47 protein-coding genes and 1 tRNA gene (2 of these 48 only partly in view) are annotated in these 57,671 nt (G+C 64.5%); 30 read left to right on the plus strand and 18 right to left on the minus strand.

Annotation, left to right across the window (positions count from 1 at the left end; genetic code table 11):
- From AC1DDA_RS15380 to AC1DDA_RS15390, 3 genes are all read left to right on the plus strand, one after another.
- Nucleotides 1-451 carry the 3' portion of a hypothetical protein gene (locus tag AC1DDA_RS15380; protein ID WP_476796392.1) on the plus strand. Its footprint begins 320 nt before the window's first position, so the window shows 451 of its 771 coding nt (coding positions 321-771); its start codon lies off the left edge, out of view; it ends in the stop codon at nt 449-451.
- A gap of 4 nt (nt 452-455) precedes the next feature.
- Nucleotides 456-1,934 (plus strand): M48 family metalloprotease, encoded by a 1,479-nt coding sequence (locus AC1DDA_RS15385; RefSeq protein ID WP_476780649.1) that lies wholly within the window; start codon nt 456-458, stop codon nt 1,932-1,934.
- A 94-nt stretch (nt 1,935-2,028) separates the two neighbouring features.
- A complete protein-coding gene (locus AC1DDA_RS15390; RefSeq protein WP_441509661.1) occupies nt 2,029-2,898 on the plus strand; it encodes a dienelactone hydrolase family protein in 870 nt (289 codons plus the stop codon).
- Between the two features lie 193 nt (nt 2,899-3,091).
- Here the strand turns inward: AC1DDA_RS15390 and AC1DDA_RS15395 are convergent, their stop codons facing one another.
- The 6 genes from AC1DDA_RS15395 to AC1DDA_RS15420 form a co-directional block, all read right to left on the minus strand.
- Nucleotides 3,092-3,691: a CarD family transcriptional regulator gene (locus AC1DDA_RS15395; RefSeq protein ID WP_441509662.1), complete on the minus strand. Its 600-nt coding sequence runs from the start codon at nt 3,689-3,691 to the stop codon at nt 3,092-3,094.
- 374 nt (nt 3,692-4,065) lie between these two features.
- Nucleotides 4,066-4,401, minus strand: coding sequence for a ferredoxin FdxA (fdxA, locus tag AC1DDA_RS15400; RefSeq protein WP_441509663.1), 336 nt, complete (start codon nt 4,399-4,401; stop codon nt 4,066-4,068).
- Nucleotides 4,402-4,570: 169 nt separating this feature from the next.
- On the minus strand, nt 4,571-4,879 hold the full coding sequence (locus AC1DDA_RS15405) for an RNA-binding S4 domain-containing protein (protein ID WP_476796393.1): 309 nt from the start codon (nt 4,877-4,879) through the stop codon (nt 4,571-4,573).
- Between the two features lie 24 nt (nt 4,880-4,903).
- On the minus strand, nt 4,904-8,272 hold the full coding sequence (locus AC1DDA_RS15410; protein ID WP_476796394.1) for a helicase-related protein: 3,369 nt from the start codon (nt 8,270-8,272) through the stop codon (nt 4,904-4,906).
- A 277-nt stretch (nt 8,273-8,549) separates the two neighbouring features.
- On the minus strand, nt 8,550-8,996 hold the full coding sequence (locus AC1DDA_RS15415; RefSeq protein ID WP_441509666.1) for a MerR family transcriptional regulator: 447 nt from the start codon (nt 8,994-8,996) through the stop codon (nt 8,550-8,552).
- Nucleotides 8,997-9,197: 201 nt separating this feature from the next.
- Complete coding sequence (locus AC1DDA_RS15420) at nt 9,198-10,172, minus strand: KpsF/GutQ family sugar-phosphate isomerase (RefSeq protein ID WP_476796395.1); 975 nt, start codon at nt 10,170-10,172, stop codon at nt 9,198-9,200.
- Between the two features lie 258 nt (nt 10,173-10,430).
- On the opposite strand from AC1DDA_RS15420, the gene AC1DDA_RS15425 reads away from it, so the two are divergent.
- Nucleotides 10,431-11,963, plus strand: coding sequence for an outer membrane beta-barrel protein (locus AC1DDA_RS15425; RefSeq protein WP_476796396.1), 1,533 nt, complete (start codon nt 10,431-10,433; stop codon nt 11,961-11,963).
- 116 nt (nt 11,964-12,079) lie between these two features.
- Here the strand turns inward: AC1DDA_RS15425 and AC1DDA_RS15430 are convergent, their stop codons facing one another.
- Entirely contained in the window at nt 12,080-13,933 is a 1,854-nt protein-coding gene (locus AC1DDA_RS15430; protein ID WP_476796397.1) for a M3 family oligoendopeptidase, read from the minus strand.
- A gap of 189 nt (nt 13,934-14,122) precedes the next feature.
- Between AC1DDA_RS15430 and AC1DDA_RS15435 the strand changes: the two genes are divergently transcribed.
- From AC1DDA_RS15435 to AC1DDA_RS15445, 3 genes are all read left to right on the plus strand, one after another.
- Nucleotides 14,123-15,619: a sigma-54-dependent transcriptional regulator gene (locus AC1DDA_RS15435; RefSeq protein WP_476796398.1), complete on the plus strand. Its 1,497-nt coding sequence runs from the start codon at nt 14,123-14,125 to the stop codon at nt 15,617-15,619.
- Nucleotides 15,620-15,837: 218 nt separating this feature from the next.
- Nucleotides 15,838-17,754: a L,D-transpeptidase family protein gene (locus AC1DDA_RS15440; RefSeq protein ID WP_476796399.1), complete on the plus strand. Its 1,917-nt coding sequence runs from the start codon at nt 15,838-15,840 to the stop codon at nt 17,752-17,754.
- Between the two features lie 235 nt (nt 17,755-17,989).
- Nucleotides 17,990-19,744, plus strand: coding sequence for a peptidoglycan L,D-endopeptidase MepK (locus AC1DDA_RS15445; protein WP_476796400.1), 1,755 nt, complete (start codon nt 17,990-17,992; stop codon nt 19,742-19,744).
- 125 nt (nt 19,745-19,869) lie between these two features.
- Here the strand turns inward: AC1DDA_RS15445 and AC1DDA_RS15450 are convergent, their stop codons facing one another.
- Entirely contained in the window at nt 19,870-20,478 is a 609-nt protein-coding gene (locus AC1DDA_RS15450; RefSeq protein WP_476796401.1) for a glutathione S-transferase family protein, read from the minus strand.
- Between the two features lie 180 nt (nt 20,479-20,658).
- Entirely contained in the window at nt 20,659-21,651 is a 993-nt protein-coding gene (locus AC1DDA_RS15455; protein ID WP_476796402.1) for a LysR family transcriptional regulator, read from the minus strand.
- A gap of 112 nt (nt 21,652-21,763) precedes the next feature.
- On the opposite strand from AC1DDA_RS15455, the gene AC1DDA_RS15460 reads away from it, so the two are divergent.
- Entirely contained in the window at nt 21,764-22,369 is a 606-nt protein-coding gene (locus tag AC1DDA_RS15460) for an FMN-dependent NADH-azoreductase (protein ID WP_476796403.1), read from the plus strand.
- A gap of 128 nt (nt 22,370-22,497) precedes the next feature.
- On the opposite strand, the gene AC1DDA_RS15465 is transcribed toward AC1DDA_RS15460, so the two are convergent.
- Nucleotides 22,498-23,829, minus strand: coding sequence for an aminotransferase-like domain-containing protein (locus AC1DDA_RS15465; protein ID WP_476796404.1), 1,332 nt, complete (start codon nt 23,827-23,829; stop codon nt 22,498-22,500).
- A gap of 96 nt (nt 23,830-23,925) precedes the next feature.
- On the opposite strand from AC1DDA_RS15465, the gene AC1DDA_RS15470 reads away from it, so the two are divergent.
- From AC1DDA_RS15470 to AC1DDA_RS15515, 10 genes are all read left to right on the plus strand, one after another.
- The gene (locus tag AC1DDA_RS15470; protein ID WP_476796405.1) at nt 23,926-24,900 is read left to right on the plus strand and encodes a substrate-binding domain-containing protein; all 975 of its coding nucleotides are present in this window, start codon (nt 23,926-23,928) and stop codon (nt 24,898-24,900) included.
- A 93-nt stretch (nt 24,901-24,993) separates the two neighbouring features.
- On the plus strand, nt 24,994-25,839 hold the full coding sequence (locus AC1DDA_RS15475) for an ABC transporter substrate-binding protein (protein ID WP_476796542.1): 846 nt from the start codon (nt 24,994-24,996) through the stop codon (nt 25,837-25,839).
- A 13-nt stretch (nt 25,840-25,852) separates the two neighbouring features.
- The gene (locus tag AC1DDA_RS15480; protein ID WP_441509678.1) at nt 25,853-26,764 is read left to right on the plus strand and encodes an amino acid ABC transporter permease; all 912 of its coding nucleotides are present in this window, start codon (nt 25,853-25,855) and stop codon (nt 26,762-26,764) included.
- The gene (locus AC1DDA_RS15485; RefSeq protein WP_441509679.1) at nt 26,761-27,561 is read left to right on the plus strand and encodes an amino acid ABC transporter ATP-binding protein; all 801 of its coding nucleotides are present in this window, start codon (nt 26,761-26,763) and stop codon (nt 27,559-27,561) included. Before AC1DDA_RS15480 ends, AC1DDA_RS15485 begins: the two co-directional genes overlap by 4 nt.
- Before the next feature lie 325 nt (nt 27,562-27,886).
- Nucleotides 27,887-28,219, plus strand: coding sequence for a c-type cytochrome (locus AC1DDA_RS15490; RefSeq protein ID WP_476796406.1), 333 nt, complete (start codon nt 27,887-27,889; stop codon nt 28,217-28,219).
- A gap of 439 nt (nt 28,220-28,658) precedes the next feature.
- Nucleotides 28,659-29,474 carry a cytochrome c oxidase subunit II gene (locus tag AC1DDA_RS15495; RefSeq protein ID WP_476796407.1) on the plus strand — a complete coding sequence of 272 codons (816 nt, stop codon included), beginning with the start codon at nt 28,659-28,661 and terminating at the stop codon, nt 29,472-29,474.
- Between the two features lie 63 nt (nt 29,475-29,537).
- Nucleotides 29,538-31,298, plus strand: coding sequence for a cbb3-type cytochrome c oxidase subunit I (locus tag AC1DDA_RS15500; RefSeq protein WP_476796408.1), 1,761 nt, complete (start codon nt 29,538-29,540; stop codon nt 31,296-31,298).
- A gap of 12 nt (nt 31,299-31,310) precedes the next feature.
- Nucleotides 31,311-32,027: a cytochrome c oxidase subunit 3 gene (locus tag AC1DDA_RS15505; protein WP_476796409.1), complete on the plus strand. Its 717-nt coding sequence runs from the start codon at nt 31,311-31,313 to the stop codon at nt 32,025-32,027.
- 85 nt (nt 32,028-32,112) lie between these two features.
- On the plus strand, nt 32,113-32,835 hold the full coding sequence (locus AC1DDA_RS15510) for a heme-copper oxidase subunit III family protein (RefSeq protein ID WP_476796410.1): 723 nt from the start codon (nt 32,113-32,115) through the stop codon (nt 32,833-32,835).
- A gap of 9 nt (nt 32,836-32,844) precedes the next feature.
- On the plus strand, nt 32,845-33,180 hold the full coding sequence (locus tag AC1DDA_RS15515) for a cytochrome C oxidase subunit IV family protein (RefSeq protein ID WP_441509685.1): 336 nt from the start codon (nt 32,845-32,847) through the stop codon (nt 33,178-33,180).
- A gap of 31 nt (nt 33,181-33,211) precedes the next feature.
- On the opposite strand, the gene AC1DDA_RS15520 is transcribed toward AC1DDA_RS15515, so the two are convergent.
- Complete coding sequence (locus tag AC1DDA_RS15520) at nt 33,212-34,213, minus strand: D-cysteine desulfhydrase family protein (protein ID WP_476796411.1); 1,002 nt, start codon at nt 34,211-34,213, stop codon at nt 33,212-33,214.
- A gap of 643 nt (nt 34,214-34,856) precedes the next feature.
- On the opposite strand from AC1DDA_RS15520, the gene AC1DDA_RS15525 reads away from it, so the two are divergent.
- The 4 genes from AC1DDA_RS15525 to AC1DDA_RS15540 all read left to right on the plus strand — a co-directional run bounded on the left by AC1DDA_RS15525 (nt 34,857) and on the right by AC1DDA_RS15540 (nt 39,473).
- Nucleotides 34,857-35,549 carry a 3'-5' exonuclease gene (locus tag AC1DDA_RS15525; RefSeq protein WP_476796412.1) on the plus strand — a complete coding sequence of 231 codons (693 nt, stop codon included), beginning with the start codon at nt 34,857-34,859 and terminating at the stop codon, nt 35,547-35,549.
- 563 nt (nt 35,550-36,112) lie between these two features.
- Nucleotides 36,113-37,684: a recombinase family protein gene (locus AC1DDA_RS15530; protein ID WP_476796413.1), complete on the plus strand. Its 1,572-nt coding sequence runs from the start codon at nt 36,113-36,115 to the stop codon at nt 37,682-37,684.
- A complete protein-coding gene (locus AC1DDA_RS15535; protein WP_476796414.1) occupies nt 37,681-38,574 on the plus strand; it encodes a plasmid partitioning protein RepB C-terminal domain-containing protein in 894 nt (297 codons plus the stop codon). The genes AC1DDA_RS15530 and AC1DDA_RS15535 overlap by 4 nt, the downstream gene beginning before the upstream one ends.
- On the plus strand, nt 38,571-39,473 hold the full coding sequence (locus AC1DDA_RS15540) for a plasmid partitioning protein RepB C-terminal domain-containing protein (protein WP_476796415.1): 903 nt from the start codon (nt 38,571-38,573) through the stop codon (nt 39,471-39,473). Before AC1DDA_RS15535 ends, AC1DDA_RS15540 begins: the two co-directional genes overlap by 4 nt.
- A 70-nt stretch (nt 39,474-39,543) precedes the next feature.
- Here the strand turns inward: AC1DDA_RS15540 and AC1DDA_RS15545 are convergent, their stop codons facing one another.
- The gene (locus tag AC1DDA_RS15545) at nt 39,544-41,484 is read right to left on the minus strand and encodes a P-loop ATPase, Sll1717 family (protein ID WP_476796416.1); all 1,941 of its coding nucleotides are present in this window, start codon (nt 41,482-41,484) and stop codon (nt 39,544-39,546) included.
- Between the two features lie 23 nt (nt 41,485-41,507).
- Here AC1DDA_RS15545 and AC1DDA_RS15550 point away from each other — a divergent pair, with 23 nt between their 5' ends.
- A complete protein-coding gene (locus AC1DDA_RS15550) occupies nt 41,508-42,503 on the plus strand; it encodes a site-specific integrase (protein WP_476796417.1) in 996 nt (331 codons plus the stop codon).
- Between the two features lie 48 nt (nt 42,504-42,551).
- On the opposite strand, the gene AC1DDA_RS15555 is transcribed toward AC1DDA_RS15550, so the two are convergent.
- Nucleotides 42,552-42,929 carry a hypothetical protein gene (locus AC1DDA_RS15555; RefSeq protein ID WP_476796418.1) on the minus strand — a complete coding sequence of 126 codons (378 nt, stop codon included), beginning with the start codon at nt 42,927-42,929 and terminating at the stop codon, nt 42,552-42,554.
- 1,041 nt (nt 42,930-43,970) lie between these two features.
- Here AC1DDA_RS15555 and AC1DDA_RS15560 point away from each other — a divergent pair.
- A complete protein-coding gene (locus AC1DDA_RS15560; protein WP_476796419.1) occupies nt 43,971-44,945 on the plus strand; it encodes a hypothetical protein in 975 nt (324 codons plus the stop codon).
- 202 nt (nt 44,946-45,147) lie between these two features.
- On the opposite strand, the gene AC1DDA_RS15565 is transcribed toward AC1DDA_RS15560, so the two are convergent.
- A complete protein-coding gene (locus AC1DDA_RS15565) occupies nt 45,148-45,627 on the minus strand; it encodes a hypothetical protein (protein WP_476796420.1) in 480 nt (159 codons plus the stop codon).
- Between the two features lie 160 nt (nt 45,628-45,787).
- Between AC1DDA_RS15565 and AC1DDA_RS15570 the strand changes: the two genes are divergently transcribed.
- Nucleotides 45,788-46,102 carry a hypothetical protein gene (locus AC1DDA_RS15570; RefSeq protein ID WP_476796421.1) on the plus strand — a complete coding sequence of 105 codons (315 nt, stop codon included), beginning with the start codon at nt 45,788-45,790 and terminating at the stop codon, nt 46,100-46,102.
- 93 nt (nt 46,103-46,195) lie between these two features.
- On the opposite strand, the gene AC1DDA_RS15575 is transcribed toward AC1DDA_RS15570, so the two are convergent.
- Nucleotides 46,196-47,203, minus strand: a complete 1,008-nt coding sequence (locus tag AC1DDA_RS15575; protein ID WP_476796422.1) for an HNH endonuclease — start codon at nt 47,201-47,203, stop codon at nt 46,196-46,198.
- 145 nt (nt 47,204-47,348) lie between these two features.
- Between AC1DDA_RS15575 and hsdR the strand changes: the two genes are divergently transcribed.
- From hsdR to AC1DDA_RS15600, 5 genes are all read left to right on the plus strand, one after another.
- Nucleotides 47,349-49,784 (plus strand): EcoAI/FtnUII family type I restriction enzme subunit R, encoded by a 2,436-nt coding sequence (gene hsdR / locus AC1DDA_RS15580; protein ID WP_476796423.1) that lies wholly within the window; start codon nt 47,349-47,351, stop codon nt 49,782-49,784.
- A gap of 3 nt (nt 49,785-49,787) precedes the next feature.
- Complete coding sequence (locus AC1DDA_RS15585) at nt 49,788-51,242, plus strand: type I restriction-modification system subunit M (RefSeq protein ID WP_476796424.1); 1,455 nt, start codon at nt 49,788-49,790, stop codon at nt 51,240-51,242.
- On the plus strand, nt 51,239-52,921 hold the full coding sequence (locus AC1DDA_RS15590) for a restriction endonuclease subunit S (protein WP_476796425.1): 1,683 nt from the start codon (nt 51,239-51,241) through the stop codon (nt 52,919-52,921). The genes AC1DDA_RS15585 and AC1DDA_RS15590 overlap by 4 nt, the downstream gene beginning before the upstream one ends.
- On the plus strand, nt 52,918-53,601 hold the full coding sequence (locus tag AC1DDA_RS15595; protein WP_476796426.1) for a hypothetical protein: 684 nt from the start codon (nt 52,918-52,920) through the stop codon (nt 53,599-53,601). Before AC1DDA_RS15590 ends, AC1DDA_RS15595 begins: the two co-directional genes overlap by 4 nt.
- Nucleotides 53,602-53,764: 163 nt before the next feature.
- Nucleotides 53,765-53,841: transfer RNA gene (locus AC1DDA_RS15600), tRNA-Arg, on the plus strand.
- 709 nt (nt 53,842-54,550) lie between these two features.
- On the opposite strand, the gene AC1DDA_RS15605 is transcribed toward AC1DDA_RS15600, so the two are convergent.
- The 3 genes in view from AC1DDA_RS15605 to AC1DDA_RS15615 are tightly spaced (at most 28 nt apart) and all read right to left on the minus strand, a layout consistent with a single transcriptional unit that may run on beyond the window.
- The gene (locus tag AC1DDA_RS15605; protein WP_476796427.1) at nt 54,551-56,269 is read right to left on the minus strand and encodes a coiled-coil domain-containing protein; all 1,719 of its coding nucleotides are present in this window, start codon (nt 56,267-56,269) and stop codon (nt 54,551-54,553) included.
- A 28-nt stretch (nt 56,270-56,297) separates the two neighbouring features.
- Complete coding sequence (locus AC1DDA_RS15610; RefSeq protein WP_476796428.1) at nt 56,298-57,404, minus strand: protein-glutamate methylesterase/protein-glutamine glutaminase; 1,107 nt, start codon at nt 57,402-57,404, stop codon at nt 56,298-56,300.
- Nucleotides 57,401-57,671: the 3' portion of a CheR family methyltransferase gene (locus AC1DDA_RS15615; protein WP_441509732.1), read on the minus strand. 614 nt of this gene lie beyond the right edge of the window; the window shows 271 of its 885 coding nt (coding positions 615-885); its start codon lies off the right edge, out of view; the stop codon is at nt 57,401-57,403. The genes AC1DDA_RS15610 and AC1DDA_RS15615 overlap by 4 nt, the downstream gene beginning before the upstream one ends.

Here is a 57,671-nt window from a genome sequence, read left to right on the forward strand (position 1 = left end):
AGATCGCCCGGGCGGAGAGCCGCAGGAGCTGGCTCTGGTTCTCCGACGCGATGGTGCAGCCCTTCCGCTCGCCGAGCCGCTGGCGTCGCCCTGCCCGGTCGCGCCCGTTCAGGCAGCGTTAAGTTCCTCGCCCTCACCCTCCCGGCCAATGGCCATCGACGGTCATGATCTCGCCGCTGTAAAAGCGCAGGAAGGACGCTACGTCATGCTGGAAGGCAGGATCGCCTCTGTCGGCGAACGCTCCCAGCGGACCTATCTGAACTTCTCTCGCCGGCCTGGGGAGGCAGCTTCGATCGTCGTCTCGCGGGCCTTGTGGCGAGATTTGAAGGGCACCGGCTGGACCGCGGGCAACCTCGGCGGTAAACGCGTGCGCGCCTATGGCGTCCTGTCGGGACGCGATGGCCTCCTGCTGGAGGCGACATCCCGTGCGGCGCTGGAACTGATCGACTGAGGATATGCTGAAGCTCTGGCGGACATCGCTCTCGCGGCATTCGAAGCGGCTGGCGGCCATTATGCTGCCCGGCCTGCTGCTCGTCGGCTGCCTCGGCGACCAGAGCCCGCTCGCGCCGGCGGGCTCGGGCGACGAGATCGCTCCGCGCATCAACACGGTCCAGCGCGCTGCGGACCAGGAGCATCAGCGCCTCCTCTCGGCCTTCGGTGGCGAATATCGCGCGCCCAAGACCCGGGCGGCGCTGGACGAGGTCGTCCAGCGGCTCGCCAAGGCCGGCGAGGGCCAGATCGGCCATTACGAGATCACCATCCTGAACTCGCCGGTGGTCAATGCCTTCGCCCTGCCCAACGGCCGGCTCTATGTCACCCGCGGCTTGCTCGTGCTTGCCAACGACACCTCCGAGATCGCCTCGGTCCTGGCGCATGAAATCGCCCATGTCACCGCGCAGCACGCCGTCGAGCGCGCCGAGAAGGAGGCGGAATCGGCGCTGGTGAGCCAGGTCGTCTCGCAGGTCCTCAAGGACCCCTCCCAGGGCGCAGCGGTGAAGGCCGGCTCGAAGCTCTCGCTGGCCCGGTTCTCGCGCCAGCAGGAACTCACCGCCGACCAGATCAGCGTGCGCAACATCGCGCGGGCCGGCTACGATCCTTATGGCGCCAGCCGCTTCCTGGCGACGCTGGGCCGCAACACCGCCTTCCGCAGCAGCGGCCAGAACCAGAGCGCCGACGACAAGCGACTGGACATCCTCTCCAGCCACCCGCAGACGCCCGAGCGCATCGCCGCCGTGACCAATGCGGCCCGCCAGATCAGCGCTCCGGGCATCGGCGAGCACGATGCCAATCGCTGGCTCAACGCGATCGAGGGCCTGGCCTATGGCGACGACCCTCGCGACGGCGTGGTGCGCGGCCGGCGCTATCTCAACAGTACCCTGCGCATCGGCTTCACGGCGCCGGAAGGCTTCAGCCTGGAAGCGGCGCAGGACATGGTGATCGGCGTCAGCGCCAGCGGCTCCCAGGCGCTGCGCTTCGACTCGGTGACGCTGAAGAGTGGCCAGACCCTGGAATCCTATGTCGCAGCCGGCTGGATCGAGGGCGTCGAGACGACCGGCATCGAGAAGATCGAGATCGGCGGGCAGCCGGCCGTGATCGCCCATGGCAAGGGCACGGACTGGATGTTCCGCCTCGCCGCCGTGCAGGTGGGCGAGCGGGTCTACCGCTTCATCCTCGCCGCGCGCGGCGCGAGCGATCCCGAGCGGGCGATGCGTGCCATCGCCGAAAGCTTCCGCATCCTGACCCCGGCCGAGGCACAGGCTGTGCGGCCCATGGTCATCCGGCTGGTCGCGGCCGAGGCGGGCGACAGCATCGCCAGCATGGCCGAGCGCATGCCGGAGCAGGACCGCCCCGGCGAGCTCTTCCAGCTCCTGAACGGGCTCGACCGCAACACCGCGCTGATGCCGGGCCAGCGCTACAAGATCGTCGCGGAGTAACCGCTCCTCACAAGGCCGCGAGTTTCGGCGCTGGCCTCCTGCAAGCGGCGAATCCGCCGCTATGATCGCCGCCACAACGCCAGAGGGAGCGGGTATGGCACTCGATCGCAGGATCGTCGAACTCTACGACGAATACACCCACAAGCCGCTCGACCGGCGCGTCTTCTTCAACCGGCTCCTGGCGATCGCCGGCTCCGCCGCCGCGGCGGAAGCGGCGCTCGCCGTGCTCGAGCCGAACTACGCAAGGGCCCAACAGGTCTCGGCCGACGATGCCCGTATTACGGCATCGCGCCTCGATACCATCGTCGATGGCGTGACGCTCAAGGGCTATCTCGCCACGCCGAAGGCGCAGGCCAAGCACGGCGGCGTACTCGTGATCCACGAAAACCGTGGGCTCAATCCTCATATCGAGGACATCACCCGGCGCATGGCGCTGGAAGGCTTCACCGCGCTGGGCCTTGATTTCCTCACCCCGCTCGGCGGGACGCCTGTTGATGCCGACGCCGCCCGCGCGCTTTTCCCGCAGCTGTCCACGGACGCCGTCATCCAACAGGGCCGCGCGGCCCTGAAATACCTCGCCTCCCGCCCGGACGCGAACGGCAAGGTCGGGGCCGTCGGCTTCTGCTGGGGCGGCGGCGCGGTCAACGATCTCGCCGTCTCCGCGCCGGAGCTTGCCGCCGGTGTCGTCTTCTACGGGCGCTCGCCTGATCTCGCCAAGGTGCCGCTGATCAAGTCCCGCCTCCTGATCCAGCAGGCCGCGCGCGACAAGCGCCTTGTCCAGATGCTGCCTGATTACGAGAAGGCGCTGAAAGCCGCCGGCATTCCGTTCGAGGCCATCGTCTATCCGAATGTCGACCACGCCTTCATGAACGACACCAGCGCCGAGCGCTACGACGCCGCGACAGCCAAGCAGGCCTGGCAGCGGACGGTCGCCTTCCTCAAGGCGGGAACGGGTACGACGTGAGAGGGCCAACGTCATTCTCGGGCCGAGAGCAGCGCAGATCCGAGAATCTCGTGATGAGAAACTGCCGGAGCCTTCTCCGGCGAGAGATGCTCGGGCCGAAGCCCGAGCATGACGGGCCGATGACCCCGATCAAGCCAACAAAAAACCCGGCGGTCGCCCGCCGGGTTTCGCATCCTGGAAGGAAAAACGCCGCTCAGGCGGCCTCTTCCTGCAGATCTTCGTTGTCGTTCTCGAGATCCGCATCGGCATCGGCCGCCTCGGCCTTGCCGGCACGGCGCGGCGACTTGGCGAGCTGCCCTTCGATCTTCTTGAGCGCCTCGGTCTCGGTGACATCGTCGACCACCGCGATCTCGCGGGTCATGCGGTCGAGAGCGGCCTCATAGAGCTGACGCTCGGAGTAGGACTGCTCGGGCTGTGCCTCGGAACGGTAGAGATCGCGCACGACCTCGGCGATGGCGACGAGATCGCCCGAATTGATCTTCGCTTCGTACTCCTGCGCGCGGCGCGACCACATGGTGCGCTTGATGCGGGCGCGGCCGGTGAGCGTGGTCAGCGCCTTGCCGACGGATTCGGCGTCGGCGAGCTTGCGCAGGCCGACGCTGGCCGCCTTCGCGGTGGGGACCCGCAACGTCATCTTGTCCTTGGAGAAGCTGACCACGAAGAGTTCAAGCTTGAAGCCTGCGACTTCCTGTTCCTCGATCGCCGTGATCTGGCCGACGCCATGGGACGGGTAGACGACGTACTCCCCCGTCTTGAAACCCTGGCGCACAACAGCTTTCTTCACAGTGGACATGCCGTTACGACTCCTGACCGGCCCGCTCGACGCGAGCACGCGATGATCTGTCTCCGTCCGGCTGGCCGGAGACTTTCCGCCTGACGCGACGCTGAAAAGGCACCGCTTCACGCTCCCTAGTCGACTGTTTCATTCGCCCCGGACAAGAACGACAATTAAAATCCGGCTCTGAGGCCGGTGATCATGTCGTTCCGATCTTTTGGGGGCACCCCATTTGTGGAAATCTCGCAGGGGCATGCGGAACCAATTCGACTGCGGCTAGCTTGTAGCACAAAAAACACGCCGAATCAAAGGTAAACGCCGATGGGCGTTCCCTCGTGAAGGCATGGCAAAGCCGTGGTTAACGCAGCGCAGGGGTCGCGCGAGGGTCTAAATCAGTCGCCTTCGCCCGGCTCCGGGGAGAACATCTCGAGCTTTCCAGCCACACCGTCGAACGCCTTTGCGTCCGCCGGCGGCTCCTTCTTCTGGGTGATGTTAGGCCAGCTCGACGCATATTTCCCGTTGAGCTGCAGCCAGCTTTCGAGGCCCGGTTCGGTGTCGGGCTTGATCGCCTCGGCCGGGCATTCCGGCTCGCAGACGCCGCAGTCGATGCACTCGTCGGGATGGATGACGAGCATGTTCTCGCCTTCATAGAAGCAGTCGACCGGGCAGACCTCGACGCAATCCATGTACTTGCACTTGATGCAGTTCTCGGTGACCACATAGGTCATGGGTCGGCCCTTCCAACGCTTCTAAACAGCCCCATAAACCCTTGCCCAGCGCAGGTTTCAAGGCTGTTTTCGTGATCTTCGGCAGAACGATTTTTCATTTCGAAGGCACAGCGGAGACGATTTTCATCCCCAGCCCGATTCCGGCGCCCACATATGGCAGCGCGCGGATTTAGTCCTCGCCGTCCGCCTCCGCAAGCGGCGCATCGCCGCTGCCCCCGTCGAGCCGCTCATAGAGCTCCCGCGCCGTCTCGAAGGGGCCGCGCCGCTCGGCAAAGCCCAGGACCCTCACGACCATGGTCGCGTGCGGCAGCGCGAGGGTCAGCACCGCTCCGACCCGAATGCCCTGCGCCGGGTTCTCGGCGCGCCGCCCCTCGATTCGGACATGACCGTCCTCCACCAGGCGCACAGCAGTAGGCCGGGTCCGCGCGAAGCGCGCGAACCAGAGCCATTTGTCGAGGCGTTGGCGGTGCTCCTGCAAGCGGTCAGCGCCTCCCCGGCTCGCTCAGTTCTTGCTGCCTTCGAGCTGTGCCTTGAGGGCGGCCAGCTTGGCGAAAGGCGAATCCGGATCCGGCTCGCGATTGGCCGGGCGCGAACGCTGCGGCTGCTGGAAGCGCTCGTTGTTCCGCTCCTCTCGCCGCGGACCGCTGGGACGGCCCTCGCGCTTGAAGTCCGGCCGCGGCCCACGACCGCCCTCGGGACGCCCCTGCCGCGGCTGCTGATCGTCGCGCCGCGGACGCTCATCATTGCGGGGACGCTCATCGTGGCGCGGCCGTTCCTGGCGCTGCGGTGCCGCCCCTTCGCCCGCCGCCGCTGCCGCCGGCCGGTTCTCGGGGCGTCCGTCGCGACGCGGACCGCCGGGACGACCTTCGCGCTGCGGGCGGTCGCCGCCGCGGCGCTCGCCCTCGCGGCGCGGGCCGTCATGCCGGCCGCGCTGGCCATGCTCGGGCCGGCGGCCGCCCTGATGGCGATGCGGCCGCCAGACCTCGATGAGCTCCGGCTCTGCCGACGCGGTCTCAGCGACGGGAACTTCAGCGGCAGCAACCTCGACGGAGGCCGCTTCGACGGCCTCGGCCGCCACCGGCAGGGCAACGAGCGCGTCGGCCGAATCCGGCTCGCGCTCCTGCTCCAGCTCGGTCTCGGTCAGGATCGGCGTGTCAGCCGTCTCGACCGCCGGAACCTCGGCGGCCTGAGCCTCGACGGCAGGCGCCTCGCCGTCCGCCAGCGCATCGGCGTTCAGCGCCGCAGCCGGTTCGCCCGCACCCTCGGCCTCGGGGGAGGCTTCCGCGGCATCGCCCTCGGCCGATGCCGCTTCGGGGGCCGCTTCACCAGCCACAACCGGCTGTGCCGGCTCGGTCGCGGCCGGAGGCGGCGCCAGCGGCACCGTGATCGCGGGGCCGGGACGCTTCACCGAGACATAGCCGAGCGAGCGCAGGATCGAGGCGAAGTCCTCGCCGGCGCAGCCGACGAGCGAGGTCATGGCGCCGGTGGCGACGAAGCCGTCCTGATCGGCGGCGCCGGCGGGCGGGGTGCCATGCGTGGCGCCGGGGCGGTAGGCGATCGCCGGGCGGATCAGATCGGCGAGGCGTTCCAGAATGTCGACGCGCACAGCCCGCTCGCCGCAGACGCGGTAGCCCGCCGCGCGATAAAGCCCCTTCGGAACGGCCTTGTCGACCGGGAAGGATGTCCGGCCCGACGCCGCCAGATGGGCGATGTCGTCGAGCCCGGCCGTCTCCGGCCCGCCATGCTTCAGCGCCCAGAGCTGGGCGGCGAGCGCACGCGGCGCCGGCTTCAGCAGCGCCGGCATGTAGATGTGGAAAGCGCCGAAGCGCATGCCGAGCTGGCGCAGCGCGGCGCGGCCCTCCTGATCGAGCGCCTTCATTTCCTCGCCGACCTTGGAGCGCTCGAGCACGCCGAGCGCCTCGGCCGTCTGATAGGCGATGCCGCGGGCAATGCCGGTGACGCTCTCGGCCGCTTCGAGGATCTGGATCGCGCCGAGCAGGCGGGTGATGTGATTCTTCAGCCAGAGATTGAGGCGCGCCTCGACCTGTTCGCGCGCTCCGCCGGAGAGGTGTTCCTCCACGAGAAGGCGCAGGCGCGGCTCCAGCACCTTCTCGCCGGCGACGAGGCGCGCCACGGGCTCCCCTGTCCAGCGGACCAGCCCGTCATGCGAGAGCACAAAAGCATCATCGCCCGCCAGCACGACGCGCGCCGCCCGCGACTCGATCTCGGCGCCGAGCGCCTTCATCGCCGCCAGGTTCAGCGCCTTGACCTCGGCGCCTCCCGCCTTCGGGTCCGCCGTAAAGCGGAAGCCCTGCAGCATTCCCACGTGCTGGCCCTCGACGAGCACGTCGCCCGTCGCGGTGACCTCAGCCTCCAACATCGCATTCTCCCGCAAGCGGCGCATCAGCACGCTGGTGCGCCGATCGACAAATCGGTGGGCCAGACGCTCATGCAGAGCGTCCGACAGTTTGTCCTCTACAAGACGAGCCATGCCCTGCCAATGCTCAGGATCAGGTAACCAGTCAGGACGATTGGCAACATAGGTCCAAGTCCTGACCTGCGCGATCCTGGCGGAGAGCGTGTCGATCTCGCCATCGGTGCGGTCGAGCGAGGCGAGTTGCACCGCATACCAGTCGGCGTCGAGCCGACCATGGCGCATCAGCCTGAGATACAGCGTGGTCGCAAGATCGGCATGCTGCATCGGCGAGATCTTGCGGTAATCGGGCAGGCCGCAGACCTCCCAGAGCCGCTCGACCGCAGCACGCCCATGCGCCAGCGACGCGACATCCGGGTCTCTCGCCAACACCTCGAGCGTCGTCATGTCCTCGGCGATCAGCGCCCGGGTCAGGCCGGGTTCCGAGGGCTGGATATTGAGCGTATCGAGGAGGCCGGCGATCGAGCGCAGGTCGAGGTCGGAATTGCGCCACTGCATCTGGCGCACCGGCTCGAAGCGGTGATTCTCGATCGCCTCGACCAATTCCGCGTCGAAGGGCGGGCAGCGCCCGCTGGTGCCGAAGGTGCCGTCTCGCAAATGCCGCCCCGCGCGGCCTGCGACCTGACCGAACTCGGCCGGGTTGAGCTTGCGGTAGTGATGCCCGTCGAATTTCCGGTCGGCTGCAAAGGCGATGTGATTGACGTCGAGGTTGAGCCCCATGCCGATCGCATCGGTGGCGACGAGGTAGTCGACATCGCCGGACTGATAGATATCGACCTGCGCGTTGCGGGTGCGCGGCGAGAGTGCGCCGAGCACGACGGCCGCCCCGCCCTTCTGCCGGCGGATCAGCTCGGCGATCGCGTAGACCTCCTCGACCGAGAAGGCGACGATGGCCGAGCGCGGCGGCAGCCGGGTGATCTTGCGGTCACCGGCGAAGGTCAGGCTGGAGAGGCGCGGGCGCGTGACGACGTTGACGCCGGGGATGAGCTGCTCGATCAGCGGGCGCATGGTCGCCGCGCCGATCAGCATGGTCTCGGCCCGGCCGCGGCGGTTGAGCAGCCGATCGGTGAAGACATGGCCGCGATCGAGGTCGGCAGCGAGCTGGATCTCGTCGATCGCGACGAAATCGACCGCGAGGTCGCGCGGCATCGCCTCGACCGTGCAGACCCAGAAGCGCGGCCGCTCCGGCTTGATCTTCTCCTCGCCGGTGACGAGGGCGACCGCCTCGGGGCCGACCTTGTCGACCACGCGCTGGTAGACCTCGCGCGCGAGGAGGCGCAGCGGCAGGCCGATCATCCCGGTGGGATGAGCGACCATGCGCTCGATGGCCAGATGGGTCTTACCGGTATTGGTGGGGCCGAGGACCGCGGTCACGCCATGGGCGCGGGCGGCGGGCGGCAGCGAACGAAACGGAAGCAAGGCGACGGAGCCGATCATCTCGCCCGCCCATGCGGGCGGGAGCGTGGACGGGAATCAGGAACGGGTCTGGCGAGAACGCCTCTGGAACGAAGCGAGGCCGAATCGCGGACTCCGGCAGAATCGGGATTTGTTCCCCGTTCGGGGCTGCCCTCCCTTCGGCATGGGCCATCCCGGCATAGCGCGCCCTCCCACAGAACCGCCGTGGCGGCGCAAAAGGCCGCTCGGCACGATGCCTATTTAAACCCTTCCGCTCCTGAAACGAGGGGCAATCGACATTTAAGGCTGCTGGCCAGCTTCAATGGCGTGCATGGTCGCACTGCCCGTGGTCGGCCAGCGCCTCGATGATCGCGCAGTCGCAGGCCGCGACACCGCCCGAGCAGGTGGTGGCGATCCGCTCCAGCTCCTTCTCCAGCGACCGCAATTTCGCAATCTTGTCCCGCACCTCTTCGAGATGCGAGACGGAGATCGCATGCGCCTCGTCGCAGGCGATACCGGGCGTGTCGGAGAGCCTGAGCAGCGTGCGGATGTTGTCGACGGCGAAGCCGAGATCGCGCGCATGCTTGATGAAGGCAAGCCGCTCGGCATGGCGCCGGCCGTAGCGGCGCTGGTTGCCCTCGGACCGCTCCGGCGGCGGCAGCAGGCCGACCTGCTCGTAGTAGCGGATCGTCTCGACCTTGACGCCGGTGCGCTCGGCGAGCGTGCCGATCGGCATTACGCGTTCGAGCTTGTCCAGTGCAGCCATGGCGCTCCCTCTGAAGCTATAGTCTCTACAGCTTTAGATAGGTTGCAGTGTGCCCGTGGCAAGAGCACTTGGCGCGAAACGAACCGCATCATCACTAGCGGGCGCAGCGAAGCGCAGACTGGAGAATCCTGGACAAGACAAGCTCCCGCAGCCTCCGCGTCAGGAGATGCTCGGGTCAAGCCCGAGCACGACGCGCGAAGACTACGCCACGCCCATCGCCAGCAGGTCGTGGACATGCACCAGCCCGACCGGCCTGTCCTGATCGTCCACCACGATCAGCGCTGTGATCCGCATGCGGTTGACCAGCTCCAGCGCCTCGACGGCAAGCGTATTGAGCCCGATGCGCCGGGGGTTCGCCGTCATGATATCGCGGGCGCGCAGCGAGCCGCCGCCGCCCATCGCCGCCTTGCGGCGCAGATCGCCGTCGGTGACGACCCCGGCAAGCCTGCCGTCCAGATCCATCACGACGGCGCAGCCGAAACTCTTGTCCGAGATCATCGCGATCACGTCCGGCAGCAGCGTGTCGAGGCCGATTAGCGGCAATTCGGCGCCGCGATGCATAATACTCTCGACGGTCTTGAGCTGCGCGCCGAGCTTGCCGCCGGGGTGGTAGACGAAAAAGTCCTGCCGCGAGAAGCCGCGGGCTTCCAGCAGCGCCACGGCGAGAGCATCGCCCAGCGCGATCTGCATGGTCGTCGAGGTCGTCGGCGCAAGCCCGTTCGGGCAGGCTTCCGCGGACTTGGGCAGCACGAGCGCGATATCGGCCTCCTTGCCGAGCGTGCTCTCGGGATTGGCGGTGATGGCGATCAGCCCGACCCGGAAGCGCCGGGTATAGCCGACGAGCGCGGCGAGTTCTGCCGCTTCCCCCGACCAGGACAGAGCGATCACAACATCCTCAGGCTGCACCATGCCGAGGTCGCCATGGCTCGCCTCGGCCGGATGGACGAAATGCGCGGGCGTGCCGGTGGAGGCCAGCGTCGCGGCGAGCTTGCGGCCGACATGGCCGGACTTGCCCATCCCTGAGACGATCACGCGCCCGCTCGCGGCCCGGATCATCGCGACGGCATCGGCAAAGGGCTGGCCAAGCCCGTCGGCGAGCGCGTCATGGAGCGCGTCGAGGCCGGCGCGCTCGGTGGCGACGGTGCGAAGGGCGGAGGCGCGGATATCGGCGATCATGGCCGGCGCTCTAGCACGGGGAGGCCCGCGATTGCCACCGCCGAGGCTCGGCAGAGATTCGTCGCCAAGCCGAACAACGCTCCCCCGGGGCCGCTCGATTTGTCGCTGATCCCTGGCGGAAACCGTGCGGGCGCTTTCCGGAAGCTGCTGAGCGCGCCCGCTTCGTTGACGGGTCCTTAACCCTGTTCGTTCTAACTCCGTTAACCATGCGCGCCCCTCCAGGGCGCGTGAGCTGTTGCCTGGAGCCTGGCGAACCCCGTGTCCGCTCGCACGACGATCCTGCTTCTGTCCGGCACCGCCCTGACCGGAATTGCGTTCGGCTGGACGACGGCCGCGGCGCAGCGGGCAACCACGCTCAGGACGGGCACGCCGATCTATATCGCGCAGCAGCCGGCCTCGACGGAGGCGCCCTTCGACCCGAGCTCGACCGAGCCCGGCGCCCGGCGCGATCCGGCCGGTCCAGCCCAGCCTCCCGGCTCGGCCGTCTCGACGCGACAGCCGTCCCGCGCCAGCCAACCCGTCCAGGCGCCGGCCCTGCGCGGCGTCACGCAACGCCAATTCCGCGCTCCCCCGCCCGCGGTGGCGACTCTGCCGCAGCCGGCACCGCCTCTCCCGCCGCCGCCCCCTCGTCGCCGCACCGCGGCGGAGGAGGACCCTTATGCCGCGCTGGGGGTGCGCATCGGCTCGGTGACGCTGCGGCCCGGTTTCACCAACTCGATCGGCTACGACACCAACCCGCAGCGCATTGCCCCGCCCGGCGTGAAGGGCTCGCCCTTCGCCCGTTACGAGGGCGATCTCGACATCCAGTCCGACTGGAACGTGCATCAGCTCAGCGGCCGGCTGCGCGGCGGCTATTTCCAGTATTTCAGGGACAGCCAGGCCTCGCGCCCCGATGCCGAAGGCAATCTCGACCTGCGCCTGGACGCCACGCGCGACACCCGCATCCTGCTCGAAACGCGGTTGCGGCTCGATACGCAGCGTCCCGGCTCCCCCGACCTGACCGCCGCCGTCGAAGGCCGGCCGCTGGTCTGGCAATATGGCGGCTCAGCCGGCGTGACACATGACTTCAACCGGCTGCAACTGACCCTGCGCGGCTCGGTCGATCGCGCCGACTATGAGAACGCGCAGCTCACCAACGGCGCGATCCTCTCCCAGCAGGACCGCAACCAGACGCAGTACGGCCTGCGCCTGCGCGCCGCTTATGAGGTCACACCGGGCTTCAGGCCCTTCATCCAGGGCGAAATCGACCAGCGCGAATACGACGACAAGATCGACGCTGGCGGCTATATGCGTTCGTCGAACGGGGTGGGCGGCCGCATCGGCTCGACCTTCGAGGTCAGCCGGCAGCTCACCGGCGAGATCTCGGGCGGCTACCAGAACCGCAGCTATGAGGACCCGCGCCTGAAGAATCTGCGCGGCTTCGTCGGCGATGCGGCGGTGCTGTGGTCGCCGACCCCGCTCACGACCATGACGCTGCGCGGCTCAGCCACGCTCGGCGATACCACCGTTGCCGGTTCCTCGGGCACGACGGTGCGCGGGGTCGGGCTCGAAATCGCACACGCTCTGCGCCGCAACCTCACGGTCACCGGCTTCACCGGCTTCGTCCGCACCGACTATGAGGGGCAGAACCTGCGCGAGAACCAGATAAATGTCGGCGCGCGGATCGAGTACAAGCTCACTCGCACCTTCGCGATCCGCGCCAGCTTCACCCATGAGCGCCTGAACTCGACGCAGCCGGGCAACGACTACACCGCGAACGTTTCGATGGTCGGGCTCAGGATGCAGTTCTGACCGGCGTCGTCATGCTCGGGCCTGATCCGAGCATCTCACGACCAGCGGCGCCAGCGCCGTTCCTGCGGGAGATTCCCGGGTCTGCGCTTCGCTTCGCCCGGGAATGACGTTCCGCCTCACTCCATCCCTTCGAGCTCGATGATCATGCCCTCGATCATCCTCAGGCCGATCTGCCAGAAGCCCGGATCCTTCGCATCCAGCCCGAATGGCGCGAGCAGCTCGCCATAGGGCTTGCTGCCGCCGGCCGAGAGCAGCGCGAAATAGCGCTCCTGGAAGCCTTCCGCAGCGTTCTGGTAGACGCCGTAGAGCGAGTTCACCAGGCAGTCCCCGAAGGCGTAGGCATAGACGTAGAAGGGCGAATGGATGAAGTGCGGGATGTAGCACCAATACGGCTCGTAGCCCGCCGTCAGCCGGATCGCCGGGCCGAGGCTCTCCGCCTGCACGCTCATCCAGATCTCGCACAGCGCTTCCGGCGTCAGCTCGCCCTCGCGGCGGGCCTGATGGACCTTCCGCTCGAAGGAATAGAAGGCGATCTGGCGCACGACCGTGTTGATCATGTCCTCGACCTTGGCGGCCAGCATCGCCTTGCGCTGCTGGCGGTCGGTGGTCATGTCGAGCAGCCGGCGGAAGGTCAGCATCTCGCCGAAGACGCTGGCCGTCTCGGCCAATGTCAGCGGTGTCGGCGCCATCAGCGCTCCGTTCGGCGCCGCCAGCACCTGATGCACCCCGTGGCCCAGCTCATGCGCCAGCGTCATCACGTCGCGCGGCTTGCCCTGGTAGTTGAGCAGCACATAAGGATGCGCGGATGGCACCGTAGGGTGAGCAAACGCGCCGGGCGCCTTGCCGGGGCGCGGCGGGGCGTCGATCCAGCGCTCGTCGAAGAAGCGCTTGGCGATATCCGCCATCTTCGGCGAGAAGGCGCCATAGGCCGAGAGCACCGTGTCGCGCGCCTCGGTCCAGGGGATGGTGCGCTGCTCAACCTGCGGCAGCGGGGCGTTGCGATCCCAGAAATCCAGCGCGTCGCGGCCGAACCATTTGGCCTTGAGGCGATAATAGCGATGCGACAGGCGCGGATAGGCCTCGCGCACAGCGGAAACTAGAGCATCCACGACCTCGCGCTCGACTCTGTTGGCGAGATGGCGGGAATCCGCGACATCCTCGAACTTGCGCCAGCGGTCGGAGATTTCCTTGTCCTTGGCGAGGGTGTTGGTGATCAGCGCGAAGGTGCGCAGCTCCTTGCGGAAGACAGTGCTCAGCGCCTCCGCCGCCTTGCGGCGGACATCGCCGTCGCTGTCCTGAAGCTTGTTCAGCGTCAGTTCGAGCGTTAGCTCCTCGCCGTCGACGGTGAAGCGCAGCGAAGCGATCGTCTCGTCGAAAAGCCGGTTCCAGGCGGCCGCGCCCGTCATCGACTTCTCGTGGAACAGCGCCTCGATCTGGTCGTCGAGCTGATGCGGCTTGTCTTTGGCGAGGTCGTCGAGCCAGGGCTTCCAGTGCGACAGGGGGGCCTCGCCCGCGACCTTCGCCATCACCTCGGGCGCGATGCGGTTGAGCTCGAGCTCGAAGAACAGCAGTTCGGTGATCGCCGCGTTCACCTTGTCCTGCGTGTCGCCATAGAACTTGGCGCGCTGCGGGTCGGTGGTGTCGCCGGAATAAACGAGGCCGGCATAGGCGCCGATGCGCCCGAGCAGATCACTCAAGCCCTCATAGCGCTTGACCGCTTCCGCGAGCCTCTCGCTGCCGTCCGACTGGGCGGCGAGGTCCGCGAGCTTGCCGCGATAATGCTCGGCAAGGGCCTGTGCCTCGGCGAGCGCCCGTTCGAGATCGCTCTTGAGCTCGGGCGAACCGACACCCGGATAGAGGTGGCTCAAATCCCATTCCGGCAGATCGCCGGGCGTGCTCGCCGGCTTGGCCGCGCCCGCCTTGGCACCGGAGCGCCGGACCGTCTGCCAGATCGTCTCTTGGAAGCTCATTCGCTCGACACCTTGCCGCACTGACTTGGGCTTACTCCATAGGCCGGGCTCTGCCCACGGATCAACGCCGGTGCGTGCCGCGGTTTAAATCCCGCTTAACCCTTCTGGCCGACGATGCCCCAGAACGGAACAGGTGATTCCGTTCGGCACAAAGCATTTCTTTCATACTGCATCGTCTTTCGAGGTGTCATGACCGCCACCGTCCTCGTCGTCGACGACGATCCCGTCCAACGCCGCCTGCTCGACGCGATGCTGAAGCGCTTCGGCTATGAGGTGATCGTGGCCGAGGACGGCAAGGCGGCTGTCTCCCTCTTCGGCGGGCCGGACGGCGAGCGGGTCGATGCCATCGTGCTCGACTTGCAGATGCCGGGCCTCGACGGCATGGGTGTGCTCGCCAATCTGCGCGAGCGCGGCATCGAGACACCCGTCATCGTCCAGACCGCGAACGGATCGATCGAGACCGTGGTTGCGGCGATGCGCGCCGGCGCGGCCGATTTCGTGGTGAAGCCGGTTGGCGCCGAGCGTCTGCAGGTCTCGCTCAAGAACGTCCTCAAGCTCGGCGCGCTCGAACACGAGCTGCGCCACATCAAGCACCGCGCCTTGAACACGCTGGGTTTCCGCGATCTCGCGACCAAGAGCCCCGACATGGGGCGCGTCGTCAGGCTCTCCGAGCGCGCGGCGAAGTCCAACATTCCCGTGCTGATCGAAGGCGAATCCGGCGTTGGCAAGGAAGTCCTGGCCCGCGCCATCCAAGGCTCCAGCGACCGCCGGGGCAAGCCCTTCGTCACAGTGAATTGCGGCGCGATCCCGCCTAATCTCGTCGAGTCGATCCTGTTCGGCCACGAAAAGGGCGCCTTCACCGGCGCGACCGAGCGCCATCTCGGCAAATTCGTCGAGGCCAATGGCGGCACGCTCTTCCTCGACGAGGTCGGTGAATTGCCGCTCGACGCGCAGGTGAAGCTGCTGCGCGCCATCCAGGAGGGCGAGGTCGATCCGGTCGGCGGCAAGAAATCGGTCCGCGTCGACATTCGGCTGATCTCCGCCACCAACAAGAGCCTGCTGGACCAGGTGAAGCGTGGCGAGTTCCGCGAGGATCTCTATTACCGGCTCAACGTCTTCCCGATCACGCTGCCGCCGCTGCGACAGCGCCGCGAGGACATTGCCGATCTCGCCCGCGGCTTCCTTGCCCGCTTCGCCGCCGAAGAGGGGCGCAAGCTCAGCGGCATCACATCGGAAGCCGTCGCGTTGATCAGCAGCTACGACTGGCCGGGCAATGTCCGGCAGCTCGAAAACGCGGTGTTCCGGGCCGTTGTCCTCGCCGATGGCGACGAGCTCGGCGTCAGCGAGTTCCCGCAGATCGCCGCGCAGATGGAAGGCTACGACGTCAGCATTCCGCCGGCGCCGGCCCCCATCGCCCGCGGCGAAGCGCAGGGCGAGCCGCCGCCGCGCATCATCCAGATGCCGGTGCGCGACCCCAACGCCCTCGACCTTGTCGCCGGCTCCGACATGCGCAAGCTCGACGAGCTCGAGCGCGAGATCATCACTTTCGCGCTAGCGCATTACCGCGGGCACATGTCCGAGGTCTCGCGCAAGCTCGGCATCGGCCGCTCGACGCTCTACCGCAAGCTCAAGGAATACGGGCTGATCGAGAACGAGAACGGCGCCGATGAAACCGACGCGGCCTGAGCCGCGCAAGAGCACGCGCCGACCAGATCGCGGAGCAATCCGGCCGGCTTAAGCGTTCTCTTAAGAAAGTTGGAGGCGGATTTACCGCTCAGGCCGGTTCGACCCCGGGGGGGCCGGCTCCTGCCGAATGCAGCGGCCTGTTGCGCCGCCGCATCTTGTATCAACCAATCGAGTCACGCAGGAATGGCGCGACTTCGACAGCGATCGGGAAAGTGACCATGCGTCCTCGCCATTGGGCGAAACTGACCTCGGCATCCGCCTTGGCCATCATGATGGGATGCCTCCCGCTCCGTGCCGAAACGCCGATCCAGGTCGACGCCACGCTCGGCGTTCCGCTGCCCGAGCAGCCGGAGCTGAAGCTGCTCAATTCGGAGCACCCGGCCTCCTCACCTGCCGCGATCGCCCATTCCGGCGCCGCCTCGGAGCCGGAGATCGTCACCGGCACGGTCTCGGCCGGCAGCCGCCTGCGCGATCCGGCCAAGCTCGACGCCACTGCGCCCGCGGACGTGGAGGACGAGCCGGTCACGCTCGACATTCCGGCAATCGAGATGCCGGTGACCGATCCGGCGCTTGTCCCGGCCTCGAAGGCCGTCGAGCCGGCGCCGCCGCCTGCTCCGCAGACCGGCCCGCTGCAGAGCGTCGAGCCGCTGGTGCCGCCGCCCGAGATGCCGCAGGTCGTGATCACGGTTCCGCCGGGCCTGGAATTCGCGGCGGCCGTGGCCGAGCACCTTCAGGACGCGGTTGCGGTCCCGCGGCTGTCCGAGCGCGAGCGCAACGAGATCATCGCCGCCTATCAGGCCAATGAGAACAAGCCGTTCTGGATCGACGGAAAGGGCTGGAACGAGGCGGGTAAGCGCATCGCCGCACAGCTCGGCCGCGCCGGCGAGGACGGCCTGCGGCCCACCGACTACCCGCTGCCGGTCTTCGAGGCGAGCGACAAGGCCAAGCTCGCCGAGGCCGATATCCGCCTCTCGGCGCTCGCCGTGCTCTATGCCCGCGATGCGCGCGGCGGCCGCATCGACCCGCGCCGGCTCTCGAAGCTGATCACACCGACCCTCTACCTGCCCTCGGCCACCGAGGTGCTCTCCGAGCTCGCCGGTGCGACCGACGCCGGCGCGGTGCTCGCCGCCTATAACCCGCCGCACGAGGGCTATCAGCGCCTCAAGGCCAAGCTCGCGGAGATGCGCGAGCATCTCGACGACACGCCGCTGGTGCGCATTCCCGCCGGCCCGCCGCTCAAGCTCGGCATGCGCGACGAGCGCGTCTCGCTGGTGCGGGCTCGCCTCGGCCTCGGGCCGAGCGAGGATCAGGTCTTCGACCGCTCGACCTCGCTGGCGCTGGCGGATTTCCAGAAGAAGGCCGGGCTGCCGGCCAACGGCATCCTGAGCGAGCGCACGCTCGCGGCGCTGGGCAAACCCGCCGCCGCCCGCGGCGAGGAGGACATCGTCGCCCAGATGGAGCGCTGGCGCTGGCTGCCGCCCGATCTCGGCACCGACCACATCATGGTCAACGTGCCGGAGATGCGCGTCCGTGTGATCCGCTCCGGCAAGGTGGTGCACGAGGCCCGCACTATTATCGGCAAGCCGGAATCGGCGACGCCCATCTTCTCGCACAAGATGGACCACGTCATCGTCAACCCGTCCTGGTATGTGCCGCCCTCGATCCTGAAGAAGGAATTCCTGCCGGGGCTCGCCGCCGATCCCGATTATGCGGCCAAGCGCGGCTATGTCGTCACGCGCACCAAGGGCGGCGGCATTTCGGTGCGCCAGCCGCCGGGCGAGCGCAACGCGCTCGGCTGGATCAAGTTCATGTTCCCGAACGAGCACGCCGTCTATCTGCACGACACGCCGAACCGCCGGCTCTTCGCCGGCGAGCGGCGGGCGCTCAGCCACGGCTGCGTGCGCGTCGAGAACCCCTTCGCGCTGGCGGATCAGGTGCTTGGCCCGGAATGGACGCATGAGCGGCTGAAGCGGCTGATCGGCTCGGGCGAGCGGCGAATCAACCTGCCGCAGCCGCTGCCGATCCACCTCGTCTACAACACCATCGTCGTCGGCGCGGACGGCCGGATCACCCGGTTCGACGATGTCTATGGCTTCCACCGGCTCGTTCGCCAGGCGCTCGAACAACGTGGCTGAAATGGGCCCGCCGCAAGGCGGGCACCTTTTTGCCATGATCCGTCTTTAGCCAACTCGTCACAGCAATTTCCGACGCAGTGATTGTCGGCTCGCTAACGAGCCGTTAACGCTTCTCCGCAACTGTTCGTTCACGTTCATCGTACCGCTTCGGCGGGGGCACCGAGACGGGTCAGACAGATTGGGCAGGATCAACGCCAAGCTTGCAGGATGGTTGCCGTCCGGCCTTAAGCCAGCCATGCGGCGCGTCCTGTCCCTCGGCCTGGCCTGCGCCGCTTCGTTCCTGGCCGTCCGCAGCACGCAGGACGCCATCGCCAACGGCGACACCCGCACCATCACCATCCGGCACATGCACACCAAGGAAGAGACGACCATCACCTTCAAGCGTGATGGCCGTTACGATTCCTCGGCGCTGGAGAAGCTGAACTGGGCCCTGCGCGACTGGCGCAGCGACGAGCCGATTCGCATGGATCCGCGCCTATTCGACGTCGTCTGGGAGGTGCAGCGCCAGCTCGGCTCCGACCAGCCCTTCCACGTCGTCTCCGCCTATCGCTCGCCCAACACCAACGCCATGCTGCGGCGGCGCTCGCGCGCGGTGGCCAAGCACAGCCAGCACATGCTCGGCAAGGCGATGGACTTCTACCTGCCCGACGTTCCCACGGCGCGCATCCGCGAGATCGGCATGCGGCTCCAGCGCGGCGGCGTCGGCTTCTACCCCAACGCCCATACCCCCTTCGTCCATCTCGATGTCGGTTCGGTCCGCTCCTGGCCACGCATGACGCGCGACCAGCTCGTGCGCCTCTTCCCGGACGAGAAGACGGTCCATATCCCGGCCGACGGCCAACCCCTTGCTGGCTACGAACTCGCCAAGGCAGAGGTCCTCTCCAGCGGCGGGTCAGTGGGCGGCTATGCGGTCGCCGATGCCGACGAGGGCGCGGTCGCGGCCTCCGGCGGCAAGAGCCTCTGGGCCTCGCTCTTCGGCGGTGACGATGAGGAGGCCGATGCCCGACCGGCCCGCGGCGGCCGCCGCGCCGCGCCGCGCCAGCAGCCGGCCGTCATCGCTTATGCCAGCCCCGGCTATGCCGACAGCAACTCGGGCGATGGCGGCCGTTTCGCCGTCGCCATGGCACCGGAGCCGACGACGCGAACGCTCGCGCGCGAACGCTCCGAGCGGCTCGCTCCGCAGGCAGTTGCAGCGCCGCCTCCCGCGCCGGCCGCCCCAGCCCCCGCTCCGACTCCGGAACCAACCATCCTGCCCGCGCCGCAGCAGCGCGCGCCTGAGAGCAGGCCGCAGTTCATGGACGCGCCGCTGCCTCTGGCGCGGCCACGCGGTCTCTCCCTGCCGGGAGACGATCCGGTCCAAGTCGCGGCCCTGCCCGCGACCGGCGGCGCACTCGCCTTCGCGCCGCAATCGGGCGCCGCGGCCGAGCCGCGTCTCATCCTCGCCTCGCTGCCGCCGCGGCGGCCCGACGAGGTGGCCGCGGCAACCACTTCCGCCCTTGCCGGCAGCCCGGTCGGCAGCCCGATCAACGCGCCATTGCCGCCGATCCGGCCGACGGCGCTGGCCGACGCCGCCATCGCCAGCCTGCGCGGCACCGGCGCCCCGGAACAGGCTTCGGCTGCAGCACCCGAGGGCCGCCTCGTCACGGCCGCTCTGCCTCCCGTCCGGCCACGTGAAGGCGGCGTCACCTTCGTTCCGGCCAGCCAGCGCTCGGTCCCCGTCGCGGCCGAGCCTGAGGAACCCGCGGACATGGACCGCTCCGGCCTGAACTCGCTGTTCGCGACGGTCACGCGCACCGGCGTTTCCGCCGGCAAGCCGGTGAATGTCGCGACCGCGCGCGCCAGGACCACGGGGTCCTCCGCCGCTCCGATCGCCGGCCCGAGCCCCGCCGCCGCGCTCGGCTTCAGCCATGCCGATTCCGGCGCGCCGAAGCCCGGCGCATTCAGCGGCCCGGCGGTGCGCCCGCTGCCGACGAGCTTCGTGCAGAACTGAGCACTCGCTTGCCCGAGATGCTCGGGCTCGACCCGAGCATCTCGGGCCATGAACCCGAAACCCCTTTCGGCTCGAGATTCTCGGGTCTCCCTGCGGTCGCCCGAGAATGACGCCTGGCAGTTCGGCTACTCCCGGTCGATCGGCCAGGCCTTGAAGACGTCGAGCGCCTCGCAGGCGCGCGCCTGCTCCGAGAGCGCCGGCCAGCGCTCTTCCGGCACGAATTCCGGGATCACGAAGCGGCAGAAGCCCCAAGCGATCGCAGCGGCGATGTCGCTCGGCAGCAGTTCCGGTCCGGCCGTCAGCTCGCCCTCCTTCGCCGCTTTGTCGAGCAGGTCGAGCGCGACATGGAGCTGGCCGACGATGCGCTCCTGCCAGGGTGCGTAGCGCTGCGCCTCAGGCCGCTTGCGCTCGTACTCGACCGAGACCGCCTTGTCGGCCGCGACGATGCCGATGCCGGTGAGCGCGAGGTCGCGCCGGCGCGCCACGCCTTCGATCGGCCGCAGCGAGCGGCCGGCGACATCCTCAAAATGCTGGATTATCAGCAGGCATTCGCTGATGGCGATGCCGTCGTCGGTGACGAGCGTCGGCGCCTTGATCAGCGGGTTGATCGCCCGGAAGGCGTCCATATGCCGGAACACAGAGACCGAGCGATGCTCGAACGGCACCTCCAGCAGCGTGCCGGTGATCGCCGCGCGGCGGACATAGGGGCTATCGAGCATTCCAACGAGCAGCATCGCTTCCTCCTGACGAGAGCATTTCCGCGCTTCTCCGAATCGCGGAAATACTCTATGTCTTTGTTTTATCGCATTTTCTTCACGCGAACCGGTGTCCACTTCGCTCGAAAATGCTCTAGAGCCGCGCAACAGTGCCCAGACGCGCGAAAGAAGCCACGCGAATTCGCGTGATGCGCCGGATCACGCGGCTTGATGCTCGGGCCTCTTGGCCGGCGTGAGCTGATCGCTCAGCGGTTCGTCCAGCCTGATCCCGCGCTCATGCGCCTCCATCTGGCAGGGATCCCAATAGGGCGTGCCGCCGAAGCGCTCGACCAAGAGATCGATCAGCACCCGGACCTTGCCGGGGACATAGGCTCCCGGCGGACGGACCACATAGAGCGCGCGCGTCGGCATGGGATAGTCGAGCAGGATCGGCTCGACCGCACCGGAGCGGATCGCATCGGAGGCGATGAAGGTCGGCAGGACGGCAAGCCCCAGCCCCGCGACAGCCCAGGACAACAGCGTGTCGCCATTGTCGGAGCTCATGCGCCCCGGCGGCCGCACCGTGATCCAGCGCTTGCCGGTGCGGAACACCCAGTCCTGATCGTTGGTGCCGCTATAGAGCAGGCAGTCATGGTCGTTGAGATCGGCGGGAATGACGGGGCGCCCGCGCCGCGCGAGATAGGCCGGGCTGCCGATCACCGTGGCATGGACCGGCGCAAGCCGCCGGGCGATCAGGCTCGAATCCTTCAGCGAGCCGATGCGGATCGCAGCATCGAAGCGCTCGCCGATCAGGTCGACATAGCGGTCGCTCGCCTGCACGTCGATCTCGAGCCGCGTATACCTCTGGGCCAGCTCGCCCAGAAGCGGCGCGACATGCTTGTTGCCGAAGGTCAGCGGCATCGAGAGCCGCAGCCGCCCGGCGACCCCGCCAGCCTGCTGCGCCACCGCCTCGCGCGCCTCGTCGAGCTCGGCCAGGATGCGCTCGCTGCGCGCCTTGAATTCCAGCCCCGCCTCGGTCGCACTCACGCCGCGCGTGGTGCGGCTGAGCAGGCGCGTGCCGAGCTCCTCCTCCAGCCGGCTGACCCGGCGGCTGACGATCGACTTCGCCAAGCCCAGGCTCTGCGCCGCCCGGCCGAAACCACCGGCCTCGACCACGGCGATGAAGCTGCGGATGTCATCGAGCTCCGACATAGGTGTTCCTCAGGCTGCAACAGCTTAGTGCCGATTATGCGAGTTCTGGTGCGATCCGTGAACCACTATCTTGCGGTCATCGAAATCACCCCTCCGAACAGGAAGTTCCATCATGGCTACCGTTCTCGTCCTCAACAGCAGCGCTTCGGGCGCCGATTCGGTCTCCAGGCAGCTGGTTCAGAGCACCGTCTCCCGGCTGCGTGCCCAGAACCCCGGCGTGCATGTCGTCGAGCGCGACCTCGACGCCAACCCCATCCCGCATCTGAATGCCGAGACCACCGCGGCCGTACGCGCCGGCATCACGGAGACCACGGCGCAGCGCGAGGCACTTGCCCTCTCCAACGCGCTGGTCGAGGAGCTGAAGGCCGCCGACACCATCGTCATCGGCGCGCCGATGTATAATTTCGGCATTCCGTCGACGCTGAAGAGCTGGTTCGACTACGTGCTGCGCGCCGGCGTCACCTTCAGCTACAGCGAAGCCGGCCCGGAAGGCCTGCTCAAGGGCAAGCGCGCCATCATCGTCGAGAGCCGCGGCGGCCTCTACAGCAGCGGCCCGGCCCAGGCGATGGACTCGCAGGAGCCGCATCTGCGCACCATGCTCGGCTTCGCCGGCATCACCGAGGTCACCTTCATTCGGGCCGAGAAGCTGGGCTATGGCGCCGAGGCGCGCGAGGAGGCGATCCGCAACGCCAACGCCGAACTCGCTCTCGTCGCCTGAGGACGGCACAAGCAAAAGAGCCCCGCATCGGACAGCCGATGCGGGGCTTTCTGTCGTCTGCATCGTCCACTGCAAGCGCCGCCGAAGATGGCCTGACGGAAGCGCGGCGGCTCGGCGTAGCAACAGGATCAGTCGCCGCGACGCGCGGCGCGCGCCACGGCGGCGGCGACCCGCTCATGCCCTTGCGCCAAAACCGCCGTCGCCAGCCGGACATGCTCGGTCGGCTGTAGAGAGCACTTGCTGCCGGGCAGGACCGCGATGCCATGAGCAGCGAGCGTCACCAGCGCATATTGCTCGGATTCGACCGGAATCCAGATACAGAGCCCATCCGTCTCCGGCATCGCAATGCCGTGTTCCGCCAAATGACCCAGGAAGGTCCGCCGGCGCTCCGCATAGATCTGGCGCGCATTGGCGACGCTCCGTGTCGTCGCCTCATCTTCGAGCAGCCAGGCGGTAGCGGCCTGCAGCAACCGGCTCGTCCAGCCGGAGGAGAAGCTGCGATAGGACTGGATCTGGCGGATGACCTTGTCCGGGGCCGAGAGCACAGCGATCCGCAGATCGGGGGCAAGCGATTTCGAGAAGGAGCGGATATGGACGACCCGCTCCGGCATGGCCGCACCCAGACTGATCGGCGGGTGGATGGAGACGTCGCCGACGCCGTCATCCTCGATCACCAGGGTATCGCTGCCGGCTAGCACAGTCGCCAATTCCTGCAGGCGTCGTGCGCTGACATGCCGCCCGGTGACGGAATGGGTGCGCGGCTGGAACATGAAGGCGGCGGGGCGCCGCGACAGCGCGGCCGCGAGCTGGTCGGGCAGCGGCCCCTCCGCATCGCAGCCGATCGGCAGGAGCTCGGCACCGAGATCCTCGATGATATCGAGAAGGCGCATCGCCGTGGGATCCTCGATCGCGACACACGCGCCCGGCAGCACGGTCGCGTGCAGCACCGAATAGACCGCATTGTAGCCGCCATTGGTGGCGAGGAAGGCATCGGGGGCATAGGGCCATTGCGGCAGCACGGCCTGCCGCAGCGCCGGCAGGATCGGCGTGCGCTCGTAGCTGTTGAGGTTCTCGGTTTCGGCTGCATGCGCCAGGGCCCCGCGCAGCGGCGGCAGCAGGCTGGCATCTGGGATGGCGAGCGAGAGGTCAAGGACATCGGGACCGAAATGGGCGACGCTGCCCATGCGGGCCGGGCGGGGCGTGGCGCTGTCGCCGCTGACCCAGGCGCCGCCGCGGCCGCGCCCCGAGACGATCTTCTGCCGCTTCAGCTCGCTCCAGGCTTCCGAAATCGTGCCGGGGCTGACGCCGAGGGTGAAGGCGAGGTCGCGCACGGTCGGCATCCGCGTGCCCACGGGCAGTGCGCCCGAGCGGATCAGCGCGCTGACCTCCAGCGCGATCCCGCGTGCGGTGTGTTGCGTCAAGCGGCTCGCCAGCCAGGTCGCGTCAGGTTCGGTGTTCATCGATTCTGAAATTAATGTTCAGGAACGTAATATCGATTGATCAGGCCAAGTGAACATTTAATCTGCCGGATATTCAAGGCTTGAACGAGGTATGCGTTGAAACCTGTCATCCGGCTGGCCCTGCGGGACTGGGACTTCATCACGCCGCTGCTGCTCGGCGACGTCGCCTCCGACCAATTCGAGCTCAAGATCGAGCGGCTTGCGGCCCTGCCGGACGATTTCGCCAGCGATACCCGCTTCGACGCCTCCGAGATCTCGTTCAGCCGCTACACCACCGGGAAAGCGCGGGGCGAGACCGGCGTCTTCGGCATTCCGAACTTCATCATGCGCGGTTTCCGGCATCGCTGCGTCGTCACGGCGGCGAAGAGCCCGCTGACGCGCTTCGAGGATCTGCGCGGCAAGCGCATCGGCATCGCCGGCTGGCAGGATTCCGGCAATACCTGGACGCGCGCTGCGCTGGCCGAGGCCGGGATCGGCATCGAGGACGCGTTCTGGGCCGTCAGCCGCCTCGCGGCGGACCATCCGGTCACCGATCGCATTGGCCGTTACGCGCGGCCGGGCCGGATCGAGGCGCTGCCCGGCCAGCCGCCGCTGCTCGACCTGCTCGCCGCCGGCGAGATCGACGCCGTGTTGATGCCATTCATGCCCAACGGCTTCTTCGCGCCGGGCTCGGCATTCCGCGCCCTGCTGCCTGATGTCCGGGCGGCTGAGGTCGACTATTTCCGCAAGGTCGGCTTCGTGCCCGGCATGCACATCATCGGGCTCAAGCCGGAGGTTGTGGGGCGCGAGCCCTGGCTGCCGCAGGCCCTCAGCGACCTTCTCGACGAGAGCCAGCGGGTCTGGCTGGAGAAGCGCCGCCGCTATGCCGACACCAGCCCATGGCTGATCGACGAGCTCGTGCGCAGCGGGCATGATCTCCCGGCCGAGTGGAATGCGAGCGGCCTCGGCCCGAACCGGGCGATGGTGGCGGCGTTCCTGGAACAGCTGCGGATCCAGGAACTCGCCGAGACCGACCTGACGCCGGAGACGCTGTTCCCGGCCGCCGGCGCTGGGGCCGAACAGGCTGCCTGAGCGCGAACCAATTTGAGAAATAACGAACAGGGGAATGTCGCCATGAAGACGATCGTGAAACTTGCCGGTGCCGTCGCGTTTTCCGTTGCGCTCATGCAGGGCGCGGCGCAGGCGCAGGATCAGTCGATCCAGATCCCGAAGCAGAAGGTCGACGAGGCCCTGCGCGCCAAGCTGCCGGAGACGATCCGCAGCGCCGGCAAGATGATCTCGGTCAACAACGGCTCTTTCCCTCCCTACGAGATCGTCACCGACACCAACAAGATGATCGGCGCCAGCGCCGATCTCTCCGAGGCGCTCGGCGAACTTCTCGGCGTCAAGATCGAGCATGCCACGGTCAACGGCCTCGCCTCGTCACTGAGCGGCATCGCCGCCGGCCGCTTCCAGTTCGCGATGGGCCCGATCGGCGACTTCAAGTCGCGCCAGGAGGCGAACGACTTCGTCGACTATGTCCGCGAATACGTGGTCTTCGCCGTGCAGAAGGGCAATCCGAAGGCCATCAACAGCCTTGAGGACAGCTGCGGCAAGAAGGTCGCCGTGATGTCCGCCGGCTCGGCCGAGAAGGTCATCAAGGCACAGGCCGAAAAATGCGCTGCCGACGGCAAGCCGGCGCTGGAGGTGATGTCCTTCACCGATCAGCCGACCTCGATCCTCTCGGTGCGCTCGCGCCGGGCCGATGCGTTCTTCTCGTCGCAGGCGCCGCTGACCTACTTCGTTCAGCAGGCGAAGGGCGATCTCGAGCTGGCCGCGATCGGCAAGGCGAACGGCTTCCAGGATCTGTTCCAGGGCGCCGTCGTGCCGAAGGGCTCGCCGCTCGGCGAGGTTCTGGTCGGCGGCATCAAGGCGCTGAAGGCCAACGGCACCTATGCCGCGATCTTCAAGAAATGGGGGATCGAGAACAACATGATCGACGAACCCGGCATCAACCGGTCGGCGAACTGAGCCCGAGCACAGAATGAGCAACGCAACGCAGGCGACGGGCGAGCGCGAATTGGCGCTGCGCGACGTCGCCAAGGCGCACCGCCCGGTCGAGTGGGGACGCTGGCTGCTCTGGGCCTTCGTGCTCGCCGTCGCAGCCAACTTCGCCTGGATCGTCGCCTGGAATCCTAATTTCGGCTGGCCGGTGGTGGCGCAATGGTTCACCGCGGAGTCGATCCTGCGCGGGCTCTCGGTGACGCTCGGGCTGACGGTCGTCGCCATGGTGATCGGCGTCGCCATCGGGCTGGCGCTGGCCATCGCCCGGTTGTCGGAGGACCGCTTGTTCAGCGGCGTCGCCGGTCTCTACATCTGGTTCTTCCGCGGCACGCCGCTGCTGGTGCAGCTCATCTTCTGGTACAATCTCTCGACGCTGTTCCCCGAGATCTCGATCGCCATCCCCTTCGGGCCGACGCTCGTCAGCTGGCACACCAATGACCTGATCACGCCGATGACGGCGGCGATCGCCGGGCTTTCGCTGAACGAGGCCGCCTATATGGCGGAAATCATCCGCGGCGGCCTGATCTCCGTCGACAAGGGGCAGGTCGAGGCGACCGACGCCTTCGGCATGACGCGGGGGCGGGCGCTGCGCCGCGTCATCATCCCGCAGGCGATGCGCTCGATCGTGCCGCCCACCGGCAACCAGCTGATCAGCATGATCAAGGCGACCTCGCTGGTCAGCGTCATCGCCATGGCGGACCTGCTCTATTCGGTGCAGGCGGTCTACAACCGCACCTTCGAGGTCATCCCTATGCTGATGGTGGCGGTGATCTGGTATCTCGCGATCACCTCGGTGCTGAATATCGGCCAGGGCTTCATCGAGCGCTACTACGCCCGCGGCGAGCGCGGCGCGACGCAGGCCAAACCCGTCATCGCGGAGCCAACGCCATGAGCCGCGACGCTATCAAGGCCGGGGCCGCGCCGCTGGTCAGCGCCCGCAACGTCCACAAATCCTTCGGCGCCAACGAGGTGCTGAAGGGAATCGACCTCGATGTCGCGCCCGGAGAGGTTGTGGTGATCCTCGGACCGTCAGGCTCGGGCAAGTCGACCTTCCTTCGCTGCATCAACCATCTCGAGGCGATCGATCGCGGCTCGATCATGGTCACCGGCGAGCAGATCGGCTACCGGCTCTCCGGCGAGCGCCTGATCAAGCTGTCGAACCGGGCGATCGCGGCGCAGCGCCGCCAGATCGGCATGGTCTTCCAGCAGTTCAACCTCTACCCGCATATGACGGCGCTGGAGAACATCATCGAGGCGCCCGTCGGCGTCCACGGTCACAGCCGCAAGGAGGCGACCGACTACGCGATGGAGCTGCTCGGCCGCATCGGGCTGACCGAGAAGGCGCATGCCTATCCGCGCCAGCTCTCGGGCGGCCAGCAGCAGCGCGTCGCCATCGCGCGGGCGCTCGCCATCCGTCCGAAGCTGATGCTGTTCGACGAGCCGACCTCGGCGCTCGACCCCGAGCTCGTCGGCGAAGTGCTGGCGACGATGCGCGATCTCGCCAGACAGGGGCTGACGATGATCGTCGTCACCCATGAGATCGGCTTCGCGCGCGAGGCGGCCGACCGTGTCGTCTTCATGGATGGCGGAGTCGTCGTCGAACAGGGGCCGCCGGGCGAGGTGCTCGCCTCTCCCAAGCATAGCCGCACGCGCTTGTTCCTGAGCCGCTTCATTCGCGAAGCGGTTTGAGGCGTGACGCCATAAGAGCGCTGACGACAGCGCCAACGCCGGGAGAGATCGCCGACAAAAACCCTTCAGAGATCGTTTTAGAATTCCCCGAGCCCTCATCCTTCGAGACGCTGCTCACGCGGCTCCTCAGGATGAGGGCCGGAGTTTCCAGACGGTCTCTCAGGCGATTTGGAGCGATCAAGTATTGGCAGTATAAACGTACTGAGAATGCGGCGCGGTCGACGGGTCTGACGGAAGGATCACCTCTGTTTCTTGAGGAGTGTGTCCGATGGCATGCAGGGCCGTGATAGCATTGTCCATATTGGCCGTATGGCCTCATTCAGCCATGGCGGCCGGCGACGCCGCCGCAGGCGAGAAGATCTTCCTGAGATGCCGGGCCTGTCACCAGATCGGCGAGACCGCGAGAAACGCCGTCGGGCCAAAGCTGAACGGCCTTTTCGGCCGCCACTCGGGCTCGATCGAGGGCTACAACTATTCGCCCGCCAACAAGAACTCCGGCATCGTCTGGGACGAGCCGACATTCCGGGATTACATCAAGGCACCACAAGCCAAGATCCCAGGCACCAAGATGACGTTCCCGGGCCTCAAGTCCGACCAGGAAATCGACGACGTCGTCGCGTTCCTCAAGCAATTCGATGCCGACGGGAAGAAAAAATAGCCGCTTCGCCTCCCGGCCGCGGCTCCCGTCAAGCTGTTCTGCCGTGCGGCATCGATTGACAACTCCCGTGCGCGGGACGACAACATAACGATGACTTTGGTCCGGCGACTTGACTGCCCCGCGGCCCGGTCGAAAGTGGATGCGCCCGATTGCGGCGCGTCGTCGTCCAGGCGAGCCAAGGGTTCGGCGATGACGAGCAGGAAGCAAAAGCTTAGGCCTCCCGATCCGCCCGGCGGAATTCGCGCTCGCCGACTGCCTTGCTCCACCCCCGATCTCGTCGGCCTCGTTCGTTCCAGGCAGAGGATCCGGCCGGCCGCGGGCTGCAGCGTTGTTTCGATGTCGAAGATGAGTTCGTCTGCCTAGCGCTGCGGCGCATTTTCCTGCGCCGAAGCGTTGCCTTGCTCCTGTTCATCGCCGCCCTCGGCAAGGATGAAAAGGGATGGGTATCGCGGTCGTCCTGGCTCTGGTCGTGATCGGCTCGGTGGTCTTCCACTTCCTGAGTCCGTGGTGGTGGACGCCGATCGCCTCCAACTGGCGCTATATCGACGACACCATGATCATCACGTTCTGGATCACCGGCGCGGTCTTCACCGCGGTCGTGCTATTCATGGCCTATTGCGTCTTCCGGTTCCGCCATCGCGAAGGCCGCCGCGCCGCCTACGAGCCCGAGAACAAGCGACTGGAATGGTGGCTCGCGATCGGCACGGGAATCGGCGTCGCGGCCATGCTGGCGCCCGGCCTCGTCGTCTGGCACCGGTTCGTCACGGTGCCGAAGGACGCTTCCGTCGTCGAGGTCGTCGGCCAGCAATGGCAATGGGCCTATCGGCTCCCGGGCGCGGACGGCCAGCTCGGCGCCACCGACATCGCCCAAGTCACGCCCGAGAACCCGCTCGGCATCGATCCGAAAGACCCGCGCGGGCAGGACGACATCGTCATTCAGGGCGATCAACTCCACCTGCAGCTCGACAAGCCGGTCAAGCTGCTGCTGCGCTCGCTCGACGTGGTGCATGATTTCTACGTCCCGGAATTCCGGGCCAAGATGGACATGATCCCGGGCACCGTCACCTATTACTGGCTCACGCCGACACGCGCGGGCACCTTCGAGGCGCTGTGCTCCGAGCTGTGCAGCACCGGCCACACCTTCATGCGCGGCGGCGTCGTGGTCGAGCCCGAGAACCAGTACCGCGACTGGCTGCAGCAGCAGAAAACCTTCGCCCAACTCCAGAGCTCAACGAGGACGCAGGCGAAGAACTAGGGATGAGCGAGGGGGCGAGCTCCGAACGGGGATTTCGTCCTGCGAGGCGTGGGAGATGGCCCGATGGTCGATGTGATGCACGGCGTCCCCGAACCGCTACCGGCGGCCGAGATCGACGATGTCGAGCTCTATCATCCGAGAAGCTGGATCACGAAATACGTCTTCTCCCAGGATGCCAAGGTCATCGCCATCCAGTATTCGAGCGTGGCGCTGGCGATCGGGCTGGTCGCGCTGGTCCTGTCCTGGCTGATGCGGCTGCAGCTCGGCTTTCCCGGCGCGCTCCCCTTCATCGACCCCGATCGCTACTACCAGCTCATCACCATGCACGGGATGATCATGGTGATCTATCTGCTGACCGCCCTCTTCCTCGGCGGCTTCGGCAATTATCTCATCCCGCTGATGCTCGGCGCGCGGGACATGGTGTTCCCCTACGTGAACATGCTGAGTTTCTGGATCTATTTCCTCGCCGTGCTCGTGCTTCTCGGCGGCTTCTTCCTGCCGGGCGGACCGACCGGAGCCGGATGGACCCTCTACCCGCCGCAGGCGATCCTCGCCAACACGCCCGGCCAGCAATGGGGCATCATCGTGATGCTGTCATCGCTGATCCTCTTCATCATCGGTTTCACCATGGGTGGGCTGAACTACGTTGTGACGGTACTACAAGGGCGCGCCCGGGGCATGACGCTGATGCGCATGCCATTGACGATCTGGGGCATCTTCACGGCGACCGTCATGGCGCTGCTCGCCTTTCCCGCGCTCTTCGTCGGCGCCGTGATGATGCTGCTCGACCGGCTGATCGGCACCAGCTTCTTCATGCCGGCCATCATCGCGATGGGCGAGCCGCTGGCCTACAAGGGCGGCAGCCCGCTCCTGTTCCAGCACCTGTTCTGGTTCTTCGGGCACCCGGAGGTCTACATCGTGGCGCTGCCGGCCTTCGGCATCGTCTCCGACCTGATCAGCACCCATGCGCGCAAGAACATCTTCGGTTACCGCATGATGGTCTGGGCGCTGATGGCGATCGGCGCGCTCAGCTTCGTCGTCTGGGCGCACCACATGTATGTCAGCGGCATGTATCCCGCCTTCGGGTTCTTCTTCGCCACCACGACGCTGATCATCGCGATCCCCACCGCGATCAAGGTCTACAACTGGGTGCTGACCCTCTGGCAGGGCGACATCCACTTCACCGTCCCGATGCTGTTCGCGCTCGGCTTCATCGTCACCTTCGTGAATGGCGGGCTCACCGGCCTGTTCCTCGGCAATGTCGTCGTCGACGTGCCGCTCTCCGACACGATGTTCGTCGTGGCCCATTTCCACATGGTCATGGGCGTCGCGCCGATCCTCGTGATCTTCGGGGCGATCTACCATTGGTATCCCAAGGTCACCGGGCGCATGCTCGACGATCGGCTCGGAAAGCTCCATTTCTGGGTCACCTTCCTCGGGGCCTATCTGATCTTCTTCCCGATGCACTATATCGGGCTGATGGGCGTGCCGCGCCGCTATCACGAGATCGGCGGTATAGCCCTCGTTCCGTCGTCGGCGGCAACGTTGAATGAATTCATCACGGTCGTCGCGCTGATCGTCGGGGCCACCCAGCTCGTCTTCCTTTTCAATCTCATCTGGAGCCTCCGGCACGGCCGGCCCGCCGGCGGCAACCCCTGGCGCGCGACCACGCTGGAATGGCAAACGCCGCAGACGCCGCCCGCCCATGGCAACTGGGGCAAGACCCTGCCCGTGGTCTACCGCTGGCCCTATGACTACAGCGTGCCCGGCGCCGCTGAGGATTTCCTGCCCCAGAACCAGCCGCCGGATCCGCGGGCCGCGTGAGGAGATGCCGCCATGGACGTGGTCCTCGGGTTCATCGTCGTCGTGGCAGCCTTCGCCGGCTGGTGGCTCTCGCGTCAACGCCTGACAGCAAAGCCCTGGCTCGAAGTCGGCGTGATCGGCGACGCGGCCGAGCCGACCTCGCCCATGACGGCGAAGCTCGGCCTCGGCACCTTCCTCGTCGTCGCCAGCTCGCTCTTCGCGCTTCTCATCAGCGCCTATTCGATGCGCATGAGCATGGCGGATTGGCAGGCGCTGCCGATGCCGACCGTGCTCTGGTTCAGCACCGGGCTGCTGATCCTGGCGAGCATCGCCCTGCACATGGCGGTCGTCGCCGCGCGTTGCGACGAGCCCGGCCCGCTCCGCTCCAGCCTTCTCGCCGCAGGCGTCTGTTCGCTCGCCTTCCTCTCCACGCAGGCACTGGCATGGCGTGAGCTTGTCGTCTCCGGCTATTTCGCCGCGGCCAACCCCGCCAGCGCCTTCTTCTATCTGGTCACAGCCATTCACGGAGCGCATGTGCTCGGCGGGCTCGTCGCGCTTGGCCGAACCTCCGTCAGCGCCTTCGCTACGCCGAAAGACCTCGCACCGAAGATTCCGCGTGAGCTGGCCCTCAGCGTCGAGCTCTGCGCCATCTATTGGCATTTCCTGCTGCTGGTCTGGCTCGTCCTGTTCAGCCTGCTGATGCGCTGGACCGACGACCTCATCGAGATCTGCCGGGGATTGCTGACCTAGAGCCTTCTCGAGCGAAGGGGACACAGGTTTGCGTGAAGAAAATGCGATAAAATGACGAGCTGGAGCTCCTAAACTGGAGGGGCCGATGAATGAGATTGCGCCGACTGCCGTAAACGCAGACATCGCCCGCCCCACCGGCTGGCGCGGTATCGCGGCCGATTGGTCGTCCGATCAGCGGGCCTTCAAGAACGTCTCCTGGGGGAAGGCCATGATGTGGATCTTCCTCCTCAGCGACACCTTCATCTTCGGCACCTTCCTCATCTCCTACATGACGGTCCGAATATCGACGGTGGTGCCCTGGCCCAATCCGAGCGAGGTCTTCGCGCTCGATATCGGCGGCCACCACCTTCCGCTGATCCTGATCGCGATAATGACCTTCGTCCTGATCAGCAGCAGCGGCACGATGGCGATGGCGGTCAATTTCGGCTATCGCCGCGACCGCAGGAAGACGGCGATCCTGATGCTCGCGACCGCTCTGCTCGGCGCGACCTTCGTCGGCATGCAGGCCTTCGAATGGACGAAGCTTATCCGGGAAGGCGTGCGCCCATGGGGAAATCCCTGGGGCGCCGACCAGTTCGGTTCCAGCTTCTTCATGATCACCGGCTTCCACGGCACTCATGTCACGATCGGCGTGATCTTCCTCCTCATCATCGCCCGCAAGGTCTGGCGCGGCGATTTCGACCAGGGCCGGCACGGCTTCTTCACGAGCCGGAAGGGCCGCTACGAGATCGTCGAGATCACCGGACTCTACTGGCACTTCGTCGATCTCGTCTGGGTTTTCATCTTCGCGCTGTTCTATCTCTGGTGAGGTGGCGACATGGCACAGCCCGCAGCTCATAACGACGCGCAACAGCACCCGATCAGGCTCTACCTCGTGGTCTGGGTCTGGCTGTTCATCCTCAGCACCTGCTCCTACCTGGTCGATTATTTCGGCCTCGTCGGCTACCTGCGCTGGTCGCTGATCCTGCTCTTCATGATGTTGAAAGCCGGCCTGATCGTCGCGGTCTTCATGCATATGGCCTGGGAGCGGCTGGCGCTGACCTATGCGATCCTCACCCCGCCGCTGGCGCTCATCGTCTTCGTCGGCATCATGATGTTCGAGTCGCACTACACGCTCTTCAGCCGGCTGACCTTCTTCGCGGCCGGCTCGTGAGGCGAAGTTTCCGAACCCGGCCTGGATTTCTCTACCGCTGGAACACCTCCGGATAGGCAAAGAGACCGGGCGCACCGCCCGTGTGCCAGAAAACGACGGTCTCGTCAGGGCCGATGGCGCCGGTTCTGACTAGTGAAACAAGTCCGGCCATCGCCTTTCCGGTATAGACCGGATCGAGGAGAATGCCTTCGGCGCGGGCGACCAGCTGGACGGCCTCGATCATCTCGGCGGTGGGCTGGCCATACCCCGGCCCCACCCGGGAATCATCGATCTCAAGAGCGGACATCGCGTCTCTCCGGCGATCCTCGAGACCGTAGATATCCTGAACCAGCCCGGAGACGATGGCCCGCGCCTGCTCGGATGAGCGGGAGACGCTGATGCCGTGCACGCGCCAGGGCAACCCGGCCTGCTCGACGCCGGCGAGGATGCCGGCATGGGTGCCGCCGCTTCCCGTCGGCAGAAGGATGCGGTCGATGCGGCAGCCTTCATCCTTCGCCTGGGCCGCCAGTTCCAGGAGCGCATCGCGATAGGCGAGGCTTCCAAGCGCATTCGAGCCGCCGACCGGGATGAAGTACGGCCTCCGCCCTTGCGCCGCCAGCCCTGCCATCGCCTCCTCAGCGGTCGCGGCACTGTCCTCGCTCGCGGCGAGGAGGCGAATCTCCGCGCCAAAGATCCCGTCGAGCAACCAATTCCCGTTGGTTCGATAGGCTTCGCCGCGATTTGCGACCGAGTCGGTCAACAGCAGCAAGCAGCCGAGGCCATGCCGTGCCGCCGCCGCCGCGGTCTGGCGGGCGTGGTTCGACTGGATCGCGCCCATGGTCACCAGCATGTCGGCGCCGTGCTTCAGAGCATCGGCGACCAGATATTCAAGCTTGCGGGCCTTGTTTCCGCCGCCGGCAAAGCCGGTGCAGTCGTCACGCTTGATCCAGATCGACGGAGCCCGGCCATTGCCGCCGAGCGCGCTCGCAAGGCGCGGCAATCGCTCGAAGGGCGTCGGCAGCATCGCGAGCCGGATCGTGTCGTGGCGATTCATTCGAGCAAGCTCCCGGTATCTGGACGGCATCGGCGATACCATACTGCCGGAATGGAGATTGGCTGGGTCCGCTGCCGCATGCCGGATGCGCGCCTTCGACGCAGCGGCATGTCCAAGGCGACACCTCAAACATCTGCGCGCTTCGCCAAGCCTCCCTTGATCGTTCTCTGGCCCGCAAACGCTCGCGCGGTAGGCCGGCATCAACGATAAACAAGGGTGCCGGAGGCGAGATATCCATCGCAGGGGTCGATGGGCAAATATCGATCGCGAACGATGAGCAGCCGCGGCACGCCGACGCGATGCGAATGAATGACCTTGCCGCCTCGGTCTCCGCCCTCCTGCAAAATCCTGCATTGCCGAAGCGGCGGGGATCGGCTATCCAGCGTTCACGGTTAGCGCCCGTAGCTCAGCTGGATAGAGCGTTGCCCTCCGAAGCTGGGTTTTTGCCAAAAGCGCTGCCGAAATACACCCACATTCACAACAGGTTGCGCTGCGAACTGGCGCTCTAAACGCGATCGCAACTCGGTTCGGCACGACCGCGCCACGAGCAGGCTCGAACGTGCGAGAAAAAGCGCCGCGGTCGATCATCGCTGGATGATATCCTCGCCTTCGAATCGAGGACGTAGGCAGGGAGAGTCCGACCTTGAATAGCATTCCAAGCGGGCGCTTTGTCGTGCTCGATTTCGAGACGACCGGACTGAGCCCCGCGATGGGCGCGCGGGTGATTGAGGTTTCAGCTCGCGAACTGGTGGATGGCCGAGCAGGCCGCGAATTTCTTACCTTCATCGATCCAGGCGTCCGCGTGCCGGCCGAGATAACGCAGATCACCGGCATAACCACTGCGATGCTAAGCGGGGCACCGACCTCGGCCGTAGCCATGCATCAATTGACGTCATTCATCGGATCATCGCCGATCGTTTGCCACAACGCGGGTTTCGATCGGCGATTTTACGAACACGAGGCGAGCGAGTTTCTCGATGGGCAGCCTGTTCGCGCATTCTGCACTTTGCTGTTGGCCCGGCGCATATTTCCGGGCCGGAAAAGCTATCGCCTCGGCGGCCTCATCGACGAGATGGGCATCGCGTCCCCTGGTCGCCTTCATAGGGCGAGTGCAGATACATTTGTCACCGCGCACCTATTCGATCGTATCTGCGCGGACGCACGCTCTCGCTGTCGCGCCGAGCACTTTGATTACGACGTGTTGCACCGGCTGCAGCGGATCCGGATCGCAGGAGCACATGAATGGTTGGCGACATTGGGTAGCCCTGCCTCTTTAGCGCGCGGCAACTCCGGATCACGCGGGCGCGGCACGCCGAACGCAAGCTCGTTGAACTAACCCCAATGACCTCCTGCTCCTGAACGATCGTTGGCTTCGACTCGCCCTGGACAGATACGCTCACAGCTCCTGGAGCCCTGCGCTATTCGACGAATGCTCGCTAAGGGCCTCTGTCCCCTCGTTCCAACTGGACGGCCCGAACAGCTTCCAGCGCGACCAAAGCTGCGGCGACCTTTGCGCGTGCTTCCTCGATGTCAGCCATGACCAAGCAGTCGCTCCGATGGATAGCCGCCAGGAAAGCCGCAAGAACCGCAGGGCAATTCGCGGCCAATCCTAAGAAATGATCGCCACTAGGAGCGCGCTCGCCGGAGAGCCAGTTCTTCACAGTTCGGTCGTTAGCACCAGTCCAGAGCGCCACGGTCTTTATCTTGGACGATTGCCCACGAAGTGCGGCTCTCAAGGCCGTCGAAATTAGGTTGGCAAACGCCGGGGAGCCGCCCGCCTCCCTTGGGGTGTTGGGCAAGGAGTTGCCCGAATTCGGAAAGGACATTCCGCCGTCTCCGCGCTTGACTGACCGGCGACGTCCGCCGGCCTCTGAGACGTCAATCGTGGAGTGGCCTTGTGTGAGTCGAGCTGAGGGATCGAGTCGGATTGCACGGATCGGCCCAGAGAGGTCACGGCGGGCGGCTGCCTATGTCAGAATGTCGACCGACCATCAGCGCTATTCGACAGAAAACCAACTCGAGGCTATCAAGCGCTTCGCCGAAGCCCGCGAAATTGAGATCGTCCGAATCTACGAGGATGCCGGTAAAAGCGGCTTGAACCTTGAGGGTCGCGACGCCTTTCAGCGTCTCCTTTCAGATGTCGAGCGTGGTGCGGCCGACTTCGGCGCTATCTTGGTCTACGACGTCAGCCGCTGGGGCCGCTTCCAAAATGCCGACCACGGAGCGCATTTAGAGTTCCTCTGCTCGCGCGCTGATATCGTCGTCCACTATTGCGCTGAACAGTTCGAGAACGACGGCAGCATTGGCTCGAACCTGCTGAAAACCGTGAAGCGGGTCATGGCGGGGGAATATAGCCGGGAGCTATCGGTCAAGGTCTTCGCCGGCCAGTGCCGCTTAGTCGAGAAAGGGTATCGTCAGGGTGGGACGGCCGGCTACGGCCTGCGGCGTCTCCTGATCGACGAGAACGGCGAACCCAAGTCCGAGCTCTCCATCGGCGAGCGCAAGAGCCTCCAGACCGATCGCGTGATCCTGATCCCCGGTCCACCCGAGGAGGTGAAAGTCGTTCAGCGCATCTATCGCCTCTTCGTAGATTTCGGCCTGCAGGAGGCCCAGATCGCAGCCCGCCTGAACCTTGAGGGAATTGTCACTGACATGGGGCGCCCCTGGACGCGCGGCACCGTCCATCAGGTCCTGACCAATCCGAAATATATCGGCGACAACGTATTCAACCGGGTTAGCTTCAAGCTGAAGATGCGCCGGGTCGTGAACACGCAAGAGCACTGGATCCGCGCGCGCGGCGTGTTCACCGCCATCGTCGACGTCGCCACTTTCGAGCACGCGCTCAGGATCGTGGAGGACCGGAGCCGACGGATGAGCGACGCCGAGCTCCTCGACCTGCTACGGTCGCTGCTGGAGGCCCAGGGATCGCTGTCCAGCCTCGTTATCGACGAACGTGAGGACATGCCGTCGAGCAGCGTCTATAGGAGCCGCTTCGGTAGCCTGCTGCGCGCCTATCACCTCGTAGGCTACAGTCCCCGGCGAGACTATCGCTACATCGAGATCAACCGGCGCCTGCGGGCAATGCACCCGGATGTCGTTGCCATGGTGATCGACGGCCTGCGCCTCGCCGGCGGCGAGGTCATTGTCGATCCCGAAACGGGGTTGATCGACGTCAACGGCGAGTTCTCCGCGTCGGTCGTTGTGGCGCGCTGTGGCGAGACGCAAGGAGGCTCGCCGCGCTGGCGCATCCGCCTGGACGCCGGCCTGGCTCCAGATATCACGATCGCTGTGCGCATGGATCGCGGCAACGTCTCCCCGCTCGACTATTACCTACTCCCGCGCCTCGACATGACCGAGCCGAAGCTTCGGCTCGCCGAGAACAACGGCCTGTCACTGGACGGTTATCGCTTCGAGACCCTGGACTTCCTGTTCTCCCTGGCGGCCCGAGCCCAATTCGAGGAGGCGGCATGACTGAATCCAAGCATACCCGCGTGGAGATGATCCCGATTGACCGGATCATCATCCTGAACCCTCGCGTCCGGAACCGACGCAAGTTTATGGAGGTGGTCGAGAGCATCAGGACGGTCGGGCTGAAGCGCCCGATCCGGGTCAACACCATGATTGGCTCGGACGGTCAGCGTTCCTACGGCCTCGCCTGCGGTCAGGGCCGAATCGAGGCGTTCCGCGAGCTCGGCCGGACGGAGATCCCCGCCATCGTCACCGAGGCGACTGAAGAGGAATGCCTGGTCATGAGCTTGGTCGAGAACTGCGCCCGCCGGCAGCATCGGTCCATCGACCTGCTCCAGGACGTCGCGACGCTGCGCAAGCGCGGCTACAACGACCGTGAGATCGCGGAGAAAATCGGCACGTCGTCAGAGTGGGTCAACATGATGGCCATGCTCATCGAGAAGGGCGAGCAGCGCCTTGTCGAGGCCGTGGATACGGGAATGATACCGATCTCTGTCGCGATCGAGATCGCTAAGGCCGACGGCGAGTCGATCCAACAGCTGCTCGCCGAAGCCTACACCGAAGGCAGGATCACAGGGCCACGGCTAATCAAGATGCGGAGGCTCATCGAGCAGCGAACCCGGCGTGGCAAGCATATGTCGATAACACCATTCGGCAGGAAGCTGACCCGGGTTCGGACGTCAGAAGCCTTCGTCCGCATCTTCCAACAGGAGGCCGACAAGCAGCGTCTGCTGGTGAAGAAGGCCGAGGTCACCCAGACCCGACTGCTCTTCGTCGTCGAGGCCCTGAAGAACCTGCGAGTCGATGAGAACTTCGTCACCCTCCTTCGGGCCGAGCGGCTCGACACCATGCCGAAGGACCTGGAGACCCGCATCCGGGGAGAGGCCGCATGAACGAGATCGGATCCGCGGCCAAGATAGCCTTCGAGCCCGAATGCGTCACCGTGCCGATCGCGATGCTGCTGCCCGTGCGGCCGCCCAGGGCCACGGTCAAGGCCAGCCACAAATACCAGCAGATCCGGACCTCCGTGATCGAGATCGGCCTCGTCGAGCCGCCCGTGATCGCAAGGCTCGACGGCAACTCCGACAACTACCTGCTCCTCGACGGCCACGTCCGCGTCGAGATACTGAAGGACCTCGGCAGGACCGAGGTGGAATGCCTCGTCTCGACGGACGACGAGAGCTTCACGTTCAACAAGCGGATCAGCCGTCTGTCCGCCGTGCAGGAACACGCGATGATCCTCAAGGCGATCGCCCGCGGCGTCTCCAGCGAGAAGATCGCCCGAGCGTTGAGCCTTCACGTGAATAGCGTGAAGCGGAAGGCGACGCTGCTGGACGGCGTCTCCCATGAGGTCGTGTCGATGCTGAAGGACACGATGTGCCCGATGGCCGTCTTCGAGATCCTCAAGCGGATGAAGCCGCTACGCCAGATCGAGGCGACCGAGTTGATGATCGCCGCGAACAACTTCAYCGCGGCCTACGCCACCGCGCTGCTCGCCGGGACGCCGACCAACGAGCTGGCCGGCGAGAAGAAGTCGAAGAAGGTGCGGGGTGTCACGCCCGAGGCGATGGCTCGCATGGAAAAGGAGCTGGCCCGGCTTCAGGAATCGATGGCCGAGATCCAGGAGACCTACGGCAAAGAGCATCTGCAGCTGACTGTAGTGAAGGGCTATCTTGGGAAGCTTCTCGGCAACCCCCGAGTCGTGCGCTACCTTCTCCAGCACCGACCGGAATACCTTGAGCACTTCCAGGCAATCGTCGATGCAACCTCGTTCACCGGCCAAGCCGCTTGATTGATCTGGTCTGCACTCATGGGCCGATGCGCATAGGATAGCGGGCGACAAATGGACGCCAGCTACCAAACTAGTGCATTCTATACGCGCCCCAAAGCATAGGATGGATCCTTATCCGTATATCATTTGTTAATTGAGCAATAGGAAGCAAAGGTTGGTCAATATGCGAATATATAAATCGGTCTCCATTGCGCATTTTTACCCCAATAGCCCCGATTCTATATAGTATTTCCACTGTTTTATTTACAATCATATCCATGTCAGTTTGATTATCTTCGTAGTATCGCTTAGCGATATCATATAGAGGGTCCTTCGCGATTTTCTCGTCAGAATAAATCGAAAGAGCAAGATCGTCCACTGCCGATTTAGTTCGCAATTCGTCATAGTTTACGATCGGCTTTTTATGGGTTCCAATATAATCAAGCATCTTCTTAATGCTTGGAAACGCGCTTTGCCATTCTTGCTCCAGCGCTTCTCGGCGTATTCGAGAAAATTCTGCCTCAGCCTTCTTGACTAATCCGCCGGTGATCTCGAATTTTCCTTCCGCTTGCTTGATACATTCATTTACGAATGCAATGAGGTCCCGAGGCCGCATCAAAGTGCGCTCGACCATGTAATCTAAAGGATCTATCGTTCCGACGTTATATGCAAAAATGTCCTCAAACCTTACTGGATCAGATGCATACTGCTGTTTAAATAAATTTTGTATTCTTTTATCAATCATTGTTTTCAAGAGAGGCTTGGTCCACTTAAGGTGTATAAAATAATCATCGAGCTTCTCTCTCTGAAAAGATAGATCTCGCGTTTCTTGAACGACTCTCTCAAGGACGTCAGATCTCATCGATATAATAATTTTCAGATTTCGAACTTTCCTGTATGATTTAAGTGATTCCATCAAGGCTCTGATTAACTTGAATCTTATGGACCCATCGACCCAGTTTTCATCGAGCTTGTCTATCAAGATATAATAAACGTTACCTGAGTCGCCGTTATCGATCTCTGCAAGCATATCGATAACGGACGATAATTCCGACAACTGATTCGAACTAATAATATTCTTTATTCTATGAATGAATTCTGTTTTCTTGTCGCTGCTAAGACGCTTATCGTATTGCCCTCCCGCTTTAAATTTCTCAATCTCACCACCGAGTTCCGCTTTCACCGCGCGCTCAATCTTCTCAGTCATCTCCTTGATGTTTTGATCCATCGTAATCCAAAACTTACCCTCCCATTCCCTCAAATACTTGAGCGCTCGTTCCTTGCGGGCATCTTTCTGGAATCGCTCCAAGATTCTGTCAAAAACACTCCGGGAAGCACTTTCGTTTTTAACGGTGAAGCGCAATCGAATAAATTCAAGACAAAGAACGTGCTTCCATAATGCTTGAAAAAGTAGGTCAAGGTCTGCGCCAATTGCCTGTAAAAATCGAAGCGAATCGGAATTGGACACATAGCTCATAGCCATTTCAGAAGGGTCGACTTCGACGACATGATCTGAGCTATGGTTTATATATCGAAGAATTGCTGTCTTACCTGCTCCCGTTCTGCCATCGATGACCATTCCACGAGATTTTACATTCTTGCATAGCTCAACTGCTGGGTGATGAACAAAGCATGGAAATAGAAATTCATCGTCGAATTCGGCCGCATTAGTGCCGATTGACATACCAGCTCGCAATGCGATGCTGTTAATTTTCTTCTTTACCTTAGCCAAGGCGGCGCCCCCCGGTTCAACCTTTTCTAGGCATTTTACGTTGGGGCCATCCGAGCGTGTCAAATCTCTCGCAGGCGCTGTCCACAGCCTATGTAGGGTTGCAGACGTAGGAGCATTGCCTACCGAAGGCGGCTCCAGGCGGAGAGCGGGATCTTCGGAACCCTTTGGTGGACCAGGTATCCTGATACCCCGTCGAGCTCCCTGAATGGCGATCGGCACACCAGGGCCACATCCAGCTCGGAATTCCTCGCCCGATCCGGAAACCTCCTTGGCGGGGCAGCCTGGGCGTCCTTTTGTCATCGGACAAACAGGACTGATCCGCAATGGCGACGATCCGGAAGCTCCGGGGCAGATGGCAGGCACAGGTGCGACGGCGCGGTATGGCGCCTCGTGCCAAGAGCTTCGACCAGAAGGCCGACGCCGAGAAGTGGGCACGGTCCCTGGAGAGCGAGCTCGACCGCTGCGGAATGCTGCCGGACACACGCGTCGCTGAATCTACGACGCTTCGGTCGGTCCTTGAACGTTACATGATCGAGATCTCTCCACGAAAGCGCAGCGCCCATACGGAGATCTCCCGCATCAAGGCGCTGCTTCGTCGTCCGCTCTGTCACCGGACGCTGGCGCTGCTGTCGACCTCGGATCTCGCGACTTATCGTGACGACCGGCTTCGAACCGTCTCGCCTTCGACCGTGATCCGCGAGCTGAACACGATCAGCCACGCGATCGACACAGCGATGCGCGACTGGGACGTCTATCTGCACCGGAACCCATGCAAGCTCGTGCGCCGTCCGAGCCCACCACGCGGGCGCAACCGCCGCCTGCGCGACGACGAGGAGCAGCGCCTACTCGACGCTGCCGATAGCGGTAGAAATCTCTACATGCGTGACCTCATTGTGCTCGCGATTGAGACCGGCATGCGACGCGGTGAACTGCTGTCGCTTGACTGGCAGCACATCGACCTGGGGACGCAGGTCGTGCACCTGCCGCTGACCAAAAACGGCGAGCCCCGCGACGTCCCTTTGTCCTCGCGAGCACGCAGCGTGCTCCAGCGACTCTGGGAGGGCCAAGGATGCCCACCAGCGGGTCGAGCGCTGCCAACCAGCGAGAGCGCGGTCGTTCAAGCCTGGGGCCATCTGTGTGGCCGCGCAGGCATCACCGGTCTGCACTTCCACGACCTGCGGCACGAAGCTGTCTCGCGCCTGTTCGAGAAGGGGCTGAACGTCGTAGAGGTATCTACGATCTCCGGCCACAAGGAGTTGCGCATGCTCTCGCGCTACGCGCATCTCCGGGCGACGGATCTCGTMAGTCGGCTGGGATGAGCGCAGGCGCGAGTTCCCGGCACACGACCGAGAGCTCGGGCCCCAGCTTCAACGGATGATCGCGGTGCCACCAGCCCCGAATGCCTGGGCATAGGTGATATTGCCGAAGACGAACTGTCCCCGCGTGCCATTGCTCAATCTGACGATCGCCGAGCCCGACATCAGATCCGGAGTGCGCGTGACGACGATCTGCCCGGTCTTGCCGTCCGAACACTTGCCGGTCAGCACGAGCGCCGGGTTGGGATCCCGCACCTGGTATTCGCCGGAGCAGCGCGCCCCTCCTGGTGTCATCACCCAGAATGTGCCGACGCCGTTGTTAAAGGCCGTGACCTGCCCTGCGGCCGGCGTCGAGCCGAACTGACCTGTGACCGGTAGTGCAAACATCGCGACGGGTGCACCAGGCTGTGCGGAGACGCAGGCGGTCAATCCCGCGGCTCCGAGGACGGTGAATACTAAGGCAGACTTCATTTGTATCCCCAGCTCTAAGCTCGACATCGGCAGGGCCGACTCGCGCGCGAGCTAGAGCAGAATGTCGAGCAAGGAGCTACCTGCTTGCCCCCACCTCAGGTTGCGCACCATCCCACCGCATTCGGGTTGCGCGTCGCGCTGCCGAGGTTGCATTCAGGGAAACGAACGTTTCCATCGAGCGGTCCAATGTAAACATCAGGCCTAATTCGAGACCGATCATGTCAACAAATACCTATTCAGAACGCCCTTGGAGGCGTCATTATGGACCCTGGAACGGTCGGAATTACACCGGAAGTTTCCATGATGTTTCCCTTAAGTTGACAGTTCTGGTCCGAAATCTGCTTTTTCTCTCAGATAGAAACGTCGTGGCGGGCCTGGACGCCCGAGAACGACTGTAAGCGGTCACCAAAGCGGTATGCGTAGATAATCTACCGGCGATGCCGGCGGAGCGCTGACGAGAGCACGGTCGCGCGACGCGGATCCCTTACCGGGTCGAACCGGATACATATTCAGACTAGCGCTCGCCTTTGCTCCCGGACATGCCGACTTGTGATTGCCTGGCGGAACTTTGTCCGCGCCGCGATTGAGATCCTGCTGCTGGTGAAAGCCCGCAGCCAGCCGAGAGCGATCGAAGATGATAGGTCAGGGCACGCCGAGATCATTCTGTCGGACGAGCGCTGGTGTCGCCCGTCCTCCGCTCTCCGTGCGAACACGCGACCGCCGACGTGCGGGTGCGATGTCGAAGTCCTAGAAAAATGCAAACGAGCTGATGGGAGTGCCTTCCCTGCCCAGGAGCACTTCCCGGTCCTATCCTCCCATAACGCGGCCGCCAGCATAGATTTCTCTACTTTGAACCCGGCATTTTTCGACACGCTCACGATCAACTGCACTGCGTCCGTGCTCCCGCTATAACGGGAGTAAGCGCGCTTTTCATACGACCAACCAGCTCACGGGCTTCGGCCCGAAGGAGAACGCATGTCTACGTCCAGGCCCAAGCTCATGAAGCGTCTCGCCGACCTCGTTTGTATGAGGAAGATCTTGCACCCGAACGACCTTGCTGTTGAAGGAGAGCTCGCGAGCACCCGGTGGTTCGCTTACAGCTTCATGTCGCCCGTTGAGGCGACCGAGGAGTTCCGCAGGGTATATACTGCCGCGTTGCAGCGCTATGTGCGTGCGAACTGCGATCGGGAGCTGTCTGAGCAGGTCAGCGGCGTCCGCCCCGGAACGCCTGCTCATCGCACCCAGCAGTATACCCAGCTCTGGAGGGCGCGTCAGAAGGCTGATCGCCTGGGTGTGCCGTATGAGGTGGTGATCAACTTCGGCTTTGACTTTGCCCAGCGGCGCACGCGCAAGGCCTCGCCGCTTCCCCACCAGCTTTTCGCGACCGACAAGAGCGATCAGGCTTGGTGGAGCATGTTCCAGGTAGAGCTCGACGAGAAGATCTACCATGCCATGCGCAGGCTCGAGGTCCCGCAGTTTCGGCTTGAGCATGATCGGATGCTTCCGATCCAGAGGCAGCTTCGGGACCAGACGAAGAGCCACCTCGCTGCGAGTCTCCGCGATCGGGTCGACACCGTCGGTTGGATTGCGATCACGAACCGCTACCTCTCGTTGGATGAGTGCTTGTCGGTGTATTCCGAAGAGCACGCCGACAGGGTGCGCGAACGGCTCTCTGGCGCGGTTGAGGACGGACTGATCCTGGAGGAGCCGAAGGCCGACCTCGAGGATGACGACTTCCTGGTCGGCTGTTTCGGCGTCAGCGAGGCGATCGACGCGCCGGGAAGCAGCTGCGGCAGCTGTCCTCTTCGTGCGCAGTGTCGCAACTACGCCGGCTTGGTCGAGCAGGCGACCTTGAAGCGGACCGGGCACATCTCGCCGGTAGAGGAGGCGGACCGGCAGCGTAACCGCAACAAGGTCGCTGCGCACCGGGCCCGGAAGCGGGCGATGGCGTCCGCGTCTCCGGTAGCCCTCTGAATGCAGCCGATGTGTAACCGCAGCCTAATGAACTACTTACTTAAAGAAGATACATTCATATAGGCGGCGGTTACATCCGGCGACGCTGACTTACCTCATTCTCAGCTCCTCCGGTCTCCGGAGGAGGAAGGCGTGTAGTTGGAGAAAAAAGAGACCGAGATCCGGTGTCGGATCCTCCGGCTCGGAAGATCTTGATATGCGGTCAAACAGACGCGTTCGCGGTCAACCACTTCTCCAGCGCATCAAGCATCATCCGGTCCCTGATGACCGAGCCCTGGTTCAATGCCAAGCCAAGCGCGGGATTACGCCGGTCGAAGTGGAGTTCATCGAGAACCTGCCCCATCTTCATCCGGCGTGACGCCATGATGTGGTCGATCCGCGCCACGGCCCATGCTTCAAGCCTTCCATTGATCGCCATAGGAGGGCCAGAGACCAGTGTGGAAGGCGCTGGAGCCCCAACCCCTAGCCAAGCCAGAAAATCCCGCTGCTCGCCAGGCGTCGACTTCTGCCAGGCGTTCTTGAGCTCCTGCAGACGGGTGCGGCGGCCCTTCAACCCCGCAGCTTCGAACGCCTTCAGAGCCGACGGAAACTTGCCGGCGAGGTAGTCCGCGTGGATCGTCGGGTGCTCGCGCTCCAGGCGTTCAAGGTAATAGTCGTTATCGCGCTTTTGAGGCGTCGGCATCCGGGCGGGTTCCTGGTGAGGTCCGCGTTGCTATATCTACCAGCCGGTTTGATCCAGCCACTTGTCGTCGACCTCGCGCACGATCGACAGCATTCCAATCGCCCCCTCGCTATAACGGAACTAGCAGCAATCCCGCTGAGCACACGCGAGCATCTTCACAATGGCTATCGTCTTCCCCGACTTCGAATACCCCACCCGGATCCCGGAGCTCGACATGGAGATCGCCTCCATGATCCATGACGCGCATGACGCCGAAGGCGCCGTCAAGCTGCTGGATCTCGCGACCAAGATCCCGCGTCACGTCACTGAGGACATGCGCGGCCTCGACGAGCTTTGTGCGATCTCGCCGATCTACCCGCGGCCCAAGAGCATGACCCCTCGCGAATGGCTGGCCAAGTTCAAGGCGGAGGGTGGCGTGCTGCCCAAGCCTCGGATCACGATTACCGCGGCGATGCAGCGCCCCCGCGGGAACTGATTGCTTAGGGCGCGCCCTGGCTGGCTCGGCGTCGCCGAGCTAGTCGGCTGTGTTCGGTGCACTAGCGCTCGCCACGGACCACCTCTGAGCTTCCTATGCAGCATCCGCACTGAGCCGACTGCGCCGCTGGCCGACGATCGCTCGAAGGTCCTCGACGCTGAGCAGTGCGCTACGACAATGCAGCATCCGGTGACAGTTGGCGCACACGAGAGCGAGATCCTCGAGCTTCGTCCTGTCGCCTGGTTGCAACGACGCGACCGGCTTTCGATGGTGCACCTCGATGAAGCCGAGGCCGAGCTCGCCATACGCAGTCGAGAAGTCGAAGTCGCACGCCTCGCAGACCAGGAGGCCATTCCGCTCGCGAGCCTGGTCTCTCTTCCGTTGCGCCAGAGCCCGATTCCGCTCTCGGGATAGATGCAGGCGCAAGATCAGACCACCCTCCTCAGCCTCGTAGGATTCCTCCTGAACGACGACCGCATCATCATCGATGGCGGTTCTGATCGCTGCAGCAGCCCGAGCCAGCGCGCCTCGATCGTCCGCGAACGTGATCCAGACCTCTTCCTCGAGCTTGTTCCCCTGGGACAGCCCGACCTTGCCAGCCGCTTGGAACGCAGGGTCGAACCGTCGGAAGTTCATCATTTTCATGTAGACGCCGTTGGCGTTGCGGTAGGTCTCGCCCCGCTCGATGCCTTTCCGATCGCCCAGATGCTGAAGGAGCTGAGACAGCGCCAGAACCTCAGCGCTGGTCTTGCCAGGAGGGGACGTGGGGTTGATGAAATAAAGTTCCAGCGCGAGCACATGCTCGTCCCAGGTCCAGTCCACGCGGTCGGAACGACGCACGACCTGGAAGTTGAGATCCGATAGCTTCCGGACGGCGTCGGCCACGCCACCCGATAGTTCATCGTGCCTCAGCGGACGTCCATCACCTGGAAGGTATTTGTGCGCGACCGCGACGATCGCCTTCGAATCGTATTCCTTACCGTCGACCAGGAGCATGTAGTCCTTGGCTGTGCCGAAGCCGTAAGTGCGAAGGAACGTCTCGCGACCAAGGCGATCGAACTCGGTGATAGCCTGGTGAACAGCGGCAACAGTCAGGGGCACTCGCATTCCGATCAACCCGTCTGGACATGCTTCATGTGACGAGCATACTGAGCAGCTATCTGCCTGTCTCGTTCGAGCATCATGCTGATTTTCCCTGGCGCCTTTCCGGCGCAGCCTCGCGCCAATAACGAGACGGCCGCCACCGATGGATAAACGGAGCCTCACCGAACGCGACATCTGCACGAAGTTCATATTGCCAGCGATCAAGCGCTCCGGCTGGGACGAGATGGTGCAAGTTCGGGAGGAGGTCTATTTCACCAAGGGCCGGATCATCGTGCGCGGCAAGCTGGTGACGCGCGGCAAGGCGAAGAAGGCCGACTTCGTTCTCTACTACAAGCCGAATATCCCGATCGCGCTGATCGAGGCCAAGGACAATAATCATTCGGTCGGCCACGGCATACAGCAGGGGCTCGACTATGCCGCGACGCTGGATATCCCCTTCGTATTCTCCTCGAACGGCGACGGCTTCGTGTTTCACGACCGCACCGGCCGCGGAATCCCGATCGAGACGAACCTTGGCCTTGACGAGTTTCCATCGCCAGCCGACCTGTGGGGGCGCTATCGCGCATGGAAAAGCCTCGACGCCGAGGCGGAGCAGATCGTGCTCCAGGACTATTTCGACGACGGCAGCGGCAAGGCCCCGCGCTATTATCAGGTAAACGCCGTCAACGCCGCCATCGAGGCTATCGCCAAGGGCCGCGACCGCGTGCTGCTGGTCATGGCGACTGGCACGGGCAAGACCTACACGGCGTTCCAGATCATCTGGCGTCTGTGGAAATCCGGCCGCAAGAAGCGCATCCTGTTCCTCGCCGACCGCAATGTGCTGATCGACCAGACGATGGTCAACGACTTCCGCCCGTTCGGTGCCGCTATGGCGAAGCTATCGACCAACGCCAAAACGATCGAGCGGCAGGATGGCAGCACGGTTGATCTGGCGCTAGCACTCGACAAGAGGCGGCGCATCGACACCGCTTTCGAGGTCTATCTCGGCCTCTATCAAGCCATCACAGGACCCGAGGAGCGCCAGAAGCTCTATCGCGAGTTTTCGCCTGGCTTTTTTGACCTGATCGTCATCGACGAATGCCATCGTGGCAGCGCGGCCGAGGATTCGGCCTGGCGCGAGATTCTCACCCACTTTTCCGGCGCAACGCAGATCGGCCTCACTGCCACGCCAAAGGAAACCGAATACGTCTCCAACACCGACTATTTCGGCGAGCCGATTTTTACCTACTCGCTGAAGCAGGGAATTAGTGACGGCTTCCTCGCACCCTACAAGGTCGTCAAGGTTCACATCGACCGCGACGTGGAAGGCTATCGGCCGGAGCTCGGTCAGCGCGACCGTGCGGGCAACGAGGTCGAAGACCGCATCTACAATGCCAAGGACTTTGATCGGAGCATCGTGCTCGACGACCGCACTGTGCTCACCGCAAAAAAGGTAACTGATTTCCTGAAGGAAAGTGGCGACCGCTTCCAAAAGACCATCGTGTTCTGCGTCGATGAGGAGCACGCGGCGCGGATGCGGCAGGCGCTCGTCAACGAGAACGCCGATCTGGTCGCGCAGAACCAGCGTTACGTTATGCGCATCACCGGCAGCGACAAGGAGGGCCAGGATCAGCTTGGCAACTTCATCGACCCGGAATCGCGATACCCCGTCCTGGTCACGACCTCTCGGCTATTATCGACCGGTGTGGATGCGCAAACCTGCCGGCTGATCGTGCTCGATCGCGCGGTCGGTTCGATGACCGAGTTCAAGCAGATCGTTGGACGCGGCACCCGCGTCCACGAGGACACGAGGAAGTTCTTTTTCACACTCATAGATTTTCGCGGCGCAACCAACCATTTCGCCGACCCGGACTTCGACGGCGATCCGGTGCAGATTTACGAGCCGGGCGAAGGTGACCCAATCACGCCGCCCGATGATGAGCCGCAAGGCGATGACGTCATACCGCCGACACCGGACGAGGACGAGACCGTTGTCGATCAGCCGGGTCGGCCGCAGCCAACCGGCGGACCAGCCCGCAAGATCTACGTCGATGGCGTCGGCGCCCGCATCGTCGCCGAGCGCATCGAATATCTCGACGAGAATGGAAAGCTCGTCACCGAATCCCTGCGCGACTTCACCAAGACAGAGCTGAAGAAGCGATTCGCTAGCCTCGACGAGTTCCTCAAGCGCTGGAAGTCAGCCGAGCGCAAGCAGGCGATCATCGACGAATTACAAGCCGAGGGTCTGGCGCTCGAGGTAGTCGGCAATGAGCTCAGCAAAAACCTCGATCCTTTCGATCTGATCTGCCATATCGCCTTCGATCAGAAGCCGCTCACCCGCCGGGAGCGGACGGAGAATGTGAAGAAGCGCGACGTGTTCACCAAATACGGGCCGCAGGCTCGCGCCGTGCTCGATGCGCTGCTGGACAAGTATCGCGACGAGGGCGTGCTCAATCTCGATGACGCGAACGTGTTGAAGGTGACGCCCTTCAACACGATGGGCAGCGTCGTCCAACTCATCAAAGCGTTTGGCGGCAAGGTGGCTTTCGAGAAGGCCGTCCATGAGATGCAGGACGCGATTTATCAAGAGACCGCATAACCAATGATCGTCCGCGCCACCGTAAAGTCCATTCAAGACATCATGCGCCAGGACGTCGGCGTCGATGGCGATGCCCAGCGCATTAGCCAGCTGACTTGGCTATTTTTCCTGAAGATCATTGACGATCAGGATCAGGAACTCGAACTGACTAGGAACGGCTACTACTCACCGATTCCCGAGCGCTTCCAGTGGCGTAACTGGGCGGCGGACCCTGAAGGCATGACGGGCCAGGCGCTGCTCGATTTCATCAACGATGCATTGTTCCCGGCGCTAAAAGGCCTGCAGCTCTCGGCGCAGCCAGGTGATCGTCGCCGGGTCGTGCGCGACGTGTTCGAAGACGCCTACAACTACATGAAATCCGGCCAGCTGCTGCGGCAGGTGGTCAACAAGATCAACCAGGTCGATTTTAATGATCTCGACGAGCGGCGGCACTTCGGCGAGTTCTACGAGCAGCTGCTCAACGACCTGCAGTCAGCTGGCAACGCGGGCGAATACTACACACCGCGCGCAGTGACAGCTTTCATGGTCGATCGCATCGACCCGCGTCCTGGTGAGACCCTGTTCGACCCCGCCTGTGGGACCGGCGGTTTCCTGTCGTGCGCTATCAATCACATGGAGGCGAGATACGTCCGCACGCCGAAACAGCGCGAGGCCATGCAGCGCGCCCTGCGTGCGGTGGAGAAGAAGCAGCTTCCGCACATGCTCTGCGTCACCAACATGCTGCTCCATGGCGTAGAAGACCCGAGCTTCGTGCGCCACGACAACACGTTGGCCCGGCCGCTGATCTCGTGGAGCAAGGACGAGCGCGTCGATATCGTCGTCACCAACCCGCCCTTTGGCGGCAAGGAAGAGGATGGCATCGAGAACAACTTCCCGACCTTCCGCACTAAGGAGACCGCCGACCTGTTCCTGGCGCTAATCGTGCGGCTGCTCAAAATCGACGGCCGCGCCGCCGTAGTGCTGCCGGACGGCACGCTGTTCGGCGAAGGCGTCAAGACACGCCTCAAGGAGCACCTGATGGAGGAGTGCAACCTCCACACCATCGTTCGCCTGCCCAATTCGGTGTTCAAGCCTTATGCCTCGATCGGCACCAATCTGCTGTTCTTCGAGAAGGGCACGCCCACGAAAGACATCTGGTTCTACGAGCACCGCGTGCCCGAGGGCCAGAAAGCCTATTCGATGACCAGGCCGATCCGGCTGGAGCATTTTCAGGGCTGCATCGACTGGTGGGGCGGCAAGGAGCGCAGGGGCCGCAAGGAGACGCCGCAGGCTTGGAAGGTGAGCGCCGAGGAGGTGAAGGCGCGCGGCTACAATCTCGACATCAAGAACCCGCATGCGGTGGCCGGCGACTACGGCGACCCAGAAGCGCTACTGGCGGACCTTGCTCGTGCCGAAGCCGAAACGGCGGGCTTGCGGGGTGAGTTGAAGGCGATCCTCACCGAGGCGCTGGTCCGATGAACGCGGAACGCCTGCTGGCGCACTATGACAAGATCGCCGAGGCGCCCGACGCGATCGCCCGCCTGCGCCGTTTCGTGCTCGATCTGGCGGTGCGTGGCAAGCTCGCACCGCAGGACGCGAACGACGAACCGGCGTCGGAACTGCTAAAGCGGATCGCGAAGGAGAAGGCGCGGCTGGTGAAGGCCGGCGAGATCCGAACGCCCAAAGCGATCCCTGCGCTATCCGAAACACCATTCCCCATCCCTTCGAATTGGCGTTGGTCGCAGCTTGCCGAAATCGGGGTCTTAAGCCCGCGTAACGATGCTGCCGACATGCTCGAAGCGTCCTTCGTGCCGATGCCGCTGATTGCCGCTGAGTATGGCGTCGCGAACCAGCACGAAGTCCGCTCTTGGGGCGAGATCAAGAAGGGCTACACGCATTTTGCCGAGGGCGATGTTGGCCTCGCCAAGATCACCCCGTGTTTCGAGAATGGCAAATCGGCGGTGTTCCGAAATCTGACGGGGAGGATCGGTGCCGGCACCACGGAGTTGCATATCGTCCGCCCGCTGCTCGTCAACCAAGATTACATCCTGCTGTTTCTCAAGAGTCCCCACTTCATCGAAACCGGTATCCCGAAAATGACCGGCACGGCCGGCCAGAGGCGCGTGCCGACAGAGTATTTCGCAAATTCGCCCTTTCCTCTACCGCCGCTCGCTGAACAGCACCGCATCGTCGCCAAGGTCGATGAGTTGATGGGCCTGTGCGACCGGCTGGAGGCGGCGCGGGCGGGGTGCGAGGCGGTGCGCGATCGGCTAGCTGCGGCGAGCCTTGCCCGCCTCAACGTGCCCGATCCCAAGACCTTCCACGCCGACGTCCGCTTCGCGCTCGACGCGCTGCCGGCGCTGACCACGCGCCTTGACCAGGTCAAGGCCTTGCGCCAGACCATCCTCAACCTCGCCGCGCGCGGCAAGCTGGTGCCGCAGGATGGGAACGACGAGCCGCCGAAATTGAAACCAGCGGATTGTGACGAGCGGCCCGAGGCTATCCCTTCCACATGGCGTTACGCGCGCTTGGTCAATCTATTGGCGGAAGACACGAGGAATGGTTATTCGCGCAAACCGGATGATGCACCAAACGGAATCCCAATCCTAAGGATTAGCGCGGGCACGGTTCGAGGTGACGGCGTGGTCGCTGAGGAGGAACACAAACTAATCAGCGGTATCGACCACGATTCGCGAATTCGATACGGGTTGAGGTCTGGAGATCTTCTCGCTTGCCGTTTTAACGGCAACAAGGCGTTCGTCGGTAGGCTCACGATCTTCAAGGACTACCTCGATCTCCAACCAATATATCCGGATAAACTCATTCGCGTCCGCGCATCGTCGGAACTCGTCACACCCGAGTTCTTGAGGCTTTCGGGCGACACGCATCTTGTTCGAGCCGAGGTGGAAGCGGCGTGCGCCACTACTGTCGGCAACTGGGGAATTAGCGCTTCCAATCTCAAGGAAGTGCGGTTTCCCGTCCCACCACTGGCCGAACAGCATCGCATCGTGGCAAAATTCAATGCCTTGATGGCGCTCTGCGACCGGCTGGAGGCGGGCCTCGCCGCTACCACCACTGCCCGCCGCCGCCTGTTGGACGCCCTGCTGGCTGAGGCGCTGGCGCCAGCGGATGCGCGTGTGCGGGAGGCCGCGGAATGAGCCGAGCGCCGTTGCGCTATGATATCGAACGTCTTGTTCCCGAGAAGCTGGCCTACTGGTATCTTCGGTTGAATGGCTTTTTGCAGATCGAGAACTTCGTCGTTCATCCGGCTGGGCGCGGCGGCCAGCGCACCGATGCTGACTTGCTTGCCGTCCGGTTCCCATTCCGAGCCGAACGCCTATTCGATAATCCAAATGACATCATGACCGACGATGACCAGCGCCTTGGGCTTTCGCACCATCTGATCGACATCATCATTGCGGAGGTGAAGACCAATGAGCCTTGCAAGTTGAACGGGCCTTGGACGGAGCAAGATCGGCAGAATGTCCACCGCGTGCTTGCCGCAATCGGCTGCCTCCCACCGGACCGGATCGCCTCGGCGGCGACTGACATTTATCGCTTCGGCACTCATCAGACGGACACGCTTCGCATTCGGCTCGTTGCGATAGGTCGCGACAGAAGCGACGATCTCGCAGCTACATACCCTAAGGTCAGGCAGGCAATCTGGGCGGACATCCTCGAGTTCATTTGGGAGCGGTTCAGGCGCTATCGAAATCAGAAGGCGCAGGTCGATCAGTGGGACGAGGACGGCAAGTTTATCAAGCGGCTTGCCGATGGCGCGCGCACATTGGACGAGTTCAGATCCCGTGCGCTGAGGCTGATTGGAGCAGGTGGCTGAGTTGAAGAGGCATTCGACCGGTTCAATGCTGCCCCGCTCGCGCCACAACCGCGCCACGCCGACACGATCGGAGCGCGCGTCCATTGCCGCCGGAGAACTGCGCCTCATCCAAAATCCCGCATTGCCGAAGCAGTTGGGATCGGCTATCCAGCCTGCACGGTTAGCGCCCGTAGCTCAGCTGGATAGAGCGTTGCCCTCCGAAGGCAAAGGTCACACGTTCGAATCGTGTCGGGCGCGCCAAACTTCAATCATTCCATGCCGTCGAGAACGAATAGCACTCGAGTCGAGCCGGGTAAGGACCGCTTTGCGGTCACGGCCGGTCCCGCGTCGAAGTCGCTCGCGGATCAGCAGCCGGATTCCGGCGATGCGGCATAGCGGCCAGATTCCTGCCGACGAAAGCGTCGACCCCGATGGCGGCCCGGCGGAGGTCGGGCTCAGCTCGTGTCACGCGCCGAGAAGCTCGCGGCCGCCGGCTCCACCAGTTCGGCGACCCGCCGACACCTCCAAAGCCCATGCCGTCATGGCACGCGTGCCCAACTCGGCCGATCGCGAGAGCCACATGTCCGCAGGCGCAGCGAATAATTCATGGTGCCTATCCTCCGCGACCTTGCGGGAAGGGTTCGGCGAACGGCATCAATCTCAGGCTAAGATGCGGCAGTGCCTGCGCCCGGCCCTGAAGTGCGAGCCGGGTGCCGAATGGATCTTAGCCGACGCAGCAACAGCTGATCTTTGCAGGCTCCGAGCGGCGCCGGGCCGAACAGCATCTGGCCGACCGCCTCGAGCGCGCACATTCTGCCTCGCTTCCTCTCGATGGCGTGAATCCTATCGGCGAGAATGGGCTTCTGGGCATCGCCATGCGTGTCGAGGACGGTGGCCAAGCGCGGAACCCCGATGGCCCCAATCAACGCGATCAGGCAGGTCGCGACGGTCCCCCGGCGATTTTGTCCAACTAGAACAGAAACTCGTCGACCTCGGCTTCCGCCGCGACGGTAACCGGCGTACGCGCCTCCTGCGCCAATCCGCATCGTTCGAGCACAGCATTGTGGATCTGGCGTTCCGCCGCCATGGTGTAGCTCGGCCAGATCACTCGCGCGATGAAATCCCCCGCCTGCGCGAGCAGATGCGTCTCCGGGAGTTGCGCTTCGGCCGCGAGCAACAGCTCACGGGCCGCCCCCGTGATGAGATCGCGCATAGCTCCGGTGCTCGAGAAGGATAGTCCGGCCTGCTCGATCACGGCGCCGAACCTCTCGCCCTGCCGCAGCAACTCGTCCAGGCTCGCACCGAGCCGATCGCCGCTGTGGCGCATGATGGCGAGCGAGTTGCGCATCATCTCGTCGCACGCGGCGAAATAGGTAGCGTCCAGCTTCCCTTCGCGCTTCAGCACCGACGAGGCGGCCTGCATCTGCGTGAACGCTGGGGTCAACTTCCGAGAATCGGTGGCCACCTGGTCGGCCGCGAATTTCAGCTCCTGGGCGATCACCACGAGACTGCGCCCGCCGGTGCCGATCCGCGCCGCGCGCAGCCCCGCATTCATCCCGATCAGGACGATGTTCGTGGCGGTCGCAGCAAGCGCCTCGACCGTGCCCTGGCAATCATCGAGAACGCTCGCGACAGCTTTGGTGACGCGGTCGACGCCGGCGCGGGCGATGTCGCAACGGCCGAGGAGCTCAGAAGCCTCTGCCAGATCGGCCTCCAGCTCGACCAGGAACGAAGCGGTGCCGCCACCGCGATAGAGCGACCTGACGAGATCGATCAGTTGCGTGGTCTCACGGTCAAGCAGGACGAGCGCGCTGTTGATCTCTTCGACATCGGGACCGAGAGCGCCGGCTGCGCCTTCGAGCTGCGCCGATTGCAGCCGCAACAGCATATCGCCGCAGGCGAGGCGCACCGCGCCGTCCAGATCGGCCGCGCCCCCCGGCACCTCGCCCAGACGCAGCCCGGAAATGGCGTGTTCAAGCCTCTGGCGTATGCTGTCGCCGGCCTGGAGAGCGATAATGGCGCCACCGGTGGCCAATGTGATTCGGCCCGAGATCGCGGCCGCCTCGGCGGTCAGCGCGACGCTGCGGCGCTGACGCTCGGCGACCTCCGCCAGCGTCTGGTCGAGCTTGCCTGCCAGCGCCGCCAGCGACTTTCCGTACCGCCCTTCGAATTCTCGCTGTGCCTTCAGCGCGGAATCGAGGAGGCTACAGAGCCGCGCCTGATCGCGCGCACAGCGTGTGATCGTGCGCTGGGCTTCTGCGGTCAGCGTGCCGATCTCGCCGGCAAAGTCGCCGAAATCACTCCCCACCATCGGAATGGATATGGCCTCGATCCGTGCGCCGCGTGCGAGGATGGTGATGAGGCGCATCTGCTCGAGCAGCCGTTCGAGAGCCTGAGAGGCGATGTGGCTGTGGATCGACAGGTCCTGAAGCGCGCAGGTTTCGGAGGCAAGGGCGTGGTTCAGCACACGCAATTCGCCGGCGAGACGATGCAGCGCCGTGCGGGCCTGTTCGATCTCGGTGCCCGCCAGTTCGCGCGACAAGGCTCCAAGCTGCTCATTCAGCGCCTGAAACAGTTCCAGCCCGTCGCCGAGCTGCTGCCCGGCGGTGGCGAAGGTCACATCAATCGCGCGCGCATTCGCATCCAGCGACAGGATCAGCCTCGATAGTCCTTCGTTATCCCGAAACATTCTGCCCCCGACGCAATGCTACTCATCCTCAGGCGGTTTGGGCGATCTCGCCTGCCCCGCCGCGCCCGAGATGCGGCCAGGCCATGATCTCCTGGGGCACGCGCGCGAGGCCGATCACGCGCTGGGCGGCACCAAGCTCGATCGCCTCCTTAGGCATGCCGAAGACGACGCAACTCTCCTCGTCCTGCGCCAGCGTGTGCGCGCCTGCCTTGCGCATTTCGAGCAGCCCGCGAGCGCCGTCATCGCCCATGCCAGTCATGATCAGGCCGAGTGCGTTGGCGCCGGCATATTGGGCAGCCGAGCGGAACAGCACGTCCACGGACGGACGGTGGCGCGAGACATGCGGGCCGTCCTTGATCGCAACGCGATACTGCGTCCCGGCGCGCTGCAGGAGCATGTGACGATTTCCCGGCGCAATCAGGACGCGGCCGGACCGAAGCTCGTCGCCGTCCTCCGCTTCCTTGATCTCGACCGCGCAAATGCCGTTCAGCCGGCGGGCAAAGGCGGCCGTGAACTTCTCAGGCATGTGCTGCACCACCGCAATGCCGGGACATGTGACCGGCAGAGCCGTCAGGACCTCCCGAAGGGTCTCGGTCCCACCGGTCGAAATGCCGATGCAGACGATACGATCCGTCTCGCTGCGGACGCGGACGGGAACCGGTGGCGGCATGATGACATCCGCGGTCAGCTTCTTTTCGACCGGCGCACGCGCCGCCCTAGGGCGCAGCCGCGCCTGAGCGGCCGCCCTGACGGAGTGCCTCAGCCGATCCGCCGTCTCGATCAGCGCGTTGCGTGTGTCGATGCGCGGCTTCGGCAGCACGTCGACCGCCCCGGCTTCCAGCGCATCGAACAGCGCCCGCGACCCCGCCTCGGTCAAGGTCGAGCAGATGATCACCGGAATGGGCCGCTGCGCCATGATCTTGCGCAGGAAGGTGAGCCCGTCCATCCCCGGCATCTCGATGTCGAGGATCATGACGTCCGGCAATTCGCTCTGCAGACGGCGCACCGCGGCAAAGGCATCGGCTGCCGTTCCCATGACCTCGATGCCCGGATCGGCACTCAGGATCGAGCTGAGCACCTGGCGCACCGAGGCTGAGTCGTCGACGATGAGCACGCGGATCGGTTGACGGGTCATTCTGCTGCCCTCCTGAGCGCGGCGGGAGCGGCCTGATAGACGGTCGGGACGATCTGCTGCACTCCGGCGATGCCGCTGCCCGCCATCGATTCCGAATGGCCGAGCATCAGGTATCCGCCGGGTCGAAGATGCGACACCAGGCGTTCGATGACGGCCTTCTGAGTCGGCCCGTCGAAATAGATCAGCACGTTGCGGCAGAAGATGACGTCCACGTCCCGGTCGAATGGATAGCTTTCGTCCATCAGGTTCAGCCGCTCGAAATGGACT

The organism is Allobosea sp. 10N428 (genome assembly GCF_056394545.1).

Coding starts and splice junctions, on each gene's coding strand:
- AC1DDA_RS15385 (WP_476780649.1), top strand. CDS start 456: ATGCTGAAGCTCTGGCGGACATCGCTCTCGCGGCATTCGAAGCGGCTG.
- AC1DDA_RS15390 (WP_441509661.1), top strand. CDS start 2,029: ATGGCACTCGATCGCAGGATCGTCGAACTCTACGACGAATACACCCAC.
- AC1DDA_RS15395 (WP_441509662.1), bottom strand. CDS start 3,691: ATGTCCACTGTGAAGAAAGCTGTTGTGCGCCAGGGTTTCAAGACGGGG.
- fdxA (WP_441509663.1), bottom strand. CDS start 4,401: ATGACCTATGTGGTCACCGAGAACTGCATCAAGTGCAAGTACATGGAT.
- AC1DDA_RS15410 (WP_476796394.1), bottom strand. CDS start 8,272: ATGATCGGCTCCGTCGCCTTGCTTCCGTTTCGTTCGCTGCCGCCCGCC.
- AC1DDA_RS15415 (WP_441509666.1), bottom strand. CDS start 8,996: ATGGCTGCACTGGACAAGCTCGAACGCGTAATGCCGATCGGCACGCTC.
- AC1DDA_RS15420 (WP_476796395.1), bottom strand. CDS start 10,172: ATGATCGCCGATATCCGCGCCTCCGCCCTTCGCACCGTCGCCACCGAG.
- AC1DDA_RS15430 (WP_476796397.1), bottom strand. CDS start 13,933: ATGAGCTTCCAAGAGACGATCTGGCAGACGGTCCGGCGCTCCGGTGCC.
- AC1DDA_RS15435 (WP_476796398.1), top strand. CDS start 14,123: ATGACCGCCACCGTCCTCGTCGTCGACGACGATCCCGTCCAACGCCGC.
- AC1DDA_RS15440 (WP_476796399.1), top strand. CDS start 15,838: ATGCGTCCTCGCCATTGGGCGAAACTGACCTCGGCATCCGCCTTGGCC.
- AC1DDA_RS15445 (WP_476796400.1), top strand. CDS start 17,990: ATGCGGCGCGTCCTGTCCCTCGGCCTGGCCTGCGCCGCTTCGTTCCTG.
- AC1DDA_RS15450 (WP_476796401.1), bottom strand. CDS start 20,478: ATGCTGCTCGTTGGAATGCTCGATAGCCCCTATGTCCGCCGCGCGGCG.
- AC1DDA_RS15455 (WP_476796402.1), bottom strand. CDS start 21,651: ATGTCGGAGCTCGATGACATCCGCAGCTTCATCGCCGTGGTCGAGGCC.
- AC1DDA_RS15460 (WP_476796403.1), top strand. CDS start 21,764: ATGGCTACCGTTCTCGTCCTCAACAGCAGCGCTTCGGGCGCCGATTCG.
- AC1DDA_RS15465 (WP_476796404.1), bottom strand. CDS start 23,829: ATGAACACCGAACCTGACGCGACCTGGCTGGCGAGCCGCTTGACGCAA.
- AC1DDA_RS15475 (WP_476796542.1), top strand. CDS start 24,994: ATGCAGGGCGCGGCGCAGGCGCAGGATCAGTCGATCCAGATCCCGAAG.
- AC1DDA_RS15480 (WP_441509678.1), top strand. CDS start 25,853: ATGAGCAACGCAACGCAGGCGACGGGCGAGCGCGAATTGGCGCTGCGC.
- AC1DDA_RS15485 (WP_441509679.1), top strand. CDS start 26,761: ATGAGCCGCGACGCTATCAAGGCCGGGGCCGCGCCGCTGGTCAGCGCC.
- AC1DDA_RS15490 (WP_476796406.1), top strand. CDS start 27,887: ATGGCGGCCGGCGACGCCGCCGCAGGCGAGAAGATCTTCCTGAGATGC.
- AC1DDA_RS15495 (WP_476796407.1), top strand. CDS start 28,659: ATGGGTATCGCGGTCGTCCTGGCTCTGGTCGTGATCGGCTCGGTGGTC.
- AC1DDA_RS15500 (WP_476796408.1), top strand. CDS start 29,538: ATGGTCGATGTGATGCACGGCGTCCCCGAACCGCTACCGGCGGCCGAG.
- AC1DDA_RS15505 (WP_476796409.1), top strand. CDS start 31,311: ATGGACGTGGTCCTCGGGTTCATCGTCGTCGTGGCAGCCTTCGCCGGC.
- AC1DDA_RS15510 (WP_476796410.1), top strand. CDS start 32,113: ATGAATGAGATTGCGCCGACTGCCGTAAACGCAGACATCGCCCGCCCC.
- AC1DDA_RS15515 (WP_441509685.1), top strand. CDS start 32,845: ATGGCACAGCCCGCAGCTCATAACGACGCGCAACAGCACCCGATCAGG.
- AC1DDA_RS15520 (WP_476796411.1), bottom strand. CDS start 34,213: ATGAATCGCCACGACACGATCCGGCTCGCGATGCTGCCGACGCCCTTC.
- AC1DDA_RS15535 (WP_476796414.1), top strand. CDS start 37,681: ATGACTGAATCCAAGCATACCCGCGTGGAGATGATCCCGATTGACCGG.
- AC1DDA_RS15545 (WP_476796416.1), bottom strand. CDS start 41,484: ATGACAAAAGGACGCCCAGGCTGCCCCGCCAAGGAGGTTTCCGGATCG.
- AC1DDA_RS15560 (WP_476796419.1), top strand. CDS start 43,971: ATGAAGCGTCTCGCCGACCTCGTTTGTATGAGGAAGATCTTGCACCCG.
- AC1DDA_RS15565 (WP_476796420.1), bottom strand. CDS start 45,627: ATGCCGACGCCTCAAAAGCGCGATAACGACTATTACCTTGAACGCCTG.
- AC1DDA_RS15570 (WP_476796421.1), top strand. CDS start 45,788: ATGGCTATCGTCTTCCCCGACTTCGAATACCCCACCCGGATCCCGGAG.
- hsdR (WP_476796423.1), top strand. CDS start 47,349: ATGGATAAACGGAGCCTCACCGAACGCGACATCTGCACGAAGTTCATA.
- AC1DDA_RS15585 (WP_476796424.1), top strand. CDS start 49,788: ATGATCGTCCGCGCCACCGTAAAGTCCATTCAAGACATCATGCGCCAG.
- AC1DDA_RS15590 (WP_476796425.1), top strand. CDS start 51,239: ATGAACGCGGAACGCCTGCTGGCGCACTATGACAAGATCGCCGAGGCG.
- AC1DDA_RS15595 (WP_476796426.1), top strand. CDS start 52,918: ATGAGCCGAGCGCCGTTGCGCTATGATATCGAACGTCTTGTTCCCGAG.
- AC1DDA_RS15605 (WP_476796427.1), bottom strand. CDS start 56,269: ATGTTTCGGGATAACGAAGGACTATCGAGGCTGATCCTGTCGCTGGAT.
- AC1DDA_RS15610 (WP_476796428.1), bottom strand. CDS start 57,404: ATGACCCGTCAACCGATCCGCGTGCTCATCGTCGACGACTCAGCCTCG.